Below are 57,671 nucleotides of genomic sequence, written 5' to 3'. Positions count from 1 at the left end.
AGTCCAGGCCGCTTAAAACACTAGAAAACAGGATTTAAGATATATGAACATTCGATTATTTACCGTTTTACTTTGCGCAATGATTCAGGGGTGTACTCAAGTTGATGATTATTTGTTAGGAAAAGATAATACTCCCAAACCTAAAGAACTTGAAACCGTTCAATCCAAAATTAAAGTATCGCAAAACTGGGCTTCTCCAGTTGGAAAAGCTCGAAAAAACAGCGAATATTTAAAACTCAAGCCAGTAGTTAGAGGTGACATAATTTATACGGCAGATACCAGTGGATTAGTACAAGCCGTTAATAAAACTAATGGTCAGGTAAAGTGGTCTACCTCTGTAAACCATGGAATTCTCAGTGGCCCAACTGTGGCTGATGGATTTGTTGTTGTCAGCACTAATGCTTCAACTTTAGCTTTGTTGAATCAGTCGGACGGCAAAGAGTTATGGCAGACTAAAGTATCAGGCGAAGTTTTATCTCCTCCAGCGTTGGCTCATCAGAAAATTGTTGCTAAAACTATTGACGGTAAAGTGTACGCTTATGATGCGATAACAGGGAAGCAGTTATGGTTTGCTGAGCATGGCTCTCCCGGTCTTGTGTTAAAAGCCAGTTCTTCTCCAATTATTTTGGACAATTTGGTTCTTATCGGGTTTTCGGACGGTAAGCTTGATGCTCTCGAACTCGACACGGGGCGCCTTGTGTGGCAAAGAAGCATTGCTTATGCAACAGGTTCAAGTGACGTTGAACGGCTCATTGATATTGATTCCGATCCTATAGTAAAAGATAAAGTTGCTTATTTAGCCAGCTATCAAGGATACATCGGGGCTTTATCATTATCTGATGGTCAATTTATCTGGAGAAAACCGGGATCTGTATTTAAAAATATGGTCTTAGATGGCAATGCCTTATATTTGACAGACAGTCACGATGTTGTCTGGTCTTTGGATAGATCAACTGGTCACGTTAATTGGAAACAAACCAATTTGAAAGCTCGTGGATTAACAGAGCCTGTCGTTGTTGGTAAGGATGTAGTTGTTGGTGATAAAACAGGATATTTACATTTCCTTGATTCACAAACTGGTGAATTTATTGCTCGATCTCAATTATCTGCGGGGGTTAGTATTTCCCCAACCGTAGCGGGAAGGAATCTTTATGTATTAACAGACAATGGATTGCTTAACCAACTGTCCGTGAGTTAACACAATGATACCAGTAATTGCCCTTGTAGGACGACCAAATGTCGGTAAATCGACATTATTTAACCGACTGACAAAAACTCAGGATGCTCTGGTGGCTGACTTTCCTGGCCTGACTCGTGACAGGCAATATGGACAGGCCTTACATGGCGATAAACCCTATATCGTTGTTGATACCGGGGGAATAGGGGTTGAAGACATTGCTGTTGACAGTTTGATGTCCAAACAATCCGCAATCGCTTTAAATGAAGCCGATGTTGTTCTTTTTTTGGTTGATGGTCGCTCTGGTTTGACAGGTATTGATGAGCAAATAGCCATCAATTTGAGAAAGTTAAATAAAAAAATTCATTTGGTCGTTAATAAAACAGAAGGTTTAGATGACGATATTGCCTGTTCTGATTTTCAGTCTCTAGGTATTACCGATATTCATTCTATTTCTGCATCTCATGGTAGCGGTATCAGTTCTTTATTGGATACTATTTTGTTTCCTTTTGCCATACCTGAAACCAATGATACCCAAGAGGATAAAACAATAAAAATCGCCTTTGCTGGCAGACCCAATGTAGGAAAATCTACTTTGATTAACAGAATACTGGGCGAAGAGCGTGTGGTTGTTTACGACATGCCAGGTACAACCCGCGACAGTATTGCGATACCTTTTACACGAGATGAACAAAATTATGTACTCATAGATACAGCCGGTGTGCGGAGAAAATCACGTATCGATGAAAAAATTGAAAAATTTTCTGTAATCAAAACGCTACAGGCGATTAAGGAATCTAATGTCTGTTTGCAGTTACTCGATGCTCAAGAGGGCATTACAGATCAAGATATGAATTTGCTTGGCTTTATTATCGAATCCGGTAAGGCGCTGGTTATTGCCTTCAATAAATGGGATGGATTAACTGAAGAACACAAAGAACGAATTAAAGACGAATTATCACGCAGATTGCATTTTGCCAATTTTGCCAAAATTCGATTTATCTCTGCTTTACATGGCAGTGGTGTTGGCGGATTATTTAAAGACATCAATGAAGCATACCAATCAGCCACCCAATCTTTTTCAACTCCTCGCTTAACTCGGCTATTACAAGATATAAGTACAAAGCATACCCCTCCATGTGTCAGTGGTAGAAGGATTAAGTTGCGTTATGCCCATATTGGCGGTCACAATCCTCCTGTCATTGTCATTCATGGTAATCAACTTGATGCTTTGCCGGAAAGTTACAAACGATATCTGAATAATGAGTTTATTAAACATTTGGGATTGGTAGGAACCCCATTAAAAATAGAGTTCAAAGGCGGATCCAATCCATATGCAGAGAAAAAAAATAAGTTGTCTCAACGTCAGGTCAACAAAAAAAGAAGATTAATGAAACGAGTCAAAAGTAAGAAGTAAGCTGCCAGTATAAAATTTGTTATCTTTATACGCTATAGGTGTTTTATCTCATAAATCATTAGGCGATGTGATTTTATAAAAATAATTTATTTTAAAAACATGAGTTAAATGATGAGTTGTTCTTTGGACAACTCATTCGCTATCAACTATCCAAATTAGAATTAAGTCGATTAATTAACTGATTGAGTAATTTCATCTCATTATCTGTAAAGCCAGTTAATGCCAGGTCATTAAGTTCTTTAGCGCAGCTTTGGATAGTCTCCTTGTATTGCTTGCCTTTATCAGTAAGCTTAATAAATAAGGCGCGTCTGTCTGTTGGGCTTTGCTCGCGTAAAATGAATCCATCTCGTTCCATTCTGTCCAAGGTTCTTACAGCGGTGGGTTGTTCAATACCAATGCGTTTATGCATCTCAGACTGAGTTAATCCATCTTGCTGATAAAGTTCCATTAAAAAATAAGTATAAGCATGGGTTATCCCATGGTGCTTTAACAATTCATTCGCTTTCTTAATTAAGAGACGATTCGCTTTTTTAAGTAAGGTCGATGTATTCATTTTATTTCAATCCAATCAGATTAGCATAGCTTGCTATATATTAGCAGGCTATGCTAATCTGATCCAGTCAATATAGGAGAAAACGAATGAGCCTTAGACTGTTATCCTTAGCAGAAGTAAAACAAAGCATCACTATGAGTCAAGCAATTGATGCAATGGAATGTGCTTTTACTCAATTAGCCAATCAACAAGTCAAGTTGCCGTTAAGAACAGGAATTTCTATTGATGAGGAAAAAGCGTTAACACTGACCATGCCGGCTTACTTGGCACAAGAAAAGACTTTAGGTTTGAAAGTAGTCTCTATTTTTCCTAATAATCTTGCCAAAAATAGTCCGTCCATTAATGGGTTTATTATGCTCCTTGATGCCAGCACCGGACAGCCCAAGGTATTGATGGATGCGGCCTATTTAACAGCTTTGAGAACAGGTGCTATTTCTGGACTGGCAACGAAGTATTTTGCACAAGACAACGCAAATCATGCAGCCATTATTGGATCAGGAGCTCAATCACTAGCTCAACTTGAAGCAATAAATTCAGTCCGTACTATTAAACGTGTTTCCATATGGTCTCGAAATATAAAGAATGCGGAAGAGTTTGCTAAAAAAGTAGAGAAGCAATATGACATTAATGTCTATGAACAGGTTTCACAGGCCGTTAGAGATGCTGATATCATCTGTACAGTAACAGGCAGCACAGAACCATTAATTCATCTAAATGATGTTCAGCCTCATGTCCACATTAATGCCATAGGCTCACATTCCAGAACAATGCAAGAAATTAGTCAGGATGTCTTGGGTCATTCCGTGGTTTTTGTTGATCAACTAGAAGCTGTGCTATCAGAATCTGGAGAAATAATCAAAGCTGTTGAGCAAAAGACATTAAAAAAAGAAGCCATTATTGAGATTGGTCAGTGGCTATTGCATAAAGAGGTGGACTATAAAAACCATTCCACCGTATTTAAATCAGTTGGTCTGGCAATTCAGGATTTAAGTGTAGCTGAGGTTGTCTATAGAAATGCATTAAAAAACAATCTCGGTATCAATTTTTCTATTAACTAATATTATTCTTAAGTGATATCTGATGAAACCACTTCATATTAAAACACCATTAATTCAATCACAACAGCTAAAAAATACACTAGGAAAGCAGATTTATTTTAAGCTGGAATTACTTCAACCACCTGGTTCGTTTAAACTGCGTGGTATTGGCAAATTATGTCAGCATGAATGGCAGAAAGGTATTAGATCTTTTGTGGCATCATCAGGAGGCAATGCTGGTATTGCCGTAGCTTATTGCGGAATGAAACTGGAAGTGCCAACGACGGTTTTTATTCCAAGCAGCAGCCATACTACCTATGTTGATGCAATCAAGTCATATGGTGCACAAGTTGTTGTTGCGGGCACAGTGTGGGATGAAGCCCATCAGGCGGCAGAGGTTTTCGCTAAAGAGCATGACGCTGCTTATATCCCTCCCTTTGATCATCCTATGTTATGGGATGGACATGCGACACTCATTGAGGAAGTTGTTTTGCAAGGCATTCAACCTCCTGATGCGGTTATTGTATCAGTAGGAGGAGGTGGATTGGCTTGTGGTGTTTTACAAGGCATGCGTCAACAAGGTTGGAAAGAGGTACCCTTAATTGCTGTTGAAACAGCGGGGGCTGATGCCTTTTTTCAATCTGTAAAGGCCGGTCATCGAGTTACATTACCGTCAATTACAAGTAAAGCAACCAGTCTGGGCGCAAAAAGTGTTACACCAAGGCTTATGGAATGGGCAAAAGAGCATTTGATTAAGAACGTAGTCGTTAGCGATACAGAGGCAAAGCAGGGTAGTCGCAATTTTGCTAAAGATCAACGTATGTTAGTAGAGCTTTCAAGTGGCGCTTCGATGTCTGTGGTTTATGATAATCACCCGATAATTCATTCATTCGAATCTATTCTTGTGATTGCGTGCGGAGGTATTAACACCAGTCATTTTAATCTGTAATACCCTAATGATGCGATCAGTGATTGATATACAACGGATTCATTTTTGTTAGTAAGATATAGTGAAGGGTTGTTAAGATTTCAAGCATGATACTTTTGAAAAATGGGAGGAAAGGTACTGAAATACCAATACCACATCACTTGGTGTTTCTCTTCTTGTACAGCATCAAGATAGAACCCCGTTAGTTCACATTGCTCAGTTTACAAGCTCTATGATATAGTAAAAACTTTAAAGTGGCCCAAGGAAATTGACCATGCCAACCAGTCTTATGCAAGATCTGATTACAAAAGTCCAGGATGCACAGAGCACTCATAACGTAGTTACCTCAAATGCAGCAGCGATGCTTGCCATCCGGCTGGCACCACGGTATCTTGTGCGCAACACAGTTAGCTCGCCCGCTTGCGCTGCATCATCAGCCTCTTCGTCTTCCGCTTTATCTGCTAAGACAGCACAAATGCGAATGAACCACGTCAGAAAACGCTATGAAGGGCGAGTACACTCATCCAAGCTGGATACTTCTACCAAAGTCTGGCTTAGAAAAACTCTGGATTCAAATACCATGAGTAAAGAACTTGACTATGTCACTTTAGTGGAAGAACACGACGGAAGGCGAGTTACTACTTCATGGTACCTGCCACTTCAAAAAATCTATACGATTGTTCTCTCAGCGTTGATAGATAAAGACGAAGAGTGCTGGCCGGTACCACTTGGCAGTACCGTCAAAAAAGAACGGCTGCTACGTCTTCAAGCCTTTGACCTTACTAACAACGCATTGGCACATTCTAAAATTCCAGTGTGTAACACTGGCATTCGCCATGCCTGGCTCATGGCGCTCGATGGCTATGAAGGCAAGCGCCTTCCCCTGAATGCAGAAGATGTCTTGATGCAGGGATTGTTCGATTTTATGATGCAGGAGGTGCTTGGGAAGCAGATGAATATTGGCTTACCTGACGGGCGAGACCCGGTAGGCAAAGAGCGTATCCCTTTGCATGAGCATTTTCAGTCGCTTTTTTTGCCATGGATAAAAGGTCCCATGCCAGAAATCGTTCTGGATGCCATCAGTAAGGCCGGAGGCGAAGACGCAGCACGCAAGTTTGTGTTGGAACGTTTTCGCACCATTGGTATAGCGCCTGATAAGCTCATGATGCAAAAAATCAACGGATATTGCAGCGAGGAGGGGTTGAAAACCATCCCCTGTACTTTTATTCCCATCCTGGCAACCCTCGAAGGCTATGCCAGGCGACAAACTTTGGCGGAAAGTTCTTGCTGCATCGCAGGAACCGGTATACTCCCCCTTACACAAGATACGCTCGTCTGGCTTCAAGGTTCCGTTTTTAGTCCGCAATCACTGGCCAACCCCGAAGCGGCAACAGACCCGTTTAGTATCATGTACTTAGTTCTCAGGCTTCTCGATGCGCTTTACCATTATAAGGACTATAAAAAACTGCTGGACGTCAGCGATATGAAAGGGGGACACCAGGAGGCATGGGGGGATGCACTTCATTTTCTACGCCAATGCCTGCACAATCCCGACTTGACTCTTATGCCTCTGCTTGAAGACCCAACTTTGCTGGAGCAGCGTTTGTGCGCTTTTGAACGCGGTTATGGAGTATGGCGAAACAGCGCCTATCATGACTTCATTAGTAATTATGCAGCAAACTGGTTTGCCGCAAGCGGTGATGACGGAATCTTCACTCGTGCAACTCTCTTTGAAACACTTTGTGAATTATTCTTTCAAGAAAATAATCCAGAAAATGAAAGAGCACCGGCCATCCAGGTACACGATGCGATGCTGATCGAATGGATAGAAAAGGCAGGACAAGACGGCATTCTGGATGTAACGCCCTATCAGATAAACCGCATCTTCCTTCATGCCCTATGTTATCCTGAAGACTCTTGGTCCTATCTGTTTCATCAGTGTCTTCCTACCCTGATCAGATTCATCCGCAACCGATGCAATCAGGCGCAAAACATGGCAGGTGATAAACTTTCTCGAGACTCCTGGCCAGAAGCGCTACTTGCCCAGATTGAATACCTCGCTACACCCGAACCGACAGGAGAACCTCCTGTGCCGGTGATGTTCACACCTGGAAATATCACGCCCTTATCCAGTCTTGAAATTGCAAAACTTCTGGCAGCCTCTTCTGATGGGTCTGAATCAATAGTCCAGAAGATAGTCCAACATCCAGGGTTTGATCCCAATGCCACCAATAGCGAAGGATTAACTCCGTTTTATCTTGCTGCAGGGTTTGGAAATACACGTTTTGCAGGTGCTCTGCTTGAGAAAGGTGCATCTTATACAGTGATATATCGTAACAACTTCACTCCACTGCATCTGGCCATCTATAAACAACTTACGCACTTTGTACAATGGTTCCTTCAGACACGTCCAAAGCATGAACGATTCAGCTTATTAATGACTAAAGATAGCTTTGACAATTCCATACTGCATAGGATGGCAGTAATGCGCCCTGAAATTCTGAAACTGCTTCTGGAATGTCTGCCAAAGACGGAACGAGTTAGCATGCTGATGGTGAAGAGCCAATTTGGCAATACTCTACTGTATCTTGCTGTAAGAGAAAGTCCGAACATTCTGAAGCAACTTCTGGATTGCCTGCCCAAAGCAGAAAGAGCTAACCTCGTGATGACAAAGAACGATAATGGCTTTTCCTTACTGCAATGGGTAGCAACAAGTCATCTGGAACACTTGAAACAACTCCTGGAATGTCTGCCCGAGTCAACAAGGGCTGAGGCGATGATGATGAGGAATGGCGATGGCTTTACTGTGATGCATCAAATTCTGGGATGTAATCCAAAAATTCTGAAACAAGTGCTGGATTGTCTTCCTGAGGCAGCGAAAGTTGAAGTTTTGATGGCAAAGGATAGTTGTGGATATTCTGTGTTGCATCATGCTCAATATTACCCCGAATACCAGCCTCTGCTTAGAATGGCTCTGCCCCAGTTGGAACTCGCTACAACCAGTCTAAGCAATGCGGAGTTAATCAGAACCAACCACGAAACAGACTACGCACTTTCGCCAACCACATCGTCATCAGCGACTGATGTTTCTTCATCTCGTAGCGCTTATTCATTTTTCAGAGAGGCAGGGACGGCGCAACAGGATCAGGGCAGTCCTGACGATCAAAGCAAACAAAGCTCGAACGATGTGCTGGAGATTTCAGCGTCGCCCAAAACAATTTAGCCCGTTTACTCCTAATCGTTTAAAACGATAAAAAACCCGCCATAAGGCGGGTTTTTAGGAGAAGCAGGGAAGCCGACCATATCGTCAGAGCCTTTGTATTTCTTGGGTAAATAAACCATCTTGCTTAAGGTGAATTATTCCGGTAAAAGAGCAATACCCTGGGTAGTTTCACCGCCTACCGTTCTAAATTCGCCACCCGCATAGATTGTGCCGTCATTAAAAAACAATTTATAGACGATACTGCCCAAGTTCGGATTCCACGATGTAGCCAGTCCTGTGGTTGAGTCCAGTCCTGCTACATAATTACGAGCCTGCCCCCCTATGCTGGTAAAATTACCACCTGCATATACGATATTGCCACTAGTAACTATAGAATAAACAATGTTATTCGCATTGGGATTCCATGCTGTCGCAAGACCAGTTGTAGCATCTAATGCGACAATATTGTTACGTGGTTGACCGCCTGAGGTAGAAAATCCACCCCCTGCATATACTGTGTTCCCATCAACTGCTAAACCAAGAACAAAGTTGTTTGCTTGAGGATTCCATCCTGTAGCAAGGCCAGTAGTTGTATCCAGTGCGGCAAGACGGTCACGAGCCTGGCCACCTATACTTGAAAAGTCTCCGCCTGCATATATCAAATTTCCATCAAGAGCTAAAGTGTAAACAACAATATTCGCATTTGGGTTCCATGCCGTCGCAAGTCCAGTACCAAGATCAAGAGCTGCAATACGGTTACGCGCCTGGCCACCAATATTAGTGAAATTCCCTGCTACGTATACTGTATTTCCATCGATTAGTAAGGCAAAAATAAAGTTATTGGCATTAGGATTCCACGCTGTAGCCAGTCCAGTGGCTTTATCCAGTGCCGCTATATTGTTGCGTGCTTGACCGCCTATATTATTGAATTCACCTCCCGCATAGACCGTGTTACCGCTTAATCCCAGGGCATTAACTAACGCATTTGCTTCTGGAGCCCATGCCGTGGCCTGACCTGTTGTTAAATCCAGCGCAGCAATGCGGTTACGATTTTGGCCGTTAATACTGGTGAAAGCCCCGCCACTATAAACGATGTTATTGTTTACAGACAAAGCTCTTAAGCCACCATTGGCGTTGGGATTCCATGCTGTAGCAAGACCAGTAGATGAGTCTAATGCTGCAATGTAGTTACGGGCTTGACCGCCTATGTTAGTAAAGGTTCCACCTGCATAAACAGTGCTGCCATTGAGTCCCAAAGTGTAGATAAAATTGTTTGCATTGGGATTCCAAGCCGTAGCCAGACCTGTTCCTATATCCAGTGCTGCAATACGGTTGCGAGGTTGTCCGCCAATATTGGCAAAAGATCCGCCTGCATAGACGGTAATTCCATTAGTGACCAGTGCATAAACGATACCGTCTGACTCAGGCGCCCATCCTGTGGCTAGTCCAGTTCCTAAATCAAGTGCTGCAATTCGATTACGAACCTGGCCGCCAATGTTGGTGTAGCTTCCTCCAACATACACATTAGTGCCGTTAAATGCTAAGGCGTTAACAAAGCCATCTGAGTTTGGATCCCATGCTGTAGCAAGACCGGTAATTGGGTCGAGTTCTGCAATATAGCCACGGCCTTGTCCTCCTATAGTGGTGAAGCTTCCCCCGGCATATACAGTTCCACTGTTTATACCCAGAGCAAAAATAGAACTGTCGGCGTTGGGATTCCAAGCTGTAGCAAGACCTGTTCCTGAGTTCAATGCTGCAATATTATTTCGGGCTTGACCACCAATGTTGGTAAAATCTCCACCAGCATATACGGTGCTGCCATTAACTGCTAAAGCCCTGACAGTTGCGTTTGCGTTAGGATCAAACTGGTCATCAACCGTGTAGTCGGGTAAAATATGAGCGATTCGGTTACGGGTGACACCACCAACTCGTGTAAAATCTCCCCCAATATACCATCCGCCAAAATTGTCAGGGATTACGACAAGGATATCACCATTGACTCGAGGATAATTCGTTAATGCTTGTGCAGTACTTTCATTTAAGGGAACACCAGAACCTGTATTAGGGCCGACATAGGTAAAAGAACCACCTATGTATAACAAATTATTGGCGGGATCTGGTGCTATTGAAACCACTGCACTATTTGTGACCCATGGGTAGTTAACACTAAGACTGGTGTTGATACTGTTTGTATTGCTTCCAGCAACGGGAGCCACGATGGCTTCATGGGAGCTGGTTCCTGGAGTGAATACGAGTTGGCAACTTGCTCCTGGAGCAATACTTAAACAGTTAGAGGCATCTTGAGTTACATCACTCCAATCAGGGGGTAGGGTTGCTGATACGTTGGTTGCAGTTAAATTCAATGAGGTGTTGGTTACGGTTAATGTTTTACTTACCCCGGTAAGTGTTGGATATGCTGGGAATAAAATCAAGGGAGCACCCGATACCGAAATAGTAGCACCGCCAACAGGTCCTGGTGTACCGCGAGTAATATGCAAAATACTTGCAGCATCTGGACGATAACATTGAATTCCGCTGACTCTGTCACATAATACGGGGCCCTGATGAATACCTCCTGTGGGTATTTCACTGCCGTTAATGGTCAATGTCAGCGTACAGGTGCTTCCTTTGGTTGGCAGAAGACAAGGGGAGGCGCTAAGTCCTGTTGATCCATTAGGTGGTAACGTGTCCAAAACCAAATTTTTTGATTTAGCAGAATGATTGGTAACTCGATATTGGACTGTTGCCGTGCCATTGGTCGGGACGGTTAGTGTTGTGGTTGTTAAGGGCTGATAAGTCCATAGCGGTTTTCCGGCATGTCCAGTTCCGGCTATCATGCAAGAGCACACTAGTGCAAATAAAAAATATAAAATCGAAAGGTTTTTCTTGTTGGTTCTTTGCATGAGTCTTGTCCTTAAGATGCGTTGTAATGAGTCGCTAAAAGCTCATTATTATGGGAAATTAAATCATTATACTTTATTCACTTCGTAACAACGGTATGACAGTCGATTAGATACAGTGAAAAAATCAGGTACTGTTTCATGATGCTCCTTGCTGAATACAGTGTCATACTTGAGTTGTGTGATGGACTTAAACTATCCCTTTAACTCGAGTAATGTGCTCGAATTGATATTTTAGATGCGTTAAATTGTGATGATCGAATAACACTTTAGTCCAATCCCAACTGAGAAAAAGCAAATTCATACACATCCGAATCGTTCAAAATAAAATAGTAACAGCTTTACTGTTAATGTAAATACTTGCAAGGTAAGGATTCAGGTTAATCCAAACTTAAGATATTAGGTGATAAAGCTCTATTAGGGATGTGCTCTGATTGGGAGGGGCGTGTTTTTTAGAAATAGCCGCTTAACCAGATAAGCATAAAGTCGATTCACAAATAATTAAGGTTAAAATGAATCAGACGAGGAAAGATGATTTTTAAATTCATAGGCAGGATAAAAAAAATAAAAAGGAACCAGTTTAATGATGTTATGTACCAATATCACCGACATAATAAGAATAAAAAATACAAAAAAAACTCTGGGTAGATGCGCTGACCAAATCATTAATACTATTGGAACATATAAGGATAAGATCGTCAAAACTCTTACACCAAAAATTTTCAAGGTTAAACGCCAATTGTTCAAAGCCAGTTTAATTGAATCCCGCCATGCAAAAATGGGTGATGCATTGTTGGTTACTATTAACAGCGGCGTAAAAAGAATACATGGATAAGTAATTAAAAATAGGGGTAATTTGAGAAATTTAAAAAAAACAATCAAAGAACTTGCGAGGGCAGTTATTATTATCATTACAAATAAGCCTATGCCCGTATTTTTCGCATCATGTAACTCTCTAAATCCGGTGTTTTCATCAATTTCCTCACCATTCAGATAAGAAAAAATTGTTTTGTACAAGCCATCAAGCCAAGGAACTATTGAAAAGAAAATCAGGATTCCTGCCAGACTAAGATACATGAAATTTAAAACAGGATGATTAAACGTAATGAGCCCGAACTGTTCGAGGCCTAAGGGGATAATGAAACCAAAAACTATGAGTGTTGCCAAAGGTGTTAACAGTAAAAAGCTTAAAGGCCACCAAAGTATGCTTCGACATGCAATGTATGATTGCCATGCCTTGGTCAATGAAGTCATTTTCTATCATCACGTCAATTGATTAATAGGGCAATAGTAGCATATTAGGCCTTTTATTAACAATCCAACTTGGCAGCAACAATAGAGCCGTCCTATTGAAAAAGACATCATTATTCAGAGTACAGCGAGTAGGCTCCCTGACATACTCAATAGTATTTGGGTTCGATTTAAATTTTCAAAGTCAATACATCACAGGGGGCATGGTTTACAGTGGCATGAGCGGTGCTTCCAAGAAAAGTTTGTAATCCTTTGGATGAATGATTTCCCATAATAACCAGCTGGCATCCGAGTTCTTTAACTTTATTAAACACATGTTCTTTGACGGATCCTATTTCTACAAATTGGCGTTCACCTGGAACTTTCAGTTGTTCTCCAATTAAAGATAAGACGGTTTGGGCGTCATCTTTGGCGGGATTAGCTAATTCAGTGAATCCTAAACCCTGAGCTAATTGTACGCTGGCTGGTAATTCTATCACGTGCAGCAAATATAATTTTGCATTAAATTGTTTGGCTATTTGAGACGCTTTTTCAGCCAAATGATAGTGTTCGTTAAGTAAGTCGCACGCAAATAGAATATCAGTGTACATAATAACCTCATGTTATATTGGAATGTTTAACTAAATTATAGTCGACTAAAGAGACTATCAAGTAGATTTATAATTTTATTGACGGATTAATTTCCAGTAATGGTTCGATAACAAAGTCTCTGTGTAAGTAATGTGGATGAGGTATGATGAGATTCTTAGTATGAATCGCTCTGTCGCCATACAAGATGATATCAACATCAAGAGTCCTTGGACCCCAACGTTTTTTTCTGATTCTCAGGTGCTTCTTTTCTATTTTTTGGCACCATCTGAGCAACATTTCAGGTTTTAAACGAGTGCTAATTTTAACAACAGCATTGCAAAAGTCCTGTTGGCTCTTTAGTCCCCAGGCTTTAGTCCAATAAATTTGTGAGCAGCAGAGAACGGCGCTAGTTGGGATGGCATTAAGTTCTTTAATGACCATCCTAATCTGCCGTTCGGGTGATTTTTGATTGGAACCCAAACTTAAAAAGCAAATATTCATTTTGCAATTTTGGGCTTGCGTTTACGTCTTGGTTTAGAAGAGGGCGCAGGTGTCAGTATTGCTACCATTTTTCCTTGTTCTGTCTCATCAACTTCCTGAAACGTAGTCCACCATTGTGCAAGCTCAATGGATTCGTCTCCAGCCAAGGCTCTTAATGCCATAAAATCAAATGCGGCTCTAAAACGTGGATGTTGCAGCAAATTGAAAGCTCGACCACCCATTCTTTTCTGAAATCGGTATTGTAATAACCATATTTCCCTGACTACCTGGCTGTAGCGTTTGGGTATAGATATGATTTTATTTTGCTCTGCAATGGTTAATGACATTGCTTTTTCTATTGCAGGTAGAGGATCGAGCCCTTCTTTTTGTAATTTTTTTGAGGTTTCGATCATGGGAAACCATAATAATACGGCAAAAAGAAATGCCGGAGTTACCGGTTTATTATCACGGATACGGGTATCTGTATTTTCAAGAGCAATACCCAACAGTGCCTTGACTGGATAGTCGCTAGAAAACAGCTTAAAGGTTTGCGGGCATAAATGTTCAAACAAACCATACTGAATGAGTAGTTTTTGTACTGTCTCTGCTTCACCGCACTGGTATAGCTTGGTCATTTCGTCAAATAAACGTGAATTTGACACATGGGTTATTAAATGACTTATATCAGGAAAAGGAGCTTCTGTTTCTGGTGCCAGTTTAAAGTGCAGTTTTGCACTAAATCGAATAGCCCTCAACATTCTGACGGGATCTTCTTTGTAACGAGTTACAGGATCACCTATCATACGAATTAATTGGTTTTGTACGTCATTAACGCCACCAGTGAAATCTATGATGGTTGAGTCGTCAATATTATAGTAGAGGGAATTAATGGTAAAGTCCCGACGCCATGCATCTTCATCGAGAGTGCCGTAAACATTGTCTCTGACAAGCATGCCCCGTTCATTGGTTTGCTGGCTGGAGTCAACGGCATCGTGGCCTCTAAAGGTGGCTACCTCAATGATTTCTCTATGGAAAAGAATGTGTACCAGCTTAAAACGGCGACCTATAATCCTGCCATTACGGAACAGATTTTTGACTTCATTGGGCGTTGCATTAGTAGCCACATCAAAATCTTTTGGGGCTTTATGTAACAGAAGATCCCGAACACTACCGCCAACAAGATACGCCTGAAATCCGTTGCTGATTAAACGATTAAGCACTTTTATCGCATTAGAGCTAATATCCGTTTTAGATATCGAATGCTTGCTTCGAGGAATGATGTAAGCTGAATTAACCGGAGGTTTGTGACTCCTGTTTTTCTTTAACAGCTTTTTGATAAATTTGATGATTGCTAATTCTCACAAAATTGATTAAACCAAGATAATTATAACGAAGCAAATCAATAAAGTGAATCATTTACCTTTACAAAAATTTTAGAGAGAATGGTTTGATTAAAACATAAAGGGATTGAATATGGAGTTTTTTGATGTTGTCTTGAGCTTGATTGCCTTAATCGTTCTCGAGGTTGTTTTGGGTATTGATAATTTGGTAATTTTATCAATTTTAACCGAAAAACTCCCTCAGGAGAAAAGAAAAAAAGCACGAAGATGGGGGCTTACCTTTGCTTGGATGACCCGTTTGATGTTATTGGCCTCGGCCGTTTTTATGGTAAAACTTGTTAAACCTTTGTTTTCCATTGGCGACATGACTTTTTCGGCTCGTGACATATTCCTTTGTTTGGGTGGTGCTTTTTTAATATGGAAATCTACAGATGAAATTCATCAGGACGTAACCAATGAATCAAGAACCAATTCTTTGCCTCACGGAACTTCTGCATCAGCTACATTCCGGGGCGTAATTATTCAGGTTGCTTTGCTGGATATTATTTTTTCTCTTGACAGCGTCTTGACAGCTGTGGGTTTAACTTCTCATTTTTGGGTTATGGCCTTAGCTATCACATGTGCCATTATTATCATGATTTACGCCAGCGAGCCGGTGAGTGAATTTATTACAAAACACCCCACAATTAAAATGCTTGCGCTTAGCTATCTCATTTTGATTGGTACTGTTCTGGTTGCTGATGGTTTTTCCTTTCATATACCAAGAGGTTATTTATATTTTGCAATGGGATTTTCTTTGGGCGTAGAAGCTTTGAATTTGTTAAGGCGCACCAGAAGAAAACGAAAAAAAAACAAGGGGAAGTAGTATGTTGTTGATTAAAGCGTTTCATATCATCGCACTTGTAGCTTGGTTTGCTGGTTTATTTTATTTACCCAGATTGTTTGTATATCACGCACAAGCCGATGATATAGTCAGTGTGCAACGATTCAAAATTATGGAGCGAAGGCTTTATTACGGAATAACCTGGCCTGCTGCGGTTGTTACTTCAGTCTTGGGTATTTGCTTGATTTATTTTAATACGGGTTATTATTTAAAAGCAGGATGGATGCATGCCAAGTTGTTTCTCGTGCTGTTATTATGGTTTTACCATTTAACCTGTGGCTATTATCTTAAAGGTTTTGCTAAAGATATAAATAAAAGGTCTTCGTTTTTTTATCGAGTATTCAACGAATTGCCGACACTATTGCTGATTTCAATTGTTATTTTGGTTGTGGTAAAACCTTTTTAATAAACTGGCTCTTTGTTGGTGCTGGACACCAACAGAGTGCCATTGTACGGATGATTAATCAATTTCAACCATATCGAAGTCTTCTTTTCCTGCGCCGCAATCAGGGCAAAACCAGTTTTCAGGAACATCAGCCCAAAGTGTGCCCGGTTCAATACCATCTTCAGGCCATCCTTCAGCTTCATCGTAAATGAAACCGCAGATAACGCATATGTACTTTTTAAACTCTTGCATAATAAATACTCTCAAAAAAATTGCATAATCTATATACTGTTGTGCGTTAAGTAAAGTTAAACCATGAACTCAACACGGTTTTTTTTGCTAATGTCATTGAATGATTGTACCATCGGAAAAACACTGTTTGCAAAGGCGATAATCTGAGCGATGTGCGCCTCTGCTGTGACTACAAAAGGCTTTATTTATTTTTTTAATAATTGGCCTTCAGAAATGTTTTAATTTGTTTTAAATTGTCCGCCTACCAAAGGGGATATAATAATTAAAAAGGCAACTCATGCTGCTTTGGTGTTTCGTAAATTGATAAAACGTTTTAAACAAATTTTGTCAATTTGTACCAATTTTTCTTTTCTGTTCATGGTGAGTGTTATATGTCTCGATCATCCAGTTTATTTGTTCAGGCTCAATCAGTGATTCCTGGTGGTGTTAATTCACCCGTTCGGGCATTCAAAGGAGTAGGCGGTGACCCTCTCTTTTTCAAACAAGGTAAAGGCGCCTATTTGATTGATGAAGATGATAATCAGTACATAGACTATGTGGGCTCATGGGGGCCTCTTATTCTTGGGCATTGTCATCCCAAAGTAATTGCGGCTGTAGAACGTGTTTTACACAGTGGAATGAGCTTTGGGGCGCCAACTGAGCTTGAAATACTTTTGGCAAAAAAAATCATTTCAATAATGCCCTCAGTTGAAAAAATACGAATGGTCAATTCCGGCACTGAGGCAACTATGACCGCAATAAGACTGGCCAGAGGATATACCCAAAGAAACAAATTTATTAAATTTAACGGCTGTTACCATGGTCATAGCGACAGTTTACTGGTTAAGGCCGGATCGGGTTTGCTCACCTTGGGAATCCCATCAACACCAGGAATTCCTGCCAGTATTACCGAACATACCCTGACCGCTGATTTTAATAATCTGGATCAAGTTTCCCAGTTATTTGCCAAATACCCAGACGACATTGCTACTGTGATCATTGAGCCTGTTGCCGGTAATATGGGATTTATTCCTCCTAAACCCGGATTTTTAGAGGGGCTTCGTGAACTGTGCGATCGGTATAATGCCGTGTTGATTTTTGACGAGGTGATGACCGGATTTAGAGTTGGTTTGCAAGGTGCGCAGGGTTTATTTGGTGTTAAACCGGATATCACTACTTTTGGCAAGATAATTGGCGGTGGAATGCCCGTTGGCGCTCTTGGTGGTCGAGATGACATTATGTCTTTTCTTGCGCCTGAGGGCCCTGTATATCAAGCAGGTACTTTGTCGGGCAATCCTTTAGCCATGGCCGCCGGATTGGCAACTCTAACTGAATTGGAACAACCTGGGTTTTTTAATCAATTAAATCAAACGACCCAAAAACTCACCTCTGTTTTATCTGAGGTTGCCCAATCCGCTAATATTCCCTTGTTTACAGCGTCATTGGGTGGGATGTTTGGTTTTTGCTTCACTGATAAAGAAGAGGTGTGTGATTTTGGTGATGTTGCATCTTCTGATGAACAACTCTTCAGACAATTTTATCACGGTATGTTGCAGCACGGTATTTATCTGGCTCCGTCAATGTATGAGGCGGGCTTTGTCTCCATTGCTCATGGCGAGCTTGAGATTAACAAAACTCAGGCCGCAGCAGAGCAGGTTTTGAGGCAGCTGGGTACTTAAAATGATTATTTATCAAGTCAAATACTTGTTCTTGAATAACTGTATTAACTTTAGGAAGAGCAGGCTTCTTTGAGTAAACCATTCGCTCCTATAGAGGTAGCAAATCTTGATTGGCATAACGATTTGCCTTTTTCCAAACGATATGAGGATGTCTACAGCTCTTCAGAAAGTGGAATAAGGCAGAGTCGTTACGTATTCATTAACGGAAATCATCTTCTCGAGAGGTGGTCTGAGCTTCCCAATTCCACTGATACACTCTTTAATATTGGTGAAACTGGTTTTGGCTCAGGGTTGAATTTTCTTGTGACTTTAAAACTGTGGGAAGAATTCGCACCAGCGTCTGCTCGTTTACATTATTTTTCCTGTGAAAAACATCCCTTGCGCCTTAGCGATTTGCAGCGTTGCCTGGCACTTTGGCCTGAACTCTCGCAATACGCCATACAGTTATATGAGCAATACCCAGTGCTGACCCAAGGATATCATCACTTATCATTCTGCAATGGTCGCATCAAGCTTACGCTGATGTTAGGTGACGCTTTGGAATGCTTTGAACAATTATTGGTTTGTGGCGACGCCATTCTTGAATCAAAACTACGCCAGAGCTTTATAGATGCCTGGTATCTGGATGGATTTTCACCCGCTAAAAATGAAGACATGTGGTCTTATCCTCTTTTTTCCGTATTGGCTATGTTATCTAAAGAAAATGCTACCTACGCCACTTATACTGCAGCTCAAATTGTAAAATCTTCATTATCCCAAGCGGGTTTTACAGTCGAAAAGAAAAAAGGATTTGGCCCAAAAAGACATATGCTTTCAGGTGTTTATAAAAAACCACAATCTCACTATTATTCTGTTAAACAAACTCCTTGGCATGCGAGTATTCCCTTTAAATCAGAAAATAAAACAGCGCACATAATTGGTGGTGGTCTTGCTGGTTGTTTTATGGCTCATTGTCTGGCTAACCGAGGTTGGACGGTAACTCTGTTTGACGAGCGGCATGCTGTAGGGGCTGGCGCCTCTGGGAATTATCAGGCTGTTTTATTTCCGAAATTGTCTGCTTATGATTCCCCCTTAACCCAATTGATGCTCTCGTCTTTTCTTTATGCGAATAAAATATACAAAGGCATGTTAAGACAATATCCTGAGCTAGGAGAATTAAACGGCTCTCTTTTGCTCGCTTATGATGATAAAGAGCTTCAACGGCAAACAAGTCTTGAAACATGGCTGCATCATTATCCAGAACTTGGTCAATTAATTACCGCAGATGCAGCCTCAAAATTGTCAGGTATCAGCATTAATCATCCGGGCCTTTACATTCCTCTGTCAGGATGGATTAATTCTCCAGTACTTTGTGAGCTGTTGATTGATAGAAAAGGGATTATACTTAACACAAACACAACGGTTGATTCATTTTCTTATAATGGCAAGAGCTGGATAATCAACGAAAATGCGGCCGATGTTTTAATCATTTGCTCTGGAAACAAAACGGCTGCATTTAATCAGACACAATATCTACCAATAAAGCCCATTAGAGGGCAAATGTCTACAATAGCCGCAACTTCAGACAGTTCTTTACTTAAAATTCCTATTTGTGGCGATGGACATGTTTTGCCTGCAATGAACGGTTGTCACTCCTTTGGTGCAAGCTATAACCTGGGTGATAGTTCTGAGCAGATTCAAGAAGAGGATGATTTAAGTAATTTATGTAAATTATTGAATATATCATCATCAGATTTGTGGTCTAAAGAAATACTTCATCATTGGGCGGCAGTAAGGGCGTCTACTCCTGATTATTTGCCTCTTGTCGGACCTGTTGTGAAGCGTGATGAATTTATTGAACAATTTAGCGCATTGGAACTCAATTCGAAACGATGGATAGGCAATCCAGGACCTTACATCCCGGGTCTTTATGTTTGCGCTGGATTTGGTTCACGGGGATTAACAACTATCCCATTATGTGCAGAATGGCTTGCCTCACTTATTAACAATGAAATAGGGTGTATTCCAAGAACTCTTATCAAGGCAATATCGCCTACGCGCTTTTTGCGAAAAAATATAATCCGTGGTGTACGTTAACTTTTTAGCCTCTCATGAGATCAGCATGCAACTAATGAAGCGACGATTTTCAAGAAACATAGAATGCAATTCTTAAAACTCGTTACTTTATCGGCTATAATAAGCAATTTTGTCATGAGAGCAAATTGTGCATAGTATTGAATTTTTTCAGATTGATGCGTTTACTGACAAGGTATTTCATGGAAATCCGGCCGCAGTCTGTTTTCTCGAAGAATGGTTAAATGATGAGTTACTTTTGGCAATAGCCGCAGAAAATAATTTATCAGAAACTGCATTCGTCATTGACTCAGATAATGGATATCATATTCGCTGGTTTACCCCTAATGGTGAAATTCCACTTTGCGGTCATGCTACGCTTGCAGCAGCTTTTGTATTGTTCGAGTCAAAAAAACGTGCTGCAGATCACATCACGTTTCATAGTTTGAGTGGGCAATTGTCTGTGTTGAAAAGAAAAGACCGTCTGACTCTTGATTTTCCCAGATTAAATTATGCCCGCTCTGAAGCGACTGAATTTATAAAATCACTTATTGATCAGCCTGTAATTGAAGCGTATGACAGTGATCTTGATTATTTGCTTGTTCTTGAAAACGAAATTCAAGTGCAGAATGCGCAGATTGATTTAAAAGAATTGATTAAATTACCAAAACGAGGGCTTATAATAACTTCAGAATGTTCTGTTGCTGATTTTTATTCTCGTTGTTTTTATCCGAAGCACAGTATTTCGGAAGATCCTGTCACAGGTTCGGCTCATTGTGTTTTAACTCCTTTTTGGGCAAATAAACTCAACAAATCCAGCTTACGAGCAGTTCAGGGAACACATCGAAAAGGGGAGTTATTTTGTGAGCTGATGGATGACCGAGTTTTTATTTCAGGCTATTGTCGCTGGTATCTTAAGGGGCATTTGGTAATTTAGCGAAATGGATTGAGAAGGACTTCTCATTAGAGCATAATAACAAATCTTTAGGTCAAGGGAGTAGTAGGGAATGACCAAGTCAATGGGAGCAGTATTCAGATGTGCAGTACAGGAAAATAAACCGTTACAGGTTTTAGGTACTGTTAATGCGTACACAGCTATGTTAGCTGAATCAGCAGGTTGCAAGGCAATTTATCTTTCTGGCGCAGGTGTGGCCAATTCCTCTTATGGATTACCCGATCTTGGGATGACCAATTTGTCACAAGTGCTTGAGGATGCACGTCGTATTACCGATATATCGCCATTACCTCTTTTAGTTGACGTTGATACAGGGTGGGGACATGCCTTCAATATCAGCAGAACAGTTCAACAGATGGAAAAAACAGGCGTAGCAGCCATTCATATTGAAGATCAGGTTTTGGCCAAGCGATGTGGACACAGGCCAAATAAAGCCATTGTATCCATGAAGGAAATGGGCGACAGAATCAAAGCGGCTGTAGATGCTCGCCTGGATCCGGATTTTGTGATTATGGCAAGAACAGATGCTTATGCGGTTGAGGGAATGAGTGCTGCAATTGAACGTGCCGAATTGTGTGTTGAATTGGGTGCCGATATGATATTTCCTGAGGCCATGACTACTTTGGCGGAGTATAAAACCTTCACTCAGAGTTTGCAGGTACCGGTGCTGGCCAATATTACAGAATTTGGTAAAACACCATTATTCACCCGTAATGAACTGCACGATGTGGGTGTTTCATTAATTCTTTATCCCTTGAGTGCTTTTAGAGCGATGTCACAAGCTGCTTTGTTCACGTATAAAACAATAATCCAACAAGGCACGCAAAAATCACTACTTGATACCATGCAAACCCGAGAAGAGTTGTATTCCATGCTCGGATATCATGAATATGAAAAAAAACTGGACCAACTGATGGAGGAAGAAAATGAGTAGTAAGAGTGGAGGTTTAGCCGGTGTTGTTGCTGGACAATCAGCAATTGCTACTGTTGGCCTGGCTGGTAAAGGTTTAAATTACAGAGGTTACTCAATAGATGATTTGGCAGAATATGCAAGCTTTGAAGAGGTTGCTTATTTGTTACATTATGGTCATCTTCCAACACAAACAGAACTTGAGAAGTATACCAATAAACTCATAAGCCTCAGGGAATTGCCTGAGCATCTAAAAACTGTATTAAAATTAATTCCTAAAAACACCCATCCCATGGATGTGTTAAGAACTGCTTGTTCTTATTTGGGAACTATAGAACCGGAACATCATTTCACTGAACAATACGATATTGCCGACAGATTATTGGCACTATTTCCCGGGATAATGTGTTATTGGTATGGTTTTCATTATCAGAATAGGGAAATTTCCGGTTTTAGTGAGGAGCGAACTATAGGCGGCCATTTCCTTGCTTTATTACATCACAGAAAACCTGAAAAAATTGAAGTGGATATGATGAATGTTTCGCTGATTCTTTATGCTGAACATGAGTTTAATGCCTCCACCTTTGCTGCTCGGGTCACCGCAGCCACTTTGTCTGATTTTTACTCTGCAATAACCAGTGCGATTGGAACCTTGCGTGGTCCATTACATGGTGGAGCCAATGAGGCTGCTATGGCACTTATTGAACAATTCAAGACACCTGATGAGGCGGAGATAGGCTTAAAACACATGTTAGCCAACAAGGCGTTGATCATGGGTTTTGGTCATAGAGTTTATACTACCAGTGATCCACGCTCCGATATTATTAAGAAATGGTCTTTCAGATTAGGAGAAGCCAAAGGCGATTTGCAGCTGTATCACATTTCAGAGCGCATTGAAGAAGTCATGTGGAGTGAGCGAAAACTATTTCCCAATCTCGATTTTTACAGCGCATCAGCTTACCATTACTGTGGTATTCCCACCGCTTTGTTTACCCCAATATTTGTTATGTCACGAATTACCGGTTGGTCTGCACATGTGTTTGAACAAAGAGCCAATAATAAATTAATCAGGCCTACTTCAGAATACATAGGCCCAGAATCAAGAGCATTCACTGAAATTAAGGACAGAGGTTAAAATGAGCAGTTACGTAGAAGATAATGTCAAGCCTGATTATGATCAGGTTATCGTAGATATAGCTGATTATGTATTAAATGCCAAAATTGATAGCGTACTCGCTTATGAGACCGCTCGTCTTTGCCTAATGGATACTCTGGGCTGTGGTTTGCTGGCGCTGAATTTTTCTGAGTGCACCAAACTTATGGGGCCAATTGTTGAAGGGGCGACTCTTCCTGGTGGAGCACGAGTTCCTGGAACCGGTTATGAACTGGATCCTGTTCAGGCAGCTTTCAATATTGGTACTATGATTCGTTGGCTGGATTTTAATGATACCTGGCTTGCTGCTGAATGGGGACATCCTTCCGACAATTTGGGAGCTATTCTCGCTGTTGCTGATTATTTATGCCGACAACAGTGTGCAAAAGGCCGTCCTCCAGTTTTGATGCAGGATGTACTTACTGCTATGATCAAGGCGCATGAAATTCAGGGATGTCTTGCTCTGGAAAACAGTTTTAATCGTGTTGGACTGGATCATGTTTTTCTGGTTAAGGTTGCAAGTGCAGCAGTTGCGGCACAACTTTTTGGTGCCGATCGCGACATGATGTTGAGAACCTTGTCTCAAGTTTTTGTTGATGGTCAGAGTTTAAGAACATACCGACATGCTCCTAATGCGGGTTCGAGAAAATCATGGGCCGCTGGAGATGCAACTTCCCGAGCGGTTCGATTGGCTTTAATTGCCAAGGCTGGTGAAATGGGATATCCCAGTGCGTTAAGTGCACCTACCTGGGGTTTTTATGATGTTTTATTTGATAAAAAGTCATTTAAGTTCCAACGTCCTTACGGCAGTTACGTCATGGAAAATGTATTGTTCAAATTATCTTATCCTGCCGAGTTTCACGCCCAAACTGCTGTTGAGTGTGCTGTTGCTTTACATCCCTTGGTTGAGAAACGATACGACGAAATAGCAAAGATTGAACTGGTTACCCATGAGTCTGCAATACGAATCATTAGTAAACAGGGGGTTTTACATAACCCGGCAGATAGAGATCATTGCCTGCAGTATATGGTCGCTATTGGTTTATTGTTTGGGGATTTGAAAGCAGAACATTATGAACATGGTATTGCGGCAGATCCAAGAATTGATGCCTTGAGAGCCAAAATGCAAGTTACTGAAAATGAGCGTTTTTCTCGTGAATACCATGATCCTGAAAAACGTTCCATAGCAAACAGCATCAAGCTGGTTTTCAATGACGGTACTGAAAGTGAGCTGATTACAGTGGAATATCCCATTGGTCATAAGCGCAGAAGAGAAGAGGGTATACCTGTCTTGTTATCCAAGTTCAAGAACAACCTCAGTACGAGATTACCTGCGAATCGAGTGGAGCAAATAGCCAAGGCAATGAGCGATACCAACACGCTTGCGGCTATGACGGTTAGTGATTTTATGGCTATGTGGGTGGTCGATTAAGAACTATCTGCTTTTCATTCATATGTGGGTGTTTTAATGCGTTTATCCTTGCAGAAAAATCCTGTAGCGATAAACGCACTATTGGTGACTCAATCGGTTTAAATTTTACGTTTTAAACCTGAGGAAGCCAAAATTTTGGTCGCAATTTCCTCTATAGAATATTTTGTCGAATTAATATAGGGAATACCTTCTTTTTTATACATGGCTTCTACTTCAGCCACTTCGAGTCGACATTGCTCTGGTGAAGCGTATTTACTATTGGGTCTGCGTTCGGAACGGATTTGTTGTAATCTGGGTGGATCAATAGTTAGCCCAAACAATTTGTGTTTGTACGGTCTTAATACTTCTGGTAAATGAAATCCAATAAGATCATCCTCTGTAAATGGGTAGTTCGCTGCCAAAATCCCGTATTGTAATGCCATATAAAGGCAGCTTGGCGTTTTTCCACAGCGTGAAACGCCTATTAAAATGATATCCGCCTTATCATAACCTCGTGTTTTAATTCCATCATCATGAGATAAAGCAAAATCTACTGCTTCTATCCTGTGAGTATAGGATTTATCGTTTGCAACCCCATGGCTACGACCTACGGTGTAGGATGATTTTTCATTAAGCTCAGTTTCAAGGGGGCCTATAAACGTACTAAACAAATCAAAAACACAGGCATTAGCATTTTTAAATAATTGGCGAATTTCCGGGTTAACCAAGGTCATAAAGACGAGCGGTTTTGATTTTTTTTGTTCATAAGACAGATTGATACGGGCAATAACATCTTCAGCTTTTTGCAGTGAATCAATGTAAGGTAGGGTTTGTTTTTCAAACTCTATATTTTCAAACTGTGTTATAAGGCTGTTTCCTAGTGTTTCTGCGGTAATTCCCGTTCCATCTGAGAGGATAAAAACCTGGCGTTTCATAAAAGTCCTTAAGAGATAAACCAAGCTGAAAATTTTATATGATTTATTTGCTGCTGTCGCTATGCTTCATCAGGCGTGAAATACCTTGATTAAAACGATTTGTAGTAAATTTAGGGCACTTTGCTGTTATTGAGTTCGGAATAATACTCAGGGCAAACGCATCTAAACATATTATCTAAGACCAAGATGCCTACGTTCTGCGCTTTATGCGCAGAATCCAGATCTTTGCCTGCACTAAGATCGCATGGATCCTGCGCATAAAGCGCAGGACGTAGACAAAAGGGTGGAGATTTATGTTCATAATTTAGATGCGTTTACCCTGGAATAATACTCCCAAAGTGTACTTGTTAAAGCGCATCTGTTATCTTTAAAATTGGCTATACTTAGTCTAGGTCATTCTAAGGATGGGGTTCATGGAACAGGACAGATTTTCCGCAAATAACAGATTGTATGTATTAGGAATTATCAGTTTGATTTTGGCGCTGGGTTTGTTTTTTTTCAGTATGTATATTCTCCCGTTTTTAATATGGAATTTACATTATGATGTTCCTGAGTTTTTAACCCATTTGATCACCTTCATTGAGAAACGTTACGATTATGGTGAGGTTGCTAGTAAGACCATTTCCTGGTTGGTGTTCTTTTTACCTGGTTTAGTTGCTGGTTACATTTCATATTACATTTCCAATCATATCGATGATCAGATTTTAGGTCTTGCCAAACAAACAGAAACTGAAGAAAAACCAGGTGCCACTTTAGATTTACAAACGGATATTAAAGAATCTCTGAGTTTGACTGCCAAAATTATTTTGTGGATGATTTTAATTGTTTTTGTGCTTCTGTTATTAGAAGTAGCTATTCGAACTGACCCCTAATCATTGCAGGAGTATTTATGTTTAGTATGAGGCGCTGGAAAATAAAAAGGTTGTCAAAAAAAATTAAAGCGATGCAAAACAACCGGGTCAATAATCAGCCTGGAGATGAAATAATCAAAAGAGAAATTCTTTGTTATTTCGAACTGGCAGCCTTGCTAAAGAAAATGAAATGCAGTAAAAAATTTCCATTTTCTGAAATTATGTTAATTGAATGTTATCGCAAAGCAGCCGAACTTGATGATTCGTCAGCCCATTATCAACTCGCTCAAATGTTTATTGATGAAGCTAAATACCGACAAAATCTGGACAGCGAAGGTGTATTTGACAGCTCGGCAAATCTTAGGAGAAGTCAGCAACTTTATGAAGAAGCACATGCTCATCTGCTTGCGGCTGAAAAATTAGGTCATATTGCTGCAAAACGATTCAGAGGACTTTGTATAATCAATGGCTGGGGAGTCATCATTGACAAGGATAAAGGCTTTGAATTGATTGTAGAAAGCATTGAGCAAGAGGGCAGTTGGGACAAAATCCCACAGATTTTTGCTTCTATGGGACTGAATAAGCCCGAATTTTTTTCAGCGATTATGCAGCGAAAAAAAGAGTCTCATTAGGGTTTTGTAATAGAGCTTCGGGTATGCCTGGACTTGTTTTTATGGTTTTTACAGCCATAAATTCAGGTACCAGGCTACAATTGCTTGTCCCCAAAAAAGAGATACCAAACCCGCAATACACAAAAAAGGGCCAAAGGGTATGGTGGTTTCTCGGGATTGTTTGCTCACGTGCAAATAAATCATCCCAAACACTGCGCCACTAATTGATGACAAGAGCAGAATTAAAGGCAAATAGACCCATCCAAGCCAGGCGGCAAATGCAGCAAACAGTTTAAAATCTCCATGTCCCATCCCTATTTTGCCGGTAATTAGATAAAATAATTTAATAAACAACCAAAGTCCTGAATAAGCGCCAACGCAGCTTAAAACCGCTTCGGGAAGATTAGTGAACAGATTTTGTGTGTTGGCAATAAGCCCAAGCCATAACAAACTTAAAGTAAGACTGTCGGGTAATAGTTGATGGTCGAGATCTATAAAAATTAAAGGAATCACAATCCAGATTGCTAAAAGAACAAAGAACAGATTTATGGTAAATCCAAAATGCCAGCTTGCATATAAGGAAAGCAGCATGGTTAGCAATTCTATTAGCGGATAACGAACTGAAATTGGTGCATTACAGGAGGAACAATGACCTCTTAATAAAAGATAACTGATAATAGGGATGTTATGCCATGCTTTAACCTGTGTTTTACATTCAGGACAAAATGATCTGGGTAAAAATAAATTCAGGCTCTGCTGTTCTTTTGGGGTAGAAATATCCAACAATTCACAGCATTGCGTTTTCCATTCAGCCTGTAACATAATCGGTAAACGATAAATAATGACATTCAGCAAGCTCCCTATGGCCAGGGAAATGAGCGCAATCATCAGATACATCAAAGCAGGATTATAATGTAATAATTCGGATATCATTTGCAGTTAAAGTCCTTATTCAGTTTTATTTCCTGAGGTTCTTGGTCAGGGTGAACATTAATTATGGATATGAAACAACATAAAATAATAAACAATCAATTAAACTGCAGATCCCAGTTTAAAGATAGGCAAATACATGGCAACGACCAAACCACCAACCAGAATGCCTAATATTGACATAATTATGGGCTCTAATAAACTACTAAGAGCATCAACAGCATTATCGACATCCTCTTCATAGAAATCAGCTACTTTTCCTAGCATCTTCTCTAATGTGCCAGATTCTTCACCAATAGCAACCATTTGAATTACCATATTAGGAAAGAGATGGGTATTTTCCATGGCGGCATTCATCTGTTGTCCGGTAGACACCTCTTCCCGAATCTGTTCTGTTGCGTTAGCAAAAATAATATTGCCTGTTGCTCCGGCAACAGATTTTAATGCCTCAACCAAAGGTAATCCTGCGGCAAAAGTGATGGACAGTGTTCGTGAAAAGCGTGCAATGGCCGCTTTTTCAAGAATAGGGCCAATAACTGGAAATTTTAACAAGATCCTATCGAGGTTTTGGGCAAAATCGACAGAGTGGCTTTTAGCGTACATAAAAGCATAAACCGCAGCACCTAATATACCAAAAACGTAATACCAATAGGCCTGCATGAATTTAGACATTGCAACAACGGCCGCTGTCATTGCAGGCAGATCAGCTCCAAATCCTTTGAATAATGATTCAAATTGGGGAACAACAAAAATTAATAATCCAGCGGTAACAATCATTGCCACTACCATAACAGCTATAGGGTAAGTTAAGGCTTTTTTTATTTTTTTCTTGATGGTTTCAATTTTTTCTTTATAGGTTGCAACTTTATCCAGCATGATGTCCAGTGATCCTGATTTTTCACCCGCATCAACAAGATTACAAAATAACTCATTAAAAAAAACGGGATGCTTGGCTAATGACTCAGACAGAGTAAGCCCTGTTTCGACATCGTGTTTTATTGATTCAATCAAGTCCTTGAGGCGTTTATTGGACTGACCTTTTGCTACGATGTCAAAGGATTGAACTAAAGGAATGCCAGCTTCTATCATGGTTGCCAGTTGGCGACTGAAAACAGTAATGTCACCAGGTTTGATTTTTTTATTAGTTCTATCAAACATTGGCTTTCTTTTTTTTACTACTTTATTTACTACTATTCCTTGTTTTCTGAGATCGGCTTTAGCAATAGCCACACTTTTTGCTTCAATATCACCAGCCATTTTTTGACCGGATTTATTGATGCCTTCGTAGTGAAAGGTTAATACTTGATTGGATTTTTTTTCCATGAACTTAATCAACAGTTACCCTGTTGACCTCCTCTATGGTGGTGATCCCTTGTTTTACTTTTTCCAAACCGGATTCAAAAATAGTCAACATCCCCTCTGATTGAGCAATTTTAAGAATATCAAGCGAATTTCCACCGGACATTATCATTTGACCAATTGTTTTTGTCATAGGAAGCACTTCAAAAAGCCCCACTCGCCCTCTGTATCCATTGGTACATTGATTGCAGCCAACAGGTTTATATAACTTGATATCCTGGACATCGCTTTCTTTAAATCCTAATTCCAACAAACCCTGAGTGGTGAAATCATCCCTGACGACTTTACAGTGTTCACAGAGTTTTCTCGCCAAACGCTGAGCAATTATAATCGTAACAGAACTTGCTATGTTAAATGTTGGTATACCCATATTAACCAATCGGTTTAAGGTTTCAGCTGCACTGTTAGTATGTAGGGTAGACAAAACAAGGTGGCCTGTTTGTGCGGCTTTAATGGCGATTTCAGCCGTTTCCAAATCTCTAATCTCGCCCACCATGATAATATCTGGATCCTGGCGTAAAAAGGATCGTAACGCCCCAGAAAACGTTAAGCCTGCTTTGGGATTTATATTCACCTGATTAATTCCGGGAACTTTAATCTCAACAGGGTCTTCTGCGGTTGAAATATTTACCTCTATGGTATTTAGTATGTTTAATGCAGTATATAAAGTTACCGTTTTACCGCTTCCTGTCGGCCCTGTTACTAAAATCATTCCCTGAGGGCGCTCAATCGCTTTGATAAAATGAGCACGCTGAACAGGGCTAAAGCCCAATGCTTCTATTCCTAATTTTGCAGAGCCTGGGTCAAGTATCCTCATAACCACTTTTTCACCACCAGAAGTAGGGCAGGTACTCACTCTGAAATCAATGGAACGCGATTTGGATATTTTCATTTTAAATCCGCCATCTTGCGGGATTCTGCGTTCCGAAATATCAAGGCAGGACATCACTTTGATTCGTGCTGTTATTCGGGACGCCAGGCTCACAGGCGGTGTTGCCACTTCGTGTAATATGCCGTCTTGTCTGTAGCGGATACGGTATTCTCGTTCAAAGGGTTCGAAATGAATATCAGACGCCCCTTGTTTAATTGCATCGAGTAAAATTTTATTCACAAATTTTACTATAGGAGCATCGTCTGTAACTGAAGTAGCGGGTTCTCCTTCATGCTCCTCGTCGTCAACGCTGATTTCTAAACCGTCCAAATCGTAGGAATCGTCAACGTATTCAGATAAACCCTGGCTTTCTTTGGCAGTTAACATACGTTCAATCAACAGGGATAACTTATCTGTCTCGACTACGATTGCATTAGTATTTAATCCGGTATGAAATTGTATTTCCTTCAAAGAAGATTGTTTACTGGGATCATCTGTTGCGAGGTATAAGTTACTGCCTCGGGTAAATAGAGGAATCATTGAATGACGGCGAATTAACTTTTCGTTTACTAAATTGGCAGGTATCGCATCCACATCAATACAATCAAGATCGATCATGGGCACACCAAAGTTTTGTGCTGCAGTTAAAGCGATTTGTTCAGCACTTAGCAGGTTATTTTTTACCAGGTACTGGATTAAAGAGATTTTCTCAGCGGCAGCAGATTTATAGTACTCAATGGCTTGGGATTTTTCCAACAGCTTTTCTAAAACCAAAAGCTGTCCAATTCCCTGCAGTCTTTGCTCATCCGTAATCAGTGCCATATTCAGTATTCAAAGTGTTTACTATTTTTAACTATAGATAAAAAAAGATTTAATTTCACTAATTTTAGCCATCTATTTACATTTAATCCCATAATAATCAGCATCGTTAACACAAAGACTGATTGCGGGTGACGATTGCACTGATAAAACATGTGAAAGATCAAATTTTAATCAATTAATTCAATCGTGCTGACGATAATAACATACTTGAGTTTATTGAACAGGTGATTATTACTGCTAGAATACAAGATAATAAACTTTGTTTGGTTTATATCACTAAAAAGAATTGTTTGCATGCGTATCTCGTTGTATTGTAGAGAAGTGATTAAATAACAATAAGATACAGGAACTACTTTGTTGATAGATCAACAGATAAAACATTTTAAAGCGTTGAATATCTGGTTTCAATCACCACTTGGATTGTCTGTTGTCCGTGAATTTAACAATCAGTTAGATCTTGTTAAAGAATGTTTAAGAGGGGATGCTCTTTTACAACTGGGTAGTTGCAGTACTAATCCTTGGCTGGATTCTTTATCTTACCACAGTAAATGGTTAGCATCCCCCTTTGAGCCGCACGAGGGGATTAGCCTGGAATGCTCTTTTAGTCAAATTCCGCTCACTAGAAACAGTGTTGATTGTGTCTTAGCGCCTATGGTTCTTGAGCCTTTCGATAATTCATTTTCATTGATTGATGAAATTGATCGAATTTTAAAGCCTATGGGGCTTATTGTATTATTTAGCATCAATCCTTGGAGTTTGTGGGGAGCAGCGATGAAATTGGGGTTGTTGAATTGTTATGATCATCGCAAAATATCACTGCGTACCGCTTTTCACCTGAATCGAATTTTTCTGCAACGAGGTTACCGGCAATGTTCTTTGACTAATTTTGGTTATATACCACCAGTTAATAAAAAGTCACTCATTACCAAGCTCACTTTCTTTGATGAAGTAGGTAAAATGATCTGGCCTTATCCATCAGGTTTTTATTGTTTTATTGCGCAAAAATATGAGCACATTGGTCCGTCTTTGCTGGCTCAACCAGTCACTCATCTTGATGTGAAACCTTATAAATCTCCTTTACAACCTGCAACAAATTAATTATTAATGTATAATTATTTGAACAACGCACTTATATTTCTGTATACTTCAATACGCTTTAAGTAAAGGTTAAATTCATGACGAAAAAAACATTGTTTAAAATCACTTTCGCTAATCAAGAAGCCATTTATGAGATTTATGCACGATCCATTAAAGAAAGCGAGTTATTTGGGTTTCTTGAGGTGGAAGAACTGGCCTTTGGTGAACAAACTGCTTTAGTTGTTGACCCATCTGAAGAAAAGCTGAAAATGGAATTTAATGGAGTCAAACGTACCTTTATACCCATGCATTCAATTTTTCGAATTGATGAAGTAACAAAACAAGGCACTGCTAAAGTCAAGGACAACTTAGGCTATGGAAATAAAGTAAGCCCATTTCCAGGGACTGGTAAAATAAAAGATTAAACTATTTATTTTTTACACATTATGTGTTCTATAACAAACCAGAATTAATATCGAAGGAACTCAAATGACTATCCCTGACAAAATAAAAGCGGTTTATGAGCAGTCTACCTGTTTGTACACTACTAACGAAGTAGAAGCAGCATTGGACAGAATGGCCATTAAAATCCATGAAAAACTGCAAAATGAAAATCCGGTTATTTTATGCGTCATGATAGGCGGGCTGGTACCATTAGGTAATTTGCTGCATCGCCTGGATTTCCCTTTGGAAGTAGATTACGTTCATGCTACTCGATACAGAGGGGATATTACTGGTGGTGATATTCACTGGAAAGTTAAGCCCTCTGTTAACCTTGAAGGGCGAACCGTATTAATAGTTGATGACATCCTCGATGGCGGGGTTACGCTGGCTGCAATCATAGACGAAATTAAGGCCATGGGTGCCAAGCAGGTGTACAGTGCTGTATTAGTGGATAAATACCGTAAACGAGTACCTAATGGACTGCAAAAAGCAGACTTTGTCGGGCTTGAGGTCGAAGATCACTATATTTTTGGTTATGGAATGGATTATAACGAATATCTGCGTAATGCACCGGGTATTTTTGTTGTGCATCCAGATCATGAATAGTCTTTAGATACAGGTTCATAACCTGTAGGTATTGTTACTTTTTGTTTTTTTCTCATGAAGACCGTTCATATGAGCTATACTAATATATGGCGGTGTAGCTTTATGAACTTAACAAAATTGATGAATAATCTGATGATGGGGTTTTATTTGTCATTAGTGTTGGGCTTTTCTAGTCCTGTTTTTGGCGATAATATCCCACGATATACAGAACAATCCACCATAACCGAACTGGAAGAACCAATAAACACTGATTGGCTTCCTGACGTAGTCGGTTTGCCTGATGAATTTGAAATTCCTTTTCTTACTCAATTGGTTGAAGATGCTATCGCACAGGAGCAAGATGCGCAGTGTAATGCTGTTGACCGTAATCTAAGAATACTCGTATTACAAAATTATGTTTTTTTTCAACACATGGCTAATGCTCAGGGGCATTATTTTAAAGACACCATGGCTTTAAAATACGCTCATATTCTTGCCATGATTTTGCAAGAAAGTAGCGGTGATCCAACCAATGTCACTGATATGAGTGGTCGCTCAATCACCACGTACAAGCCGGTAGCTGATTTGCAACGCTGGAAGAATCTGTTAAAACTCGTTGAGGAAAAAGGGATAGTTTTAAATGAACAAACTAACTTTGGCTTGACGCAACTCTCCGCAGACAGACTGTTCGTTGCGTTTAGTTTGGCTAGCGAGCCAGGACGTCTTAAGGATTTTCTTGAGGGAGAGTACGGCGATGCTACTCCCAACAAGGTCACTTTGAATACAGCATCAGCAATCAGGCGGCTAATTTGGTTTTATCAGGACATAGCTCAGGGACGAATCGCTCAAAATGAAGAACGCATTGCAGAGGAGGATATCTATAAACCGGAGTTTTACCCTCGCTTTCAAATGGGTTTAAAAATGGCACTAATATTTTGCGGTACTCGTTACTTGTATGGTGTTGATGCGCAAAGCACTTGGGAAAATAAGAAATCCAATTTCGAAAAAGCCTTGGCATCAATAGCTTATTGTAAACTAGGGGATGATCAAACCGGCTTTGGTACCAATCAAATGGATGAGCAGTGCTTTGTGGAGTGGGTGACTTTATGCCCCGCATTAAATATGAACATTGCACTACTAACCCCATTAAGCTATTTTCAAAGCAGAAACAAGCAACCCGTCTGTATCGATACCTTCAAGCGTCTGCTTAATAAGGGCCCAGAAAATTAGTTAATTTAATCATATTATAAAACAACTCCATTCTGATTCGTTATTTACTCGCAAATCTGTTCATTTTTTTGTTATTATTTGCAATAAAAGTTATTCTGTTGCATATCTTCCATTATCAGTACTTTACTGTACTTTTAGTATTTGCTGCAGTTTATTTATATCAACAAATTTAAGCCCTATTTTTTTAATAACTATGTTTGCGAGAGTTATTTGATGTTAACCCTTATTACCGCCCAAAAACATGCCGATCATTCACTAGCCCAAATTATTCCATGGTCTATCTTTTCCAGCTCGGATTTTTTTAATTTCCAGATTAGTCCTGATGAATTGAATCGTTTAGAAGGACCATTACAAGAATCCTCTGCAAAGCTAAAGTTGAAAGAGCGAAAAGATTGCGCAGTTCTTTGTTTTCTCTATGCACACTGGGCGGAATCAGATGAGGTGCTTTATGATACTCTGAAGAATAATATGGCGGTAAATGAGTTAGTCCTGCTACGAGCCATTACGGCAACGAATCGTATGGGTTTGCTTCAGTGCATTATAAGAGAAATGCCGTCATTGATTAAAACGTGTATGAATTCAGATGTTCGCTATAACTTATGGCGTATTGCAACTCGTTATGGTTGTCTGGAGATGTTGAAGTTATTTTCAGAATTTATGCAGCCTGATGAAATAAGACAAACCATTGTTTCAAATGGATTTACAGTTTACTGTGAAGGATTAATGAACGACAATCAATTGCAGATGGTGCAATTTTTTGAATCTTTTTTTTATGAATATTCTTCAGACAAGTTATTTTTGGCAGCTGGTTTTAAAGCGTTAAAGAATGTTTTGTTGTGGGGTGAACAGTCAGTTATTGATCATTTTTTGGCTTATCCAGATGTTTTTTGTTGTATTGATAATAATTCATCGAAATTACCTCAGCTCAAAGTTGACCATTTTATACAAAAACAACTGGAAAAGTGGCGTCTTGCTGAAGAGTCCTATCAAAATGAAACGCCTGACGGTTGCTTCTCTTTGCAAGAAATAGGATTGGCCAAGCTTTTTGTTCGTCGATTTATTCGCAATGGCTCGTTTGAGGCACATGAGTCGTTAAGAAAAATATTGAGTATTCAATCAGTTGCCCAACACATGCATACTGAGTGGATTCCTGACGAAGCAGATATTTTGTTTAAACGTCCGAATGGTTTGTTACGGTTGGCTCTTTCAGAAAAAAATATCACCATGTCACAATGTCTGTTGACCTTGCCAGCAGTTCGTCAACTTGCCAAAGCAGAACAGTATTATCAAACAGAATTAGCCGCTTGTTTTGATTTGGCTGCTTTTGCGCATCAATGCGATGAACAGCAATGGTGCGGTATTGAGGATTGGATGAATGGGAGTAATGATGATTGTATTTTTCGCCTGTATCAAATGACAAAAACAATGGTTATGGCCGAACCTGGTTATTATGTATGCCCAGAAACAGCATCATCAGAATTTTTTAAAAATTATGCGGTATGTGCGGTTGATGATGAGATCTTTCATCGTCAATTAATCTCCTATTTATTAAGTTCATATCAAGGGCTGATGAAGTTATTTGTTTTATTAAATGGAGGGTTATTAATTTGTTATGCGAAACATGATCTCCAGCAATACATTAATCTTTACCGGGCTGCCGGAAGAGATTTTCGGCTCGGCACATCAGACAAAGATGAAGAACTGAATTTTGAGATATTTTTGCAACATCTTGATTTTTTTCAAAACCCTAATAATTGCAAAAATCCAGTTGATTTTTTTCATGCTGCACTAATTAAATGTTTTATTAATACCTATATTTCTCCCTATAATACTGAGTCATATTTTATGTGGGATAAATACAGGCAATTTTGGTATGATATGTTGCCAAAAGGAAATTATTTAATATTGAAATATTGGTACGTACTCATGCGTATTGGTGGGTTTCAAATCTATCATGATAACTTCAGAAGTTTTACTCATGACCGTTTTTTTCAACAAAACGATTCACAGGCTTACGGAGAATGTGCGTTCATTTTAGATCGATATACCGATAAATGTGATGATCATTACATACAATCCACTACCTCCAAAATTGCCGCTGGAATAACTAAAAAATTAGTAAAGCACGATTTTATGTTTGAGCGCCTGGATGTTATGGGCTATTTATACTCATTTCGCAGCGTTTATAAAAAATCTTACAAAGGCAGTTCTCAAGATTGGGATTACAACAAAATTAAAGCACTGGCTATAGCAAAATTTATCAAGGTGGCGGGTTTAGTCGCCTGGAGGTTTAAAAAATTTGCTTTTTTAGATGTGTTATTACAGCTTTCAAAAGAATTTGGGCCGGTTTATCGCTATTATAACACCCCTACCTTAAATCAAGGTTTGATGTCCATACCGGGTATTTCTTTTTTTAATGGTGATCAAATTTCGAGAGTGTATCAGCATGGTGAGTTTCAAAATACCTGGGATGATATTCGATCCTTATTTCGTTCTACAGAAAACATGAACGAATTCTGGCTATTTTTGGACAAAAAAATCGAAACTAAAATACAGCATGTTCCTTCAGTTCCAACTGATTTAATAAAAGACGCAATCCATTTTTTTGAAATGAGTTATCCGGGACAGAGTACTATGGATTGGTATTTGTCGTTACGTCCTGACCAGGTTAAACTTAATCAGGTGCTGCATTTGACTTTATTGGAACTGGAGCGAGAACATGGATTTAACCTTGATCGGGAATCCACAGGCGATGTCGTGCCAAGGTTTCATGGATTTGTTGATTCCGATTATGCTAACACTCTTCTTTTATCCCGCTACCTGTTTAAAGAGTGTTCCAAGTATTTGCCCGGTATTTTGCATGGCGAAAACAGTCACCGTTATCAGTGGGCTGCTATATGTTATTTTATTGCAAAAGGTACCATACGTTTACCAGAAGGTAAAAACGTGCATGATTTTGTGACTTATGTCATTCATAACCGATTATGGACTGAACTCGTTGATTTTTATGGAAGTAATTTTGGCAGTCCGCATTTTGTTTCAAGCTGGTTACGCAATGCGAGTCAATTTCCCAATTTACAAAAGGCTGTGATTATTGGTTTTTGTAACAGAATAAATAAATTCATGAAAACTTTATCCTTTGAATATAATATATTAACTTATGAGCGCCTGATTTTAATGCAAAGCTGTTTTGAGCAACAGTTTTCTACTAAATTACCTCGCATTAAAGAGGATACTATTTCTTACCCGATGAAAAAGAGTAATGCTGACAGCAATGGGATTTTGTTTTGGGGTGTTTATAGTAAAGAGAAAAAGATATCCCCCAAAGACGGAGCGTATAGTAAAGAGATTCAACAATGCGGGAGTAGTTCATCGTTCCCGCATGGCTGAATTTTTTGCTTTTATTATTGGCTTAAGGATGTATTCCAATACTGATTTTTTCCCGGTGAGTATGTCAACGGTTGCTAACATACCGGGAATAATGGGTAAGGGTTTTTCATTGGTACCTAAGTGATTTTTATCGGTTCTTACTCTTATTACATAGAAACTTTCCTGTTTCTTGTCATTTTCATCAACAATAGTATCTGCGCTTATTTGTTCCACTTTACCTTGAAGGCCGCCATAGATTGAATAGTCATAAGCAGTAAGTTTTACAATGGCTTTTTGTCCCGGGTGGATAAAACCAATATCAGAAGGGCGTATTTTAGCTTCAATAAGCAGGGTATCATCGAGAGGAACAACTTCAATAATATCATTACCAGGTTGAACGACGCCGCCAATAGTGGTTGTTTTAATTTGTTTTATAATTCCGTACACTGGAGATCTTACAGTTGTTCGGGTTAGTCTGTCTTTATCTGCTTTATTGGCTTCAACCAAAGCTGAGAGTTCACTTCTCGCTTTATTTAATTTATCCAGTTCATCAGATTTGAATTTATCAATATTTCCTTTTATCTCATTAACTGTTCTATCCAGGCGGATAACCTCAACCTCGGAAACCGAGCCGTTTTTTAATAGGGGACGGGTCATGTCCAGTTCTTTTTGGGCGAGTTCCAGCGATTTTGTTAACTGAACTAATTCCCGCATACGAGATTCATATAACGATTGCTGATCTTTAACCAGGTCAGGATGATTTTTTTGGAGCTCCTCAGGAAAAACCGGTTGAGTTTGGTTAATTTCTGCTTTAATGCGAATAATTTCTAACTGCAAGGAATCGATTTTTTTTTCAGCTTCGGCATAGCTGGACATAAATCGAGTATTATCAATCTGCATTAATACCTGATCTTTATTGACTATATCGCCTTCTTTTACATAAATCTTTTGTATAATTCCACCTTCAAGATTTTGAATGATTTGCACTTCACTGGATGGTATGACTTTTCCCTCACCAACAGTGACCTCATCAAGAATAGCGTAATTAGCCCATAAAATGGCAACCAAAATAAAAAGGGCAGAAGCCCATAAAATAATATGGGTAAAGGCTCGAGACTTATGAGTTTTACTCATGTTATTGTTTCCTTATGGTCATGCCAGCTTTGAGAGCATTGAGTACGGCTTCTTTGGATCCATCTGCAATAATTTTACCGTTTTCAAGCACTATGATTCTATTAACCAACTCAAGCATGGACAGTTTATGAGTAATCAGTATCAAAGTATGTTTATCACTCAGGTATTGATTTAGTCGCTTTTTAATTTGCCGTTCGTTATTATCATCCATGGCAGAAGTAGGTTCATCCAGAAGTACAATATTTGGCTGCAAGATTAACGATCGAGCTATTGCAATGGATTGCCTTTGACCGCCTGATAATTCAGAGCCTTTTTCGCCTACGGCTCTATCAAATCCTTTAGGATGGTTATCAGTAAATTGAGTAACCCCAGCGATTTCTGCTGCTTTTAATAAAGCAGAGTCTTGAACAAAGGGAGCACCTACACAAATGTTATCCCGGATGCTGCCATAAAATAAAACCACATCTTGGGGTACATAGCCAATTTGCTGGCGTAAATCATCAGGATTTATTTGTTTGTAATCAGTACCGTCAAGAAGAATGGTTCCTTCACTTGGTGTGTATAATTTTAATAATAATTTCCCTAATGTTGATTTTCCTGAGCCAACACGACCAATAATAGCAACACGTTCGCCTACTTTAATTTTAAAATTGATGTTTTCAAGGATGTTTATTTCATCATCTTTATAATGAAATGAGACATGTTTGAATTCAATGTCACCTTTAAGAGCAGGGCGATGCAGAAATCGAGCATCATCTTCTATATCCGTTTCCAACTGCATAATGTTATTTAAAGATTCTAATGCGTTAATGGACTGAAAATAGCGAGTAAATAAAGTAGATACCTGTGCCATAGGCGCAAGAGCACGGCCCGTTAATATGGTACATGCTATCAAGCCACCAGTGGTTAATTCGTTATTTGAGATCATATAAACCCCAGCAATAACAATGGCTATTGTTGCGATTTGTGTTGCAAGGTTAGTAATGTTGATGCTCGTATTTGAGACAATTCTTAACCGCATGGCATTTTTTGATGCTTCATTAACGATGCGTTCCCAGCGTGATTGCAAAATTGATTCAGCACCAGTTGTTTTGACTGTTTCAATAGAGGATAAAGATTCAAATAAAGTTGCTTGTTTCTCAGAGGAAAATTGATAGGATTTTCGTGTTAAGCGAATTAAAGGCCATTGCAAAAGCAACCCGATAATCAAAACGACAGGTATCACAATGAAGGGGATCCAGAACAGGCTCCCACCAATTAAATACACAACAAATAAGAAGATACATACAAAAGGAAGATCAACCAGTACAGTCATAGTACTTGATGTAATGAAATCGCGGAACATTTCAAAAGATTGGACGGTGTTTGCCAATGAACCAACTGAACGTGGTCTGTTGGACATACTTAATCCCAATACTTGTTGAAATATGGTAGCAGATAATTCCAGGTCACTGTGTTGGTTTGCTATATCAATAAAATAAGCTCTTAAACTTTTTAATACCATATCAAAGACAAACACAACGGCAACACCGCTGGCGAGAACCCACATGGTATCTACAGCATTATTCGGGACAACACGATCATAGACATTCATGGTAAACAAAGGGATAACCAGAGCAAAGATATTGATTAACAGAGAAGCAAGCAGCACTTCCGAATAAAGAGGCCAGGATTTGAGCATAACACTCCAAAACCAGTTTTTAGACTCTTTTTTCAGAGTCTCTTGAGAGCGGTGGGTGTGTTTGAATTGTTGCGTTACTAAAATTACTTCACCATTGAGTTCCGCTTTAATGTCCTGAATATTTATTCGTTCATCAGGTTTTTGCGGATCGAGAATCATTTTATTTCCATCATCATCCAGGATCAGCAATACAGCGCCACCATCTTTCTTAATCAGAATGAGTGGAATGTCAGCTTCATTAATGTCATCGATATTTGTCGTTTTTAATTCAGTGTCCAGAGATGCTCTTTGTGCGGATCGTGAAAAAAGCTGAACCGTTAATTTATTATCAACCAAAGGAAGTCGTGCTGTTAGAGACTGTGGTGAAAATGGGGTTTTATAATATCGGGTCAGTAAAACAAGACATGCCAGCAAAGGATCGTTAGCTGCGGTATCACTTAAATCGACATGAGACCATGATTGTTTGCGCACAGTAGTCATATTATCCATAATGTATTGTTTTATAATGAGTATATACTTAAAACGCACATATAGTGAGTTTTTCCCTATACATTTTTAACACATCTACTGAAACTACGATTTATCGATTAATTCTGAATCATTATTAACCCAAAAAACTAGGCAGTATACTGGGGGTTATTAAAAGGTTTTAATGATTCCGATATTTGTTTATACAGTTCAGGTAACCATCTGGGTTGAGCAAAAGCAGGCGTAGATGGTTTTTGATGCCGTAAATCGTTGGGAGCAATGATTAGTTGAATATTGCTTAATCCAACTCGTCGGGCTAGAACAAATAACTGATCTATAGCCAGATCACCTATAGCCAGACAGCCTACGGATAAATTACGACCGTGGATGAAGATATTATTTCCTAATTGCTTGCGACCGTCCTGGTATCCTTTCTCACGATCGAAGTTATTTGGATAGTTAATCATCATGGATAAGTGCATGCTACTAAATGGATTAAAATTGACCAGGCGATAGATACCTTCAGGTATTTGTTTGTCATTTTCTCTTAATTTAGGGCCCAAACGACCACTGAATCCGGTTAGGGGATAATTATGGATGTGAGTCCATTTTTGATTAGGATTTTTAGCCCATAGTTCAACTTTACGTTCCGATTTAAAGGCAAGCAACGCAATTTCACGAGGAGGGTAACTTACACCAGCTTTATTAAAAAAAGAAATTAATTGTGGTTCTACTTTCAAACCATATCGTTTGATTGCTTTATCAATCGCTTTATCCCAATTCAATTTGGGGGCCATTGAGTGGCTATTCAAACAAATTAAAACTAAAGCTGAAAAAAATAAACGTTTCATGTAAGTACTTTATTTATATGGTTTAACCATAGTATCAAATTAAATTCTCAAGAACAATTTGCTGTAGTATTTCTCTAGTGTGATGCTTTTTGTCTCTTCTGCTCAATTAACATATTCTTTTTATTCGGTACAGACAATTGCGTCATAATAAAATCAGGGCTGATTTCTAACTGCCCTATAGAAGGTATCAGGCCATAATGATTGGGGCAAAGATAATAAACAGAGCCGTTTGGGGCTACTTTGTAAAATATATACCTGTAGGAGCAATAATCAGGTTTTTGCAGTAAAGCAACTTGCATCACAGGGGTACCAGTCATTCTATTTTCAATAAAATAAGCGTTTATCCAAAGATTGGTGATCAACAGTAGGCCTCCAATAACAAGAGCAGACTGGAGAAGGGTAGACAGGGAGCGGAACAAGGTAGTATCTCGACTTAAATGCGCTATTATTTGCATCAATGCGATAAAAAGGATTACCAGGTTAATGGAGTAAATTGCTGCATTGACGTAGTTAAAATAGCTGCCAAGAATTTCACCACCAGACGTCTGAAAATGAATAACCAAGGCAATAATACTCAACCATAGGGCCGAAATAATGTAATAGATTGCTTTTCTTTTAATTCCTATAATTAACAAAATAAAAGCCATTAATGGGAAAATGCAGTGAATGACTTTAGCCAAGTTGTACATTAATCCATTTCCTTATTTGTCTGTTTTATATTAAGAGATCTATTTATATCAGTAATTTAAAACCTTAGCTAGTAGGGGAAATGACAGTTATAATTTCATATAACTTAATTCTATGAAGCGATTATCAAAAAAGTTAATTACTCGTGTGTTTGTTTGTACCGATTAAATTTTGTATTAATCATCTTAAACTCAATGATAAAAGCTGAAGTTTAATTGGATGCCTGCGTTTTTTTTATGAGCAGAATGAAAGGGGCGGTGGGATACAAACTGCTTTTTATCAAGTTTTGGGGTACTTCAATACGTCTTAAAGTAAATTCATCCAGTGCTGGAATAAGAAAGGAAACAGGATTTATTAGTTTGGCTAGTTTGATTTTTTTAATTTTTTGATTGCCTTTATTCGGATTGTTTTGATGAATAGCACCTATCCATATTGGATGTTCGAGATCGTGAATGAAAAAGCTGGATTCCCAGAAGGTTAAAACCAATGTTGTATTTGTCGTTTTGTCTTGGTAACTCATTAAAATGGAAGGTCGTTTATTTTCAAACAGTTGGGCAAATAATGGCAGTTGAATCGCATTATTTGATTTGTTCATTTTCATGAGTAACTTGGTCAGGAAGGATTCATTATGCGATTTCCAACCTAGTTCTTCTAAACGAGTCACTAGCTCGTCCAAATTACCGTAATATTGCAGATTCAAAAGGCTAATTCTTTGACCTATTCTGTTTAATCTGTATAAGGGTAATATCGGATTTAACTGATTCCACCAAGCGCTTTGCGTTAAAGTATACTCTTTATGAAAAGGTGAATGATTATGCACAAGAGTTTTATAGTTTAAACGAGCCGAAAAAGTCGTACACAGTAACAGGGTCATTAAAACAGTAACCATTTTTCCTAGAGGGACGCCTTTTTTTGAAGAAATATAATTTGATTTCCTGTACATTATCCAGTGAATTAAACCTATTGCCATACCTAGGAGATATGATGCGATCACATCAGTTAACCAATGATCGCCCAGATAAACAACTGCCAAACCACTTAGTCCAAGGACTATCAGGATTATGGTTCTAAAGGTATTGGTCAATAGAGAATATGTGTTCGTGACGTAGAAGAGAATAAATCCATAAAAAGCAGTAGCTACCACAAGGTGTTGAACCAAAAAAGAAGAACCGGGCATGGTGACCAGCAATCCTTGTGGCCTTGGGGTATAGTGGATACAGTCTAGCACCAGGATGCTGAGAATACTAAAAAAGAAAATACTGCTTAGGTAAAATACTGTTTTATAATTCCTGTAATAAAAGGCAAAAAGACAAAAGACAATAAATAACCCAGACAGGGTGATAGTACTGGTAAATTGAACGCATATGATGGAAAGTGATTCCAGTAGCGATGTGTGTAAGCTTTGGGCAAGTAAGTGTACAGGATTATTGATGACATCAAGCCATGGGGTTAGAGCACTTAGCAAGAGTAAAACGATAAAAGATAAGTTAAGCAAGAAAGACAATAATAATAATCCCGCTGTAGGGTAATGATCCTGTTCTTCTTTGGGTGTAAGGGCATTAAATAGACTGAATAATTTTGAATTTGTTTTAGAACTTAACCAATAGTGATGCAAATTATTTTTGAGAAATCGATTAATTCTTATGTAGGCTGATTTTATAAGTATGCTTGCAAACCATGCTACAGCCAGCAGAACTAAAATTAAAATAAATAATCGTGTCGCTCCCTCAGTAGAAAGCTCATGCCCTGCTGTACCAATTAAAAACCCGGGGATTACATATAAAAAAGACCAACCTATTGCTGAAATTACATTAGCAATCAAAAAACGCCATTGCTTCATATGCATTATTCCGGCAATAACCGGAATGATGGATCTTAAGGGGCCAACAAATCGACCGATCAAAACACTTTTTCCGCCGTGTTTTTCAAAAAAGTCTTTACCGTACTTTAATAGGTTAGGATACTTTTTAAAAGGCCACATTTCAGCTAGTTGGTCACTGTAAAAATATCCTATAAAATAACTCAGGCTATCGCCACATACCGCTCCTAAAGTGGCGGCAATGAGCGTTAAATCGATGCGCATAATACCTGAACCGGCAAGAATACCAATAGCCGTCATCGTTACGGAACCGGGTACTATGCTCCCAATAATGGCTAGAGATTCAGTTAATGCAATGAAAAAAGTAATGAATAAAGACCAATGAGGATTTGCCTGTAACCAGCTGGTGAGAGGATGAACATAATCAGCAAACAAATTCATAGCATCTCACTGGTCAAATTGATTAAGAAAATTTTGTTCAAAAAATTGACTAACCTCTTCCAGGCGAATCTCGGGAACGAAATGACTCATCTGAGTCATTTTCATTGTGGCATATCCACACGGATTAATCCCTAAAAAAGGCGATAAATCCATATTAATATTTAAAGCGATACCGTGATAGGTGCACCCATTTTTTACTCTCAGCCCTATAGAGGCTATCTTTTGGTCGGATACATAAACGCCTGGTGCTCCGCATTGGGTATGCGCATCTATAGAATATTCTCCCAGGGTACTGATTAAAACCTTTTCCAATTGACAAACCATAGTTCGTATTCCAAGATTTCGTCTACGAATGTCCATCAAAACATAACCTACTAATTGTCCTGGCCCGTGATAAGTTACTTGGCCACCTCTATCTGATTGCACAATCTTAATGCCATTCGGATTTAGGATGTGTTCCGGTTTACCGGCTTGCCCTTGGGTATATACAGAAAAATGCTCCAATAACCACAGTTCATCCGTGCTATTTTCATCCCTTTGGCACGTAAACTCTTTCATTTTACGCCAAATCTCTTCGTAATCCTGCATCCCTAAATGATGTATATTCATTATAAAACCATTTTTACATGAGGATGTTTGGTGAGATCCTGATAAAAAGAGTCCAGCATCTCTTGATTTGTCGCACAAACGGTTACAGTAATTGCCAAATAGCTGCTTTTTTCACTTACTTTATGCGTTAGATTCTTGTGATCAAAAGCAGGAAAATGCACATTGACTATCGTTTTTATTTCTTCGAGAAAAACATCGGAATTAATCCCGATTATTTTTACAGGGAAATCACATGGGAATTCAATAATTGATTTATTCGTCATAATATTCGTTTAGTCAATTGTGATTTGTGTTTTGGGTGCCGCATCCAAAGATGCGGCTCATCTTTCTGTAATCCTATGAACCAAACCAGCCTTTAAAAATCAGGCGGATTGAATCTTTGGCTCGAGTAAAAAAGCCGCCAGCTTCAATATCCTGAAGTGCGTATAAAGGTCGAGTTGAAATCACGTTACCATCATACTGAACCACCAAATCACCTACTTTATCGCCTTTTTTAACTGGCGCTTCCAAATAAGAGGGGACTTTAGTCGATATATTTAGTCTTTGATATTGGCCTGCAGGAATTGTTATAAACTGATCATCATTTAGACCAACATTAATTTTATCTACAACGCCTTTATAAAGCGGCAATTCGGTTATCGATTGACCCGATTTGTAAAGTTCATGGGTTTCAAAAAATCTAAAGCCATAATTGAGCAGTTTTTCACTATCATCAGCACGAGATGAATCGTTGGGCTCACCCAGAACAACAGCAAGCAAACGCATATTGTCACGTTTGGCAGATGATACAAGACAAAAACCAGCTTCATTGGTATGTCCGGTTTTTATTCCATCGACTTGATTATCTCGCCACAGTAAACGGTTTCTATTAGGTTGTCTTATTCCGTTATAGGTAAACCATTTTTGCTTATACCAACCGTAATATTGGGGAAAATCCAATACCAGAGCCCGCCCCAAAATAGCCAAGTCTTTCGCAGTTGTATACAAATTAGGATCAGGAAGCCCGGTACTGTCAGTAAAATGACTGTTTTTCATTCCCAGGTTTTGAGCTTGTTGATTCATAATTTCCGTAAAGGCTCCTTCGGTGCCTCCAATATGCTCAGCCATGGCAACACAGGCATCATTTCCAGAGTCAACGATAATACCTTTTAACAGTTCTTCAACTGGAACCTGATCCCCTTCTTTGATAAACATACGTGAACCGCCAATTTTCCATGCTTCACGACTTACACGAACGCTGTCGTTAAGATGAATTTGTTCGTGGTGCAGCGCATTAGAGATCACGTACAGCGTCATCATTTTGGTTAAACTGGCCGGCGGTAAACGTTCTTCACTGTTTTTTTCTGCGATAATTTTCCCGCTGTTTACATCAATAAGAATATACGCTTTCGCATTGAGTACAGGCGCTGCAGGGGTTACCATTGGTTTATTAATAATTGTGGGCGTTGGCTTCACCAAATCAGTGGGTAATGAATCTTCAGCAACTGAGTTGCTTGACTGGACGAATAATGTAATAAAAAAAAGTGTCGTCAACAAAAAAGACGTGGCTCTAGTCATGTTCCTACCTGATATAGTTGCAAAATGGTATTATCTTAACACAGCATTATGCAGGCAACCAATTATCCAGATGAAAATATTCACATTATTTTCAGCAAGAGAACATCGTTATTGTTTAATTTGTAACAAAAACTACGAAAGTTTCTAAAATTTCGGTATATTAGTTTAAAAATAACAATAAAAAATAAAGATAAAATGCGACTAATTCCTGTATTAATAACTCTGATATTAAGTGGCTGCCAAACCTTTACTCCCTCTGGATCGATAAAATCTGATCCAGGACAACATACATCGAGCAAGACTCGACAACACGCCCAAGATTCCGTTTATGATCGGTATAAAAACAAACACAACCGTTACACTATCACTCAGGATGGCGCCCCATCCAAACAAGCCAAGCTAGATTTTAAGGAACCGGTTCCCACCAATGAACCTTTGAGTCGTTATGGAAATCCTTCAGAGTATTTTGTGGACGGAAAAGCATACAAAGTAATGAAAAGTTCTACCGGTTATAAGACGCAAGGTATTGCATCCTGGTACGGTACTAAATTTCATAAACAACGAACCTCAAGTGGTGAGCCTTATGATATGTATGTAATGACTGCGGCGCATAAGACACTTCCTTTACCCACTTACGTCAAAGTCAAAAATCTGGATAATGGGCGTGTTGCGGTAGTTAAAGTGAATGATAGAGGCCCTTTTCATGCAGATAGAGTAATCGATTTGTCCTATGCCGCAGCATTAAAACTTGGAGTTTTCCCCAAGGGAACTGCTCATGTTGAAATTGAGACACTTAAAGGACCCTCTGGAGAGGCTCACTATTATCTCCAGGCAGGGGCCTTTTCTTCCGAGGCTCTGGCGAATAAACTCAAAGAAAAACTGGTGCGAATTACTCCCTCTCCGGTGTTTATTGAACATTTTAATCAACACTATGTGGTAAGAGTGGGGCCCTTTGGTTCTAAATCCATGTCGGATAACCTAAAACAAAAATTAGTTCAAAATGGAATTTCAGGTTCCTTTTCAGTGTTGGTTTAACTTTATATCGGTGCGGTAATGATGGGTTGCTGAACATTTATCTTGAGTTCATCATCAGTGAATACATTTTGAATGTAATTGCTCATGAAAATTAATTGAGTCGAGAAACAGAATTATTAATAGCTAATTCACAGATTAATGGATAAAATTGACTAATACTCGATTATTTTTGTCTGATCTATTTAATGAGGCGCACTACTGATGCATGATGGCTCTGTTTTTTATACCATTTTTTTGATATTTGCCGGGGCTGCTTTTTTTTCAACACTGGTTCTTTACACGAGGCAGTCCTTGCTGGTTGCTTATATTCTTCTGGGTGCCGTTTTTGGTCCGTGGGGTTTAAAACTTGTTTCAGATGTAACCACTGTTCAACAAATTGGCGATATTGGAATAGTGTTTCTGCTGTTCCTGCTTGGTCTTCATCTGCAACCGCAAAACTTGGTACACATGTTAAAGAAGGTGACCTGGATTGCGATAGTCAGCTCAGTCGTTTTTGCCGGGATAGCTTATGTTATAGGCCGTATGTTTGGACTGACGGTAACAGAGTCCTGGGTTCTGGGCGCATCAATGATGTTCTCAAGTACGATAATAGGCTTGAAACTGTTGCCAACAACCATTTTGCATCATCAACATACCGGTGAGGTAATGATCAGTGTGTTGCTTATGCAGGACGTCATTGCGATTATCGTGTTAATTTTGATTAATGGTGCTCATCAAGGCGGTGGATTGTCTCTGGATGACTTGATGCTGGTGCTCATTGCACTTCCTGCGCTGTGCTTGTTTGCTTTTGCTTTTGAACGCTACATATTAATCAAGTTACTCGCACGATTTGACAGAACGCAAGAATATGTATTTTTATTGTCCATAGGTTGGTGTCTTGGTTTATCGTTTCTGGCGCAAAAATTGGGTCTTTCAGAAGACATAGGTGCTTTTGTTGCTGGAGTTGCTCTGGCGGCAAGCCCGATTTCATTATTTATTGCCGAGAGCTTAAAGCCATTAAGAGACTTTTTCCTGGTGATGTTTTTCTTTACCATAGGTGCTACATTCAATTTCAGTTACGCAGGACAGGTAGTAATCCCGGCTGTCATCCTTGCTGTTTTGGTTCTTATTGTTAAGCCGGCATTATTTTACGGATTGCTTCTTAAAGCTGGGGAAAAAAATAATGTTGCAAAAGAAGTGGGGTTTCGTCTTGGGCAGGGCAGTGAATTTTCATTATTGGTTGCAAGTATCGCTTTAAGTACTAAACTCATCTCAGATGTTGCGTCTAATTTAATTCAGGCAACGACTATTTTAACGTTTATAGTTTCATCGTACCTTGTAGTTTTAAAATACCCAACTCCCATTGCTTTGTCAGATAAAATGCGAAAGGATTAATATCATGAAATTATTGGTTGTCGTCTTATGTTTGCTGAGTGAACGATTTCTAATTCATTCCATCTCTTATCAACGGTTTTCATGGTTTGGCGACTATTTTTTATTAATAACCAATGCGCTGGAAAAAAGGTTTAAGAATACCAATCCTTGGATTCACCTGGCTGCGGTGGTTCTTCCTCTTGTCTTGCTTACTGCTCTTATCTATTTTTTATTTCAAAATTTATTTTTTGGTTTTACAGGACTGTTGTTAAGCATCGCAATCTTTTTTTATTGCCTTGGTCCACAAAATCCTTTTTATCCTTGTTCCGAGAGCGATTCCAAAGTAGGACATAGTGAGTTTATCGGAGATTATTTTGCGCGTGTTAACGGCCAGTTATTCACTGTTATATTCTGGTACATTCTTGCCGGGCCAGTTGCTATATTAAGCTACAGATTAATTGCGTTATGTAAAAATAATGATGAAGTAAGTCAACAGGCTAAACAACTTTCTCATATTCTTGAGTGGTTACCTGCGCGAATTACCGCCTTACTTTATTTACTTGTTGGAAATTTTCAACGCAGCATTACTACTTTTCTACAGTATGCGGTCAATATTACCCCTGATTCCAGTTATCTGCTGTTAAGTGAATGTGGGCTACAAGCTGTTAAGCTCAATGAATCAGATGAGGTACCAATACCTAATGCAGAAGCATTGGTTGAGCATGCTGCTATAGTAATGGTGGTATTTTTGGCATTGTTTACACTAGCGGCCTGGCTGTAAGGCTGAAATTCATCAAAATTGACTGCGAGACTTGACCATGAGTTATTTTTTTCGTTTTATTTTTTGTGCTGTACTGTTCGCTATCTCTGGCTGTACGGCACAACAGTCAGATGTGGCCAAATCAACAGTACCGGCACAGTTTATGAAATTATGCGAACAACGGTTGGAAGCATGTAAACGACAGTGCTTTGACAATTGTCCTAAATGTACATTAGCCGGGCTTAAAGACGCTCAAAAAGATTATCTTGAATACGTTCATGACCAACGGGTTCAAGGAGGATATGTATCACGCGGGTTGAATTCTTACCGTGATCCACTACAATGCCGCAAAGTAACGTGTAACTGCACAGCAGATTTCTTAACCTGTAAACAAGGTTGTGCTGGTGTAATACAAAAACGATTACAAGCGGCACCATACTGTATCTAACACACTGAAAGTCGGGGAACTTTTTCATGGCAAATGAAACTAATTTTGATTTGGATCCAATTGAAACACGTGAATGGCTGGAAGCCCTGCAATCTGTTTTTGCCAATGACGGTAGTGAACGTGCTGCATTTCTTTTACAACAACTGTTAAACAAAGCTAATGCTGAAGGGGTTAAATTGACCAGTTCAATTAACACGCCCTACAGAAATACCATTAAACCTCATGAAGAAAAACAAATGCCGCCTGATGAAGGTATTGGCAAGCGTATTAATGCTTTGTTACGCTGGAATGCTGTCGCCATGGTTCTCCGCGCTGGAAAATACGCTCCTGAACTTGGTGGTCACATTGCATCTTATGCATCTTCATCTACTTTGTACGAAACAGGCTTTAATTACTTCTTTAAGGGGCCTAATAGCAACGGTGGCGGTGATTTATTGTACATTCAAGGTCATTCATCTCCCGGTATCTATGCCAGAGCCTTTTTAGAAGGGCGGCTATCTGAGGATAAATTGCAAAAATTCAGGCAGGAAGTTGAAGTAGATGGCTTGTCTTCTTACCCTCATCCTTGGCTTATGCACGATTTTTGGCAATTTCCAACAGTTTCTATGGGACTTGGGCCTTTACAAGCCATTTATCAGGCACGGTTTCTAAAATATCTTGAAAACAGAGGCTTAATTAAAGCAGAAGGGCGTAAGGTTTGGGCTTTTCTAGGTGATGGCGAAATGGATGAGCCTGAATCCGTAGGCGCTTTGAGTATTGCCGCCCGAGAAAAGCTGGATAACCTGATTTTTGTTGTCAACTGTAATTTACAAAGGTTGGATGGACCTGTACGGGGTAATGGCAAAATAATCCAGGAACTTGAGGGCGTGTTCAGAGGTGCAGGCTGGAATGTAATCAAAGTCATCTGGGGTGGACGTTGGGATCCTCTATTTGCTCGTGATAAAGAAGGTTGGATGCAAAAAAGAATGGAAGAGTGCCTTGATGGCGACTACCAGGCTTATAAAGCTAATGATGGTTCTTATGTCAGGCAACATTTCTTTAATCAATATCCTGAATTAAAGAAAATGGTAGAACATCTTAGTGATGATGAGATATGGCGACTTAACAGGGGTGGTCATGATCCACAAAAAGTCTACGCAGCTTACGCTCAGGCAGTTGAGCATAAAGGAAGCCCTACCGTTATTCTGGCAAAAACCATCAAGGGTTATGGAATGGGAGCCGCTGGTGAAGGTTTAAATATCACGCACCAACAAAAGAAAATGACTCTGGAACAACTCAAGGCATTCAGAGACCGATTCAGCATTCCTATCAGCGATGATAAAATTGCCGAAATCCCATTTTACAAACCTGACGATGACAGCCCTGAAATCCAATACATTAAAAAACAAAGAGAAGCGTTGGGAGGATTTTTACCCTATAGATCAAACGACGTTCCAAAGCTGCACGCTCCTGCTTTAGAGGATTTTGCTTCAGTGACTCAAGGTCTTGGTGATAGAGAAATATCAACTACTATGGCCTTTGTTCGTATTCTTTCAATATTATTAAAAAACAAAGAGTTAAGCTCCAGGATTGTGCCTATCATTCCAGATGAATGCAGAACTTTTGGTATGGAAGGTTTATTCCGGCAAATCGGTATTTATTCGCCCGTTGGACAACTCTACACACCAGTTGATCATGAACAGGTAATGTATTATAAGGAAGCTCGAGACGGTCAGATTCTCGAAGAGGGTATAAATGAAGCCGGCGCATTTTGTTCGTGGATTGCCGCTGCAACATCATACAGTTCTAATAACCTAACGATGATCCCGTTTTATATCTACTATTCCATGTTTGGTTTCCAGCGAATTGGCGATTTAGCATGGGCGGCAGGGGATATTCAGGCAAGAGGGTTCTTGCTTGGTGGAACTGCTGGAAGAACAACCCTCGCAGGTGAAGGGTTGCAGCATCAGGATGGTCATAGTCATCTTTATGCATCTACCATACCCAATTGCGTTTCCTACGATCCCACATTTGCCTATGAATTGGCCGTCATTATTCAAAACGGTTTGTACCGCATGTTTGAAAAAGGTGATAATGTTTTTTATTACATCTCCGTAATGAATGAGAACTACATTCAACCTGACATGCCTAAAGGGGTTGAAGAAGGGATTATTCGGGGTATGTATGTTTTCAAAGAACATCCCAAGAAAGCAAAAAAACATGTCCAGTTAATGGGATCAGGTACTATTTTGCGAGAAGTTATTAAAGCGGCTGAAATGCTTGAGCAGGATTATTCAATTACTGCTGATATTTGGAGTGTAACAAGCTTTAACGAGCTCAGGCGAGATGGGCTGGCTAAAGAGCGTTATAATGCAATGCACCCCGAAGCAAAGCCTCAGGAATCTTATGTTGCAACGTCACTTAAAAACAGAAAAGGTCCGGTTATTGCAGCAACCGATTACATGCGTATTTATGCGGATCAAATAAGACCATACGTGGCAAACAGATACGTTACTCTGGGAACAGATGGTTATGGTCGAAGTGACACACGTGAACGTTTACGTCATTTCTTTGAAGTGGATGCAAAATACATCGTGCTTGCTGCACTTAATGCTTTGGTGGCAGACGGTGTTGAAGATAAATCCAAAGTTACAGATGCGATAAAGCGTTACTCTATTAATCCAGATAAACTGGATCCAGTTACCCACTAGTTAAACCGTTTTTAACAAATACGTTTTACTACTGTTTAACTGAATGTTGAGGATAGATATGGCAAACGAAAAAGAAATAAAAATACCTGATATAGGCGGTGCAACTCAGGTTGATGTTATTGAAATTTTAGTAAAAGTCGGGGAGCAAATCAGTATCGATACTCCGCTAATTACTCTTGAGACAGACAAAGCAAGCATGGAAATTCCTTCGCCTGTGGCGGGAGTAGTGAGTCGAATCACTTTAAAAGTAGGTGATAAGGTTTCAGAGGGTGATGTAATCCTTGTTGCGTCGTTACAAGGTGAATTACCCAAGGAGGAGGCTTTAACCGAGCCTCCCCAAAAAATCAAATCTGAAGAATCTGTTATTACGTTGCAACCGATAAACGAGCAGGTTAAAAAAACAGTAGAAGTGGTCGTGCCGGATATAGGTGGCGCAACTGATGTAGATGTCATTGATATTCTGGTAAAGCCCGGGATGACTGTAGAGCAAGATCAGCCTTTAATTACACTTGAAGGGGACAAAGCCACTATGGATATACCGTCTCCTTATTCTGGAATAGTCAACGAAATAATCATTCGTTTGGGAGATAAAGTAGCTCAAGGAACCCCTATATTATTCATGGAGACTGGTACTGAAGTTAAAAAAGAGCAGCAGGAAATCGTTGCCGCCGCTCCAGTGGTCACTCAGGAACCTCAAGCTCAAACGGTGCAACCAACAGAGTCTCGTTTGGAAAAAACAGTTGCTGCACCAACTGAGTCTTCCGAGCTTGTATTTGCAGGGCCTGCTGTTCGCCGTATGGCCAGAGAGTTAGGCGTTGATTTACATTTGGTTAAAGGCAGTGGTCGTAAGACCCGGATTACCAAAGAAGATTTGCAAGATTATGTTAAAACACGGTTGAGAGAGCGCTCATCTCCCGGTCAATTTAATTTACCATCAAGTCCTACTATTGATTTTACCAAATTTGGTGATGTGGAGTTTAAACCTCTGAACAAGATTAAACGATTAACCGGTATCAATGTGCATCGTTCCTGGATAACCATACCGCATGTTACCCAGTTTGATGAAGCCGATATCACGGATTTGGAAGAGTTTAGAAGAGCAGAGACTGAACGCACCAAAGAGTCAGGATACAAGCTCACAATTCTCGCTTTCGTGTGCAAAGTAGTCAGTAAGGCTTTGTCTGTTTATCCTCAGTTTAATTCGTCTCTGGATGCCGAAGGCGAACAGCTCATCTATAAGAAATATTGTAATATAGGTATTGCTGTTGAAACCAGTAATGGCCTTGTTGTGCCGGTTATTAAGCAGGTAGATAAACTCACCGTGGGCGATATTGCCAAGGAGATGGCTCGATTAAGCAGTAAAGCGCGAGATAAAGGGTTAATGCCTGCCGATATGTCCGGGGGTTGTTTTACAATTTCCAGCTTGGGCGGTATTGGCGGTACTTCATTTACTCCTATAGTGAATAGCCCCGAGGTCGCCATTCTTGGGTTGTCGCGTTCATCAATCAAACCTGTATTTGACAACGGCGAATTCAAACCAAGGTTAATGCTTCCTCTGTCTTTATCTTATGATCATAGGGTAATAGATGGCGCTGAAGCAGCACGATTCACCCGTTATATCTGCGATGGCTTATCCGATATTAGAAGGGTTCTTCTCTGATTTGATGAGATAATTTTTATTATATTTTACACTAAGAGGCATTAATAATGGGTAACAAAATTAAGACAGATGTCGTGGTTTTAGGTAGTGGTCCTGGTGGATACACTGCTGCATTCAGAGCGGCGGATTTGGGAAAGAAAGTGGTATTGGTTGAGCGATTTGATTCATTAGGTGGTGTATGTCTCAATGTGGGCTGTATCCCATCCAAGGCCCTATTACATATTGCCAAAGTAGTTGATGAAGCGCATGAAATGGCAGATCAGGGCGTTGATTTTGGTAAGCCCAAACTGGATAACAAAAAATTGGTAGCATGGAAAAACTCAGTAGTTGCCAAATTAACCGGTGGATTAAAAGCACTTGCCAAACAAAGAAAAGTTGAAGTGCTGACTGGAGAAGGTAAATTTTCAGGGACGCATCAGGTATTGGTCGATACTAAAGACGGTCCAGTTGAAGTTGATTTTGATAACGCTATTATTGCTGTTGGCTCTGAATCAGTTAATTTGCCCTTTATTCCTGAAGACAAGCGTATTTTCAGTTCAACTGGTGCTCTTGAACTTGCTGATCTTAAAGGTAACTTGCTTGTCTTGGGCGGTGGGATCATTGGTCTGGAAATGGCAACAGTTTATTCCTCTATGGGGGTAGACGTTACAGTAGTTGAGTTTATGGATCAGCTTATTCCTGGAGCTGATGCCGATTTGGTTAATGTGCTGCAAAAGAGAATGGTTAAAAAGGGCGTTAAGTTTCTACTGAAAACCAAAGTTACTGCTGTTGAAGCAAAAAAGGAAGGCATTTATGTGACTATGGAAGGAGAGCACGCAACTGATAAACCATTGTGTTTCCAGCAAGTTCTTGTTTCTGTTGGTAGAAAGCCTAATGGAGGTAAGATTAATGCCGAAAAAGCGGGAGTTCAGGTAGATGAGCGTGGATTCATTAAAGTAGACAATCAAATGAGAACTAATGTTCCTCATATATTTGCTATAGGCGATGTTGTTGGTCAGCCCATGTTAGCTCATAAAGCCATTCCTGAGGGTAAAGTAGCTGCTGAGGTAATTGCTGGTAAAAAACATTATTTTGAACCTGAGTGCATTCCCAGTGTTGCATACACTGACCCTGAGTTGGCATGGGTGGGTTTAACTGAAAAAGAAGCTAAAGAAAAAAATATCAATTATGAAAAAGCAACCTTTCCCTGGGCCGCTAGTGGCAGAGCATTGAGCATGGGAAGAGAAGAAGGAATGACGAAATTGCTTTTTTGCCCTGATACTAATCGCATCCTGGGTGCCGGTATCGTAGGTGTCAATGCAGGTGATCTCATTGCAGAAACAACACTTGCAATTGAAATGAGTTGTGATGTTGAGGATATAGCCTTAACCATTCATCCTCATCCTACTTTATCTGAAACTATCGCACAATCAGCTGAAGCATTTGAAGGAACGATTACCGATCTTTATTTACCAAAAAAGAATAAAAAGTAATTCGAGTAATAAGGTTAGTAGCTTAAAATAAAAAGTGCCTGAAATTCAGGCGCTTTTTATCACATTAATTTGCACTATTATCATTTGTCATAAATAATCATTAGGTAATGCTAAATACATTGGGAGCCGGCAATGATACTAAACATTCGTCGTATGAAAGAATCGGATATAGACAATGTTTATTCTATTGAAACCAATGTACACATTACCCCATGGAGTAGAGATATTCTAAGAGACTGCGTTTTGGTTGGTTATGATTGTCGGGTTCTTGAAATAAATAATGGCGATAATCCAATTCTTGGGGGATATATTATTTCCCGAGTAAGTAACAACACTTGCCATATATTAAATCTTTGTATTGCAAAACCCCTTCAATCAAAAGGATTAGGCCGAAAATTAATCCAGACCGTGCTTTATTCCTTATCAAAATTTACTGACACGCAGAATGTAATTCTGGAAGTAAGACCCAGTAATTATTCGGCATTGCGTTTGTATGAGTCTTTAGGATTTGAAACTGTCGAAATTAAAAAAGGCTATTATAAAGATGCTCATGGTGTTGAGGATGCCTGGCTATTAAGAAAAGAACTCAAAAATTAGTTTAAATAATTTGATTGTATTCAGCTGAAGAAAAAAATAATAAATTAGTACTGTATTTTAAATTTAAATTTGCTATACTTTTCATCCCCCAAGCTTTATTCACACAAGTCTTCTGTTGTGGATAACTTTAGAACCTCTAATACCAAAATAATACCCAACGCTTATTTTTTTTCAATAGACCTCATGTTCTATATGGCTTTTATTCCTTTATTTCAATTTTCCCCCATAGATTGTTATCCACAATTTCTGTGGATAACCTTGTGTATAGAGTTGTGAATTCATTGATAAATCAGCTCATTTTGATTTTGCTTTGTTATCAACCATAGTGATCCTGATTCACTGTGCAACCCAGGATTGATTGTGTCATCATTTTTAATCGAGTCAGCACTGCTCGTTTATAGAACTTACCTTTGGTGTGGATTAATTGATTCAGAGCTTCTTGTTGTTTGGAGTGATGATATTTGCTATTGGTTGAACGAATCTTTTCCAAGTACTTGAAATTTATCTGTGATGGTTCTTGTGAATAGTTTGTGCTTCCAATCCATAAACAATTAAATAGTGTTTGTATTGACGTGTATCAGTTGGTGTAAAGTCAGTCAATCGCATTGCTTCTTTATAGAGGCTTCAAACCAAACGACAAATTGAATAAATCGCTTCGATGCCAATTTCCATTTACCCTTTTTCCGTAATTTAAACCAAGTTAGGGTTAATGTTCACGTTTAACATGTTTTTTAAGAGAACCCCATTATGTCAGGGATAGGCAAATAGATTGTTAATCAGGCTCAGCAAGAGTAGCCTGGTTGCTTGCAAC

48 protein-coding genes (1 of these 48 running past the window's edge) are annotated in these 57,671 nt (G+C 39.5%); 29 read left to right on the top strand and 19 right to left on the bottom strand.

What is annotated here, in order from left to right:
- The 3 genes in view from Lwor_RS03420 to der are tightly spaced (at most 27 nt apart) and all read left to right on the top strand, a layout consistent with a single transcriptional unit that may run on beyond the window.
- Positions 1-16: the end of a YfgM family protein gene (locus tag Lwor_RS03420; RefSeq protein WP_058492509.1), read on the top strand. 659 nt of this gene lie to the left of the window's left edge; the window shows 16 of its 675 coding nt (coding positions 660-675); the start codon falls outside the window, past its left edge; the stop codon is at positions 14-16.
- A gap of 27 nt (positions 17-43) precedes the next feature.
- The gene (gene bamB / locus Lwor_RS03415) at positions 44-1,198 is read left to right on the top strand and encodes an outer membrane protein assembly factor BamB (protein ID WP_058492508.1); all 1,155 of its coding nucleotides are present in this window, start codon (positions 44-46) and stop codon (positions 1,196-1,198) included.
- Between the two features lie 4 nt (positions 1,199-1,202).
- Positions 1,203-2,594, top strand: coding sequence for a ribosome biogenesis GTPase Der (der, locus tag Lwor_RS03410; RefSeq protein ID WP_058492507.1), 1,392 nt, complete (start codon positions 1,203-1,205; stop codon positions 2,592-2,594).
- Positions 2,595-2,736: 142 nt separating this feature from the next.
- Here der and Lwor_RS03405 read toward each other — a convergent pair whose 3' ends face one another.
- Positions 2,737-3,147, bottom strand: coding sequence for a MarR family winged helix-turn-helix transcriptional regulator (locus Lwor_RS03405; RefSeq protein WP_058492506.1), 411 nt, complete (start codon positions 3,145-3,147; stop codon positions 2,737-2,739).
- 86 nt (positions 3,148-3,233) lie between these two features.
- Between Lwor_RS03405 and Lwor_RS03400 the strand changes: the two genes are divergently transcribed.
- The 3 genes from Lwor_RS03400 to Lwor_RS03390 all read left to right on the top strand — a co-directional run bounded on the left by Lwor_RS03400 (position 3,234) and on the right by Lwor_RS03390 (position 8,335).
- A complete protein-coding gene (locus Lwor_RS03400; RefSeq protein ID WP_058492505.1) occupies positions 3,234-4,205 on the top strand; it encodes an ornithine cyclodeaminase family protein in 972 nt (323 codons plus the stop codon).
- A 22-nt stretch (positions 4,206-4,227) separates the two neighbouring features.
- Positions 4,228-5,133 carry a pyridoxal-phosphate dependent enzyme gene (locus Lwor_RS03395; protein WP_058492504.1) on the top strand — a complete coding sequence of 302 codons (906 nt, stop codon included), beginning with the start codon at positions 4,228-4,230 and terminating at the stop codon, positions 5,131-5,133.
- A gap of 253 nt (positions 5,134-5,386) precedes the next feature.
- Positions 5,387-8,335: an ankyrin repeat domain-containing protein gene (locus Lwor_RS03390; RefSeq protein WP_058492503.1), complete on the top strand. Its 2,949-nt coding sequence runs from the start codon at positions 5,387-5,389 to the stop codon at positions 8,333-8,335.
- Between the two features lie 134 nt (positions 8,336-8,469).
- Here the strand turns inward: Lwor_RS03390 and Lwor_RS03385 are convergent, their stop codons facing one another.
- The 5 genes from Lwor_RS03385 to pcnB all read right to left on the bottom strand — a co-directional run bounded on the left by Lwor_RS03385 (position 8,470) and on the right by pcnB (position 14,843).
- On the bottom strand, positions 8,470-11,217 hold the full coding sequence (locus Lwor_RS03385; protein WP_058492502.1) for a beta strand repeat-containing protein: 2,748 nt from the start codon (positions 11,215-11,217) through the stop codon (positions 8,470-8,472).
- A gap of 504 nt (positions 11,218-11,721) precedes the next feature.
- Entirely contained in the window at positions 11,722-12,468 is a 747-nt protein-coding gene (locus tag Lwor_RS03380) for a hypothetical protein (protein WP_058492501.1), read from the bottom strand.
- Positions 12,469-12,635: 167 nt separating this feature from the next.
- The gene (locus Lwor_RS03375; protein WP_058492500.1) at positions 12,636-13,055 is read right to left on the bottom strand and encodes a universal stress protein; all 420 of its coding nucleotides are present in this window, start codon (positions 13,053-13,055) and stop codon (positions 12,636-12,638) included.
- 67 nt (positions 13,056-13,122) lie between these two features.
- Positions 13,123-13,536 carry a 2-amino-4-hydroxy-6-hydroxymethyldihydropteridine diphosphokinase gene (folK, locus tag Lwor_RS03370; protein WP_058492499.1) on the bottom strand — a complete coding sequence of 138 codons (414 nt, stop codon included), beginning with the start codon at positions 13,534-13,536 and terminating at the stop codon, positions 13,123-13,125.
- Positions 13,533-14,843, bottom strand: a complete 1,311-nt coding sequence (gene pcnB, locus Lwor_RS03365; protein ID WP_058492498.1) for a polynucleotide adenylyltransferase PcnB — start codon at positions 14,841-14,843, stop codon at positions 13,533-13,535. Before pcnB ends, folK begins: the two co-directional genes overlap by 4 nt.
- A 145-nt stretch (positions 14,844-14,988) precedes the next feature.
- On the opposite strand from pcnB, the gene Lwor_RS03360 reads away from it, so the two are divergent.
- Positions 14,989-15,720, top strand: coding sequence for a TerC family protein (locus tag Lwor_RS03360; protein ID WP_058492497.1), 732 nt, complete (start codon positions 14,989-14,991; stop codon positions 15,718-15,720).
- 1 nt (position 15,721) lies between these two features.
- The gene (hemJ, locus tag Lwor_RS03355) at positions 15,722-16,144 is read left to right on the top strand and encodes a protoporphyrinogen oxidase HemJ (protein ID WP_058492496.1); all 423 of its coding nucleotides are present in this window, start codon (positions 15,722-15,724) and stop codon (positions 16,142-16,144) included.
- Positions 16,145-16,198: 54 nt separating this feature from the next.
- Here the strand turns inward: hemJ and Lwor_RS03350 are convergent, their stop codons facing one another.
- Positions 16,199-16,375 carry a rubredoxin gene (locus Lwor_RS03350; protein WP_058492495.1) on the bottom strand — a complete coding sequence of 59 codons (177 nt, stop codon included), beginning with the start codon at positions 16,373-16,375 and terminating at the stop codon, positions 16,199-16,201.
- A gap of 371 nt (positions 16,376-16,746) precedes the next feature.
- On the opposite strand from Lwor_RS03350, the gene hemL reads away from it, so the two are divergent.
- The 6 genes from hemL (at position 16,747) to Lwor_RS03320 (ending at position 24,535) form a co-directional block, all read left to right on the top strand.
- Positions 16,747-18,033: a glutamate-1-semialdehyde 2,1-aminomutase gene (gene hemL / locus Lwor_RS03345; RefSeq protein ID WP_058492494.1), complete on the top strand. Its 1,287-nt coding sequence runs from the start codon at positions 16,747-16,749 to the stop codon at positions 18,031-18,033.
- 69 nt (positions 18,034-18,102) lie between these two features.
- Positions 18,103-20,109, top strand: a complete 2,007-nt coding sequence (gene mnmC / locus Lwor_RS03340; protein ID WP_058492493.1) for a bifunctional tRNA (5-methylaminomethyl-2-thiouridine)(34)-methyltransferase MnmC2/FAD-dependent 5-carboxymethylaminomethyl-2-thiouridine(34) oxidoreductase MnmC1 — start codon at positions 18,103-18,105, stop codon at positions 20,107-20,109.
- Between the two features lie 127 nt (positions 20,110-20,236).
- Positions 20,237-21,022, top strand: a complete 786-nt coding sequence (locus tag Lwor_RS03335; protein ID WP_058492492.1) for a PhzF family phenazine biosynthesis protein — start codon at positions 20,237-20,239, stop codon at positions 21,020-21,022.
- A gap of 70 nt (positions 21,023-21,092) precedes the next feature.
- Positions 21,093-21,974, top strand: coding sequence for a methylisocitrate lyase (prpB, locus tag Lwor_RS03330; protein WP_058492491.1), 882 nt, complete (start codon positions 21,093-21,095; stop codon positions 21,972-21,974).
- Positions 21,967-23,085: a bifunctional 2-methylcitrate synthase/citrate synthase gene (gene prpC / locus Lwor_RS03325; protein WP_058492490.1), complete on the top strand. Its 1,119-nt coding sequence runs from the start codon at positions 21,967-21,969 to the stop codon at positions 23,083-23,085. The genes prpB and prpC overlap by 8 nt, the downstream gene beginning before the upstream one ends.
- A gap of 1 nt (position 23,086) precedes the next feature.
- Entirely contained in the window at positions 23,087-24,535 is a 1,449-nt protein-coding gene (locus tag Lwor_RS03320) for a bifunctional 2-methylcitrate dehydratase/aconitate hydratase (RefSeq protein ID WP_058492489.1), read from the top strand.
- Between the two features lie 98 nt (positions 24,536-24,633).
- Here Lwor_RS03320 and ppsR read toward each other — a convergent pair whose 3' ends face one another.
- The gene (gene ppsR, locus Lwor_RS03315) at positions 24,634-25,449 is read right to left on the bottom strand and encodes a posphoenolpyruvate synthetase regulatory kinase/phosphorylase PpsR (protein WP_058492488.1); all 816 of its coding nucleotides are present in this window, start codon (positions 25,447-25,449) and stop codon (positions 24,634-24,636) included.
- Between the two features lie 413 nt (positions 25,450-25,862).
- Here ppsR and Lwor_RS03310 point away from each other — a divergent pair, with 413 nt between their 5' ends.
- Together Lwor_RS03310 and Lwor_RS03305 are read left to right on the top strand one after the other, a co-directional pair.
- The gene (locus Lwor_RS03310; RefSeq protein ID WP_058492487.1) at positions 25,863-26,321 is read left to right on the top strand and encodes a hypothetical protein; all 459 of its coding nucleotides are present in this window, start codon (positions 25,863-25,865) and stop codon (positions 26,319-26,321) included.
- 17 nt (positions 26,322-26,338) lie between these two features.
- Positions 26,339-26,932 carry an SEL1-like repeat protein gene (locus tag Lwor_RS03305; protein ID WP_058492486.1) on the top strand — a complete coding sequence of 198 codons (594 nt, stop codon included), beginning with the start codon at positions 26,339-26,341 and terminating at the stop codon, positions 26,930-26,932.
- Positions 26,933-26,980: 48 nt separating this feature from the next.
- Here Lwor_RS03305 and Lwor_RS03300 read toward each other — a convergent pair whose 3' ends face one another.
- The 3 genes from Lwor_RS03300 to pilB all read right to left on the bottom strand — a co-directional run bounded on the left by Lwor_RS03300 (position 26,981) and on the right by pilB (position 30,893).
- Positions 26,981-27,844, bottom strand: coding sequence for a prepilin peptidase (locus tag Lwor_RS03300; RefSeq protein ID WP_058492485.1), 864 nt, complete (start codon positions 27,842-27,844; stop codon positions 26,981-26,983).
- Between the two features lie 99 nt (positions 27,845-27,943).
- Positions 27,944-29,164 carry a type II secretion system F family protein gene (locus Lwor_RS03295; RefSeq protein WP_058492484.1) on the bottom strand — a complete coding sequence of 407 codons (1,221 nt, stop codon included), beginning with the start codon at positions 29,162-29,164 and terminating at the stop codon, positions 27,944-27,946.
- Between the two features lie 4 nt (positions 29,165-29,168).
- Positions 29,169-30,893, bottom strand: a complete 1,725-nt coding sequence (pilB, locus tag Lwor_RS03290) for a type IV-A pilus assembly ATPase PilB (protein WP_058492483.1) — start codon at positions 30,891-30,893, stop codon at positions 29,169-29,171.
- Between the two features lie 354 nt (positions 30,894-31,247).
- Between pilB and Lwor_RS03285 the strand changes: the two genes are divergently transcribed.
- The 5 genes from Lwor_RS03285 (at position 31,248) to Lwor_RS03265 (ending at position 37,619) form a co-directional block, all read left to right on the top strand.
- Positions 31,248-31,991, top strand: coding sequence for a methyltransferase domain-containing protein (locus tag Lwor_RS03285; protein WP_058492482.1), 744 nt, complete (start codon positions 31,248-31,250; stop codon positions 31,989-31,991).
- 77 nt (positions 31,992-32,068) lie between these two features.
- On the top strand, positions 32,069-32,395 hold the full coding sequence (locus tag Lwor_RS03280) for a DUF1820 family protein (protein WP_058492481.1): 327 nt from the start codon (positions 32,069-32,071) through the stop codon (positions 32,393-32,395).
- Between the two features lie 64 nt (positions 32,396-32,459).
- Positions 32,460-33,020, top strand: coding sequence for a hypoxanthine-guanine phosphoribosyltransferase (locus Lwor_RS03275; RefSeq protein ID WP_058492480.1), 561 nt, complete (start codon positions 32,460-32,462; stop codon positions 33,018-33,020).
- A gap of 102 nt (positions 33,021-33,122) precedes the next feature.
- Positions 33,123-34,229 (top strand): hypothetical protein, encoded by a 1,107-nt coding sequence (locus Lwor_RS03270; protein ID WP_238584614.1) that lies wholly within the window; start codon positions 33,123-33,125, stop codon positions 34,227-34,229.
- A gap of 213 nt (positions 34,230-34,442) precedes the next feature.
- On the top strand, positions 34,443-37,619 hold the full coding sequence (locus Lwor_RS03265) for a hypothetical protein (protein WP_058492479.1): 3,177 nt from the start codon (positions 34,443-34,445) through the stop codon (positions 37,617-37,619).
- Here the strand turns inward: Lwor_RS03265 and Lwor_RS03260 are convergent.
- From Lwor_RS03260 to Lwor_RS03225, 8 genes are all read right to left on the bottom strand, one after another.
- Positions 37,599-38,732 carry an HlyD family type I secretion periplasmic adaptor subunit gene (locus Lwor_RS03260; protein WP_058492478.1) on the bottom strand — a complete coding sequence of 378 codons (1,134 nt, stop codon included), beginning with the start codon at positions 38,730-38,732 and terminating at the stop codon, positions 37,599-37,601. The genes Lwor_RS03265 and Lwor_RS03260 overlap by 21 nt on opposite strands.
- A 1-nt stretch (position 38,733) precedes the next feature.
- Positions 38,734-40,893 carry a type I secretion system permease/ATPase gene (locus Lwor_RS03255; protein WP_058492477.1) on the bottom strand — a complete coding sequence of 720 codons (2,160 nt, stop codon included), beginning with the start codon at positions 40,891-40,893 and terminating at the stop codon, positions 38,734-38,736.
- Positions 40,894-41,030: 137 nt separating this feature from the next.
- The gene (locus Lwor_RS03250; protein ID WP_238584613.1) at positions 41,031-41,732 is read right to left on the bottom strand and encodes a L,D-transpeptidase family protein; all 702 of its coding nucleotides are present in this window, start codon (positions 41,730-41,732) and stop codon (positions 41,031-41,033) included.
- A gap of 74 nt (positions 41,733-41,806) precedes the next feature.
- Complete coding sequence (locus tag Lwor_RS03245) at positions 41,807-42,421, bottom strand: hypothetical protein (RefSeq protein WP_058492476.1); 615 nt, start codon at positions 42,419-42,421, stop codon at positions 41,807-41,809.
- A gap of 209 nt (positions 42,422-42,630) precedes the next feature.
- Positions 42,631-44,679, bottom strand: coding sequence for a VTT domain-containing protein (locus tag Lwor_RS03240; protein WP_058492475.1), 2,049 nt, complete (start codon positions 44,677-44,679; stop codon positions 42,631-42,633).
- A gap of 6 nt (positions 44,680-44,685) precedes the next feature.
- On the bottom strand, positions 44,686-45,288 hold the full coding sequence (gene lipB, locus Lwor_RS03235) for a lipoyl(octanoyl) transferase LipB (protein WP_058492474.1): 603 nt from the start codon (positions 45,286-45,288) through the stop codon (positions 44,686-44,688).
- Positions 45,288-45,551, bottom strand: coding sequence for an HP0495 family protein (locus Lwor_RS03230; protein ID WP_058492473.1), 264 nt, complete (start codon positions 45,549-45,551; stop codon positions 45,288-45,290). The genes lipB and Lwor_RS03230 overlap by 1 nt, the downstream gene beginning before the upstream one ends.
- Before the next feature lie 73 nt (positions 45,552-45,624).
- Complete coding sequence (locus tag Lwor_RS03225) at positions 45,625-46,845, bottom strand: D-alanyl-D-alanine carboxypeptidase family protein (RefSeq protein WP_058492472.1); 1,221 nt, start codon at positions 46,843-46,845, stop codon at positions 45,625-45,627.
- A gap of 195 nt (positions 46,846-47,040) precedes the next feature.
- Here Lwor_RS03225 and Lwor_RS03220 point away from each other — a divergent pair, with 195 nt between their 5' ends.
- The 8 genes from Lwor_RS03220 (at position 47,041) to rimI (ending at position 56,860) form a co-directional block, all read left to right on the top strand.
- Entirely contained in the window at positions 47,041-47,880 is an 840-nt protein-coding gene (locus tag Lwor_RS03220) for a septal ring lytic transglycosylase RlpA family protein (RefSeq protein WP_058492471.1), read from the top strand.
- A gap of 201 nt (positions 47,881-48,081) precedes the next feature.
- Positions 48,082-49,254 carry a cation:proton antiporter gene (locus Lwor_RS03215; RefSeq protein WP_058492470.1) on the top strand — a complete coding sequence of 391 codons (1,173 nt, stop codon included), beginning with the start codon at positions 48,082-48,084 and terminating at the stop codon, positions 49,252-49,254.
- Positions 49,255-49,258: 4 nt separating this feature from the next.
- Positions 49,259-50,014 (top strand): regulatory signaling modulator protein AmpE, encoded by a 756-nt coding sequence (ampE, locus tag Lwor_RS03210; protein ID WP_058492469.1) that lies wholly within the window; start codon positions 49,259-49,261, stop codon positions 50,012-50,014.
- Between the two features lie 37 nt (positions 50,015-50,051).
- Positions 50,052-50,441 carry a hypothetical protein gene (locus Lwor_RS03205; protein ID WP_058492468.1) on the top strand — a complete coding sequence of 130 codons (390 nt, stop codon included), beginning with the start codon at positions 50,052-50,054 and terminating at the stop codon, positions 50,439-50,441.
- A 26-nt stretch (positions 50,442-50,467) separates the two neighbouring features.
- Positions 50,468-53,131 (top strand): pyruvate dehydrogenase (acetyl-transferring), homodimeric type, encoded by a 2,664-nt coding sequence (aceE, locus tag Lwor_RS03200; protein ID WP_058492467.1) that lies wholly within the window; start codon positions 50,468-50,470, stop codon positions 53,129-53,131.
- A 58-nt stretch (positions 53,132-53,189) separates the two neighbouring features.
- The gene (locus tag Lwor_RS03195; protein WP_058492466.1) at positions 53,190-54,791 is read left to right on the top strand and encodes a dihydrolipoyllysine-residue acetyltransferase; all 1,602 of its coding nucleotides are present in this window, start codon (positions 53,190-53,192) and stop codon (positions 54,789-54,791) included.
- A gap of 47 nt (positions 54,792-54,838) precedes the next feature.
- On the top strand, positions 54,839-56,263 hold the full coding sequence (lpdA, locus tag Lwor_RS03190; protein ID WP_058492465.1) for a dihydrolipoyl dehydrogenase: 1,425 nt from the start codon (positions 54,839-54,841) through the stop codon (positions 56,261-56,263).
- A 132-nt stretch (positions 56,264-56,395) separates the two neighbouring features.
- Positions 56,396-56,860, top strand: a complete 465-nt coding sequence (rimI, locus tag Lwor_RS03185; RefSeq protein WP_058492464.1) for a ribosomal protein S18-alanine N-acetyltransferase — start codon at positions 56,396-56,398, stop codon at positions 56,858-56,860.
- The last annotated feature ends 811 nt before the right edge of the window (positions 56,861-57,671 follow it).

Origin of the sequence: Legionella worsleiensis (assembly GCF_001467535.1) — a bacterium.
Classification (GTDB): Bacteria; Pseudomonadota; Gammaproteobacteria; order Legionellales; family Legionellaceae; genus Legionella; species Legionella worsleiensis.
The sequence above is the reverse complement of the archived record's forward strand: the minus strand, read 5'-3'. Positions and strand labels throughout refer to the sequence as shown.

Excerpts from the sequence above, each read along its gene's own strand:
- Lwor_RS03205 (WP_058492468.1), top strand. The coding sequence starts at position 50,052 with ATGAGTTATTTTTTTCGTTTTATTTTTTGTGCTGTACTGTTCGCTATC.
- der (WP_058492507.1), top strand. The coding sequence starts at position 1,203 with ATGATACCAGTAATTGCCCTTGTAGGACGACCAAATGTCGGTAAATCG.
- Lwor_RS03375 (WP_058492500.1), bottom strand. The coding sequence starts at position 13,055 with ATGTACACTGATATTCTATTTGCGTGCGACTTACTTAACGAACACTAT.
- Lwor_RS03220 (WP_058492471.1), top strand. The coding sequence starts at position 47,041 with ATGCGACTAATTCCTGTATTAATAACTCTGATATTAAGTGGCTGCCAA.
- Lwor_RS03260 (WP_058492478.1), bottom strand. The coding sequence starts at position 38,732 with ATGAGTAAAACTCATAAGTCTCGAGCCTTTACCCATATTATTTTATGG.
- rimI (WP_058492464.1), top strand. The coding sequence starts at position 56,396 with ATGATACTAAACATTCGTCGTATGAAAGAATCGGATATAGACAATGTT.
- Lwor_RS03230 (WP_058492473.1), bottom strand. The coding sequence starts at position 45,551 with ATGACGAATAAATCAATTATTGAATTCCCATGTGATTTCCCTGTAAAA.
- Lwor_RS03360 (WP_058492497.1), top strand. The coding sequence starts at position 14,989 with ATGGAGTTTTTTGATGTTGTCTTGAGCTTGATTGCCTTAATCGTTCTC.
- Lwor_RS03225 (WP_058492472.1), bottom strand. The coding sequence starts at position 46,845 with ATGACTAGAGCCACGTCTTTTTTGTTGACGACACTTTTTTTTATTACA.
- Lwor_RS03255 (WP_058492477.1), bottom strand. The coding sequence starts at position 40,893 with ATGACTACTGTGCGCAAACAATCATGGTCTCATGTCGATTTAAGTGAT.
- Lwor_RS03195 (WP_058492466.1), top strand. The coding sequence starts at position 53,190 with ATGGCAAACGAAAAAGAAATAAAAATACCTGATATAGGCGGTGCAACT.
- Lwor_RS03350 (WP_058492495.1), bottom strand. The coding sequence starts at position 16,375 with ATGCAAGAGTTTAAAAAGTACATATGCGTTATCTGCGGTTTCATTTAC.
- ppsR (WP_058492488.1), bottom strand. The coding sequence starts at position 25,449 with ATGAAACGCCAGGTTTTTATCCTCTCAGATGGAACGGGAATTACCGCA.
- Lwor_RS03320 (WP_058492489.1), top strand. The coding sequence starts at position 23,087 with ATGAGCAGTTACGTAGAAGATAATGTCAAGCCTGATTATGATCAGGTT.
- Lwor_RS03385 (WP_058492502.1), bottom strand. The coding sequence starts at position 11,217 with ATGCAAAGAACCAACAAGAAAAACCTTTCGATTTTATATTTTTTATTT.
- Lwor_RS03275 (WP_058492480.1), top strand. The coding sequence starts at position 32,460 with ATGACTATCCCTGACAAAATAAAAGCGGTTTATGAGCAGTCTACCTGT.
- prpB (WP_058492491.1), top strand. The coding sequence starts at position 21,093 with ATGACCAAGTCAATGGGAGCAGTATTCAGATGTGCAGTACAGGAAAAT.
- Lwor_RS03305 (WP_058492486.1), top strand. The coding sequence starts at position 26,339 with ATGTTTAGTATGAGGCGCTGGAAAATAAAAAGGTTGTCAAAAAAAATT.
- Lwor_RS03280 (WP_058492481.1), top strand. The coding sequence starts at position 32,069 with ATGACGAAAAAAACATTGTTTAAAATCACTTTCGCTAATCAAGAAGCC.
- lipB (WP_058492474.1), bottom strand. The coding sequence starts at position 45,288 with ATGAATATACATCATTTAGGGATGCAGGATTACGAAGAGATTTGGCGT.
- bamB (WP_058492508.1), top strand. The coding sequence starts at position 44 with ATGAACATTCGATTATTTACCGTTTTACTTTGCGCAATGATTCAGGGG.
- Lwor_RS03390 (WP_058492503.1), top strand. The coding sequence starts at position 5,387 with ATGCCAACCAGTCTTATGCAAGATCTGATTACAAAAGTCCAGGATGCA.
- Lwor_RS03245 (WP_058492476.1), bottom strand. The coding sequence starts at position 42,421 with ATGTACAACTTGGCTAAAGTCATTCACTGCATTTTCCCATTAATGGCT.
- Lwor_RS03310 (WP_058492487.1), top strand. The coding sequence starts at position 25,863 with ATGGAACAGGACAGATTTTCCGCAAATAACAGATTGTATGTATTAGGA.
- pilB (WP_058492483.1), bottom strand. The coding sequence starts at position 30,893 with ATGGCACTGATTACGGATGAGCAAAGACTGCAGGGAATTGGACAGCTT.
- aceE (WP_058492467.1), top strand. The coding sequence starts at position 50,468 with ATGGCAAATGAAACTAATTTTGATTTGGATCCAATTGAAACACGTGAA.
- Lwor_RS03300 (WP_058492485.1), bottom strand. The coding sequence starts at position 27,844 with ATGATATCCGAATTATTACATTATAATCCTGCTTTGATGTATCTGATG.
- Lwor_RS03240 (WP_058492475.1), bottom strand. The coding sequence starts at position 44,679 with ATGAATTTGTTTGCTGATTATGTTCATCCTCTCACCAGCTGGTTACAG.
- Lwor_RS03405 (WP_058492506.1), bottom strand. The coding sequence starts at position 3,147 with ATGAATACATCGACCTTACTTAAAAAAGCGAATCGTCTCTTAATTAAG.
- Lwor_RS03395 (WP_058492504.1), top strand. The coding sequence starts at position 4,228 with ATGAAACCACTTCATATTAAAACACCATTAATTCAATCACAACAGCTA.
- Lwor_RS03265 (WP_058492479.1), top strand. The coding sequence starts at position 34,443 with ATGTTAACCCTTATTACCGCCCAAAAACATGCCGATCATTCACTAGCC.
- hemJ (WP_058492496.1), top strand. The coding sequence starts at position 15,722 with ATGTTGTTGATTAAAGCGTTTCATATCATCGCACTTGTAGCTTGGTTT.
- Lwor_RS03270 (WP_238584614.1), top strand. The coding sequence starts at position 33,123 with ATGAACTTAACAAAATTGATGAATAATCTGATGATGGGGTTTTATTTG.
- Lwor_RS03215 (WP_058492470.1), top strand. The coding sequence starts at position 48,082 with ATGCATGATGGCTCTGTTTTTTATACCATTTTTTTGATATTTGCCGGG.
- hemL (WP_058492494.1), top strand. The coding sequence starts at position 16,747 with ATGTCTCGATCATCCAGTTTATTTGTTCAGGCTCAATCAGTGATTCCT.
- lpdA (WP_058492465.1), top strand. The coding sequence starts at position 54,839 with ATGGGTAACAAAATTAAGACAGATGTCGTGGTTTTAGGTAGTGGTCCT.
- Lwor_RS03380 (WP_058492501.1), bottom strand. The coding sequence starts at position 12,468 with ATGACTTCATTGACCAAGGCATGGCAATCATACATTGCATGTCGAAGC.
- ampE (WP_058492469.1), top strand. The coding sequence starts at position 49,259 with ATGAAATTATTGGTTGTCGTCTTATGTTTGCTGAGTGAACGATTTCTA.
- Lwor_RS03400 (WP_058492505.1), top strand. The coding sequence starts at position 3,234 with ATGAGCCTTAGACTGTTATCCTTAGCAGAAGTAAAACAAAGCATCACT.
- folK (WP_058492499.1), bottom strand. The coding sequence starts at position 13,536 with ATGAATATTTGCTTTTTAAGTTTGGGTTCCAATCAAAAATCACCCGAA.
- Lwor_RS03250 (WP_238584613.1), bottom strand. The coding sequence starts at position 41,732 with ATGAAACGTTTATTTTTTTCAGCTTTAGTTTTAATTTGTTTGAATAGC.
- prpC (WP_058492490.1), top strand. The coding sequence starts at position 21,967 with ATGAGTAGTAAGAGTGGAGGTTTAGCCGGTGTTGTTGCTGGACAATCA.
- Lwor_RS03295 (WP_058492484.1), bottom strand. The coding sequence starts at position 29,164 with ATGGAAAAAAAATCCAATCAAGTATTAACCTTTCACTACGAAGGCATC.